This window comes from Blautia glucerasea (assembly GCF_013304385.1).
In the GTDB taxonomy this organism is placed as follows: Bacteria; Bacillota; Clostridia; order Lachnospirales; family Lachnospiraceae; genus Blautia_A; species Blautia_A ammoniilytica.
Genome location: NZ_JAAITU010000003.1, coordinates 1 through 57,671, shown reverse-complemented (window position 1 = coordinate 57,671; position 57,671 = coordinate 1). Strand labels below are relative to the sequence as shown.

Genomic DNA, 57,671 nt, shown 5'->3' with positions numbered 1-57,671 from the left:
CTTGCTGTCTGTACAATAACAGGCTCCGGAGTAGGTGTTACTTCTGGGGTAGGTGTCACCTCTGGAGTAGGTGTTGGCTCCGGAGTAGGTGTGATCTCCACAACTGTTACTGTTGAACCGGCTCCATCATCAAACCCACATCCTGGAAGCACAATAGCGGCTCCCAGTACAAGCAATGCCAATAATGTTTTTTTCATAATATATTTCCTCCTGACTCAGCTGCATGAATGCGCTGATTATTCACATATTAGTTATTAAAATTGTATTACAACTAATATACATGATTATTTCAGAATATGCAACCCATTTTCCCAAAAGATTCTTAGAGTATCATATCCTTTCAAACAGCACATCCACCTGACCGCCGCAGATCATTCCAAGATTTCCCTGTTCTGCATTGGACAGATTATAAGATACACATTCAGGAGAAACAACTTGTGTGCAATACCGGATCGCCTCATATTCTACCCTGCCGCCTCCAATGCTGCCCCAGGTCTTTCCATCATCCCCAACCAGCATTTTGCTTCCCACTCCTCTGGGAGATGAGCCAGATTTGCTTATGATAGTAACCATTACACCTGTTCGGCCAGCTTCCACTGCATGCTGTACATCCTCATCACAATATGCCATATAATGCTGGTTTTTCACCTTTACGATCTCCGCCATAATACTGACTGCGATCTCTGCCGGCATCTGCCCTCCCAGCGGCAGGCCAATGGGTGCATGGACTGACTCCAGCTGTTCCCTGGTATAGCCTTCATTTTCCAGATTCTCCATAGTGATCCGTACCTTAGTCCTGCTTCCGATCATACCAAGATAGGTATAGGGCCGATCCAGAATCTGCCGAACGCAGATACCGTCACCCACATGGCCTCTTGTAACGATCACATAATAAGCATTTGCATATGCCGGGATCCTTGCAGACAGTTCTTCAAAAGGAGCCGGTACCAGTACATCAGCATCGGGAAACCTGTCTTTTGTAAGAAATTCCTCTCTTTCATCCATAACAGTAACATGGAATCCTAGCATCTTACCTATCTTTGCTGTAGGACAGGATACATGACCTGCTCCAAGAAGGATCAGTCTTGGATTCTTCATGTAGATTTCCACAAAAAAAGATACTCCATATATCTGCTTGATTCCGGTTTCCTCTATCTGATCTAATGCCTCTTCATAAGGGTGCCAGTCAAACCTTGGATCCGTCCCCTGCCATCCAAGGTCCGTCCTGTAAGCCTTCTGTCCCTGATACTCTCCATCCAGGATCAAAACTGTTTTCAGTTTTCCCTGTTTTTCAAGTATATGGTATATTTCTCTATACATTTCCTGTGCCTCCGGCTATATGTGTTTTCAAGTCGAGCTGCTGTTACTCACCACCTGAAAGAGGTGGGAGTCTTCTCGACTGAGATTAAAATCTGCTATTATGCCAGCGCAAAGCCTTTAAAACCGAAAGCTGTTTTTATCCCTGTGGATATAAGTTCCCTGTTTTTCCCTGATCAGCCTGCCGCCTGATACGCATAAGGTTCCTCTAAGGAAAACACTGTCAATATCGCCATGAAGTGCAAAGCCTTCAAATGGGGTATTGTCTGTATTGCAAGCATGTGTCTTTGCTGAAATACTGCTTTCTTTTTCCGGGTCAAATATTACAATATCTGCATCGCTTCCCGGTGCAAGCACACCTTTTCTTGGGTATACACCATAAAGCTTTGCAGGATTTTCACATAACAGGCTGCACATCTGCTCCTGGCTGATCCTTCCCATTCGTACTCCATAGGTGTACAGCAGGCTTCCTCTTGTCTGTATTCCCGGAAGCCCTCCTGGGATCTTTGTAAAATCATCCTTTCCAAGAGCCCTCTGTTCCAATGTAAAGCTGCAATGATCTGTGGCAACTGTCTGGATCTGTCCATTTGCCAGTGCCTTCCATAAGCATTCCTGATCTTCTTTTTTTCGAAGAGGAGGGGCACATACATATCTGGCTCCTTCAAAATCCGGCAGTGAATACTTACTATCATCTAGCAGCAGATAATGTGGACAGGTTTCCACATATACGATCTGTCCTCTTGCTCTGGCTGCCATAACTTCCTGATAAGCCTTCCGATTTGTAAGATGGACGATCATAACAGGTGCTCCAGCCGCTTCTGCGATTACCAGCAAACGGTGCACAGCTTCTGCCTCCATAGTATCCGGCCGCACCAACGGATGATTCTCAGGTCCCAGTCTGCCTGCTGCCTTTGCTTCCTGGGACAGTGCATCGATCACTTCTGCATTCTCGCAGTGTACTCCTGCAAAGCATCCTTCTTTATTTAGTTTCTTAATGATTTTGTAAATATCCCCATCCCCTACCATCATTGCCGGATAAGTCATATACAGCTTAAAGCTGGTGATCCCGGCATCGATCATATCCTGGATCTCTTTTTCTGTTTCTTCATTCCATTCCACGATAGACATATGGAATGAATAATCACAGGAGCATTTACCGTCTGCCTTTTTATGCCATTTTTCCAGACCTTCTTTTAATGTATGGCCGCCTTTATCCTGTGACGCATAATCCACCACCATGGTGGTGCCTCCAAGAAGAGCCGCTTTTGTACCAGTTTCAAAATCATCCGCTGTAACAGTCCCCGCCACATCCAAGTCAAGATGAGTATGTCCGTCAATAAATCCGGGGAACAAAAGCTTTCCTGTTACATCTATAACGTTTGCCCCATCTTCCGGAAGTTTCTCTCCGACAGCAAGGATCTTCTCTCCATCTGTCAGTACATCTGCTTTCATTGACTTTTCTCCTGACACAACCGTTCCGTTCTTAAGTAAATATCTCATGGTGATACCTCCTTATCATTCAGGTTTTATGATTCCACTGTCCCGGGGACTGGCCCCATTATGAACATGTTGCCCTAAGGCATCATATCCGTTTGCTTCAATATAGCACTTTTGTACAGATTATTCCATACATATCCTTTAATTTTACAATTTTTTTTAGCTTTCCACATTTTTTTTGTGAAAATCCTTTTTATTTTTTTGCGCCTGTGATATACTATGATTACAGTATCAACAGGTCTGAGACCACCTGTGCATACACAAGGAGGACAAGCGACCATTTGCCTGGCAGCCGTAAAGGCACTAAGCAGTTACCATTATTTTATAGAAAGGGAGGCAGCTTTTATGGGACGTCTGACTGTCTTAAAACAAATCGCCCAGGATCTGGCTTCAGAATTCGGGCCTGACTGTGAGGTTGTGATCCATGACCTGAAAACCAAGGATCCTGAACACTCTATTGTTTATATCGTAAACGGCCATGTTACAGGACGCAGCATTGGGGACGGGCCTTCAGATGCAGTGTTTGATGTAATTCGCAACCGGAACCGCAAAGGCAGCGAACCTTCTGACCACTCTGGTTATCTGATGAAAACCAGTGACGGCAAGATTCTGAAATGCAGCACATCCTATATCCGTGATGATGATGGATCTCTCCATTATGTATTTGGGATCAATTATGATATTACCAAGCTTACCATGATCGAGAATGCGCTCCACGCACTGATCACCCCACAGAATAAGGAAGAAAAGCCAAAGCAGATCTCTCACAATGTGAATGATTTGCTGGATCGCTTGATTGAGGAGTCTGTAGCACTTGCAGGCAAGCCAGTTGCATTGATGAATAAGGATGACAAAGTAAAAGCCATCCAGTTCCTAAATGATTCAGGGGCATTTCTTATTACAAAGTCAGGAGATAAGGTAGCCAATTATTTTGGCATTTCCAAATATACGCTATACAGCTATATTGATGTTAATAAGTAATTTTCCAAAGAAAAGGCCTGCGGCCTGGAAGAGAGTTCACTTTTCTTCCAGAGCGCAGGCTTCTTTATAAATTTCACAGGCGCCGCTGTTTACGCATCTTTTATAAGCACAGTCCATAAATGTCAGCTTTTTCTTTCCATCTGTGATCTCATATTCACAGCATACCGTATTACTTCCATTCATGGTCCTGCAAAATCCTGAAATAAATTCCTCTTCCACTTCTCTCCCCTCCTTGAAATCCCCTGCCAAAACAGCTATACTGTAATCATAAAAACAACCTATAAGGAGGCCATTATGAATCAGGAAATGTACGAAGAAGCAGTCCGCTCTAATATATTATCCAGACAGCTGATCGAAGAACTTCTCAACAGTCTGGACTATACCGGTATCTCATTCATCAATTCGACTATTGAAGTCCTAAAAGTAATCCGAACCCGTCTGGAACGTGGTGACAGGATCACAGATGAAGTATCCGGGATCACATATACCATGGACAGCTTTTATAATTTTGTAAAGGACCATTTTTCTTCTTATATCCTGAGCCAGGTTTTTGACGACCCGGCCCATGCAGAAAAAGTGTATTTTTCACTGGAGCCCTGCGATGGAGGCTATAATCTGGTCATGGCAGACTCTTCTCACAACAAGACTTATGAGTGGATCTCCTCCCTAAGCGAGCGGTTCTCCCTGGTGCATATGATCTCTACAGGGATCGTATATCTGAAGGACGTTAAGACCAATACATACCAGCCTTTCATCTCCGGCAACGGCAAATACTGCCGCTATGATAAAGAGTCCGGACATTTGGTAGAGCTTTAATCTTTCAGCTTGTGGATAAAGATCCCGCTGCGAAGCTTTGGCTCAAACCAGGTAGACTTGGGCGGCATCAGCTTACCCTCATCAGCGATCTGCATCAGATCCTCAACAGAGGTGGGATACATGGCAAATGCAATCCCACCTTCTTCTTTTGCCAGTTCTCCCAGCTGTTTCAGGCTTCGATTGCCTCCTACAAAGCGTATCCTTGGATCCCGCCTTTCATCTTTGATCCCCAGGACAGGTGCCAGCACTTTGTCATGAAGGATCTGCACATCCAACTGCCCCACAATATCCTTCTTTTCATATACATCCGGCCATGCCTTCAAATGGAACCACTGTCCGCCTATATAAAGGCCGATGCAATGCTTCTCTACAGGCTTACATGGAAATCCGGGCATAGCCACCAATTCAAAATTAAACTTCAGGCTTGCAAGGAAAGCCTGTTCTATCAGACCGTTCAGATCCTTTACGATCCTGTTGTAAGGAAGGATGGTAAGCTGGTCAAAGGGAAAAACAACAGAAAGGAAAAAGTTAAATTCTTCCTCTCCTGTATAGTCTGGATGCTCCTGTCTTCTCTTCTGTCCTACCTTCACAGCAGATGCAGCCCTGTGATGGCCATCTGCAATATAAAAGGCAGGTATATCTCCAAACTCCTGTGAAATCTTCTGGATAGTATCCTTATCATCGATCACCCACACTCTGTGGATCACTTCATCCTCTGCCGTAAAATCATAAACTGCCTTGTGGGACTCTTTCCATTGCTCCATCAGAGAAAGAAGCTGCTGTGTATATCTGCAGGCAAGATAAATAGGGCCTGTATTGGCATCACACACATCTACGTGGCGGATACGGTCCAGTTCCTTATCTTCCCTTGTAAGCTCATGCTTTTTCACTACACCATTTATGTAATCGTCAATGGATGCACAGCCTGCAATCCCTGTCTGGGTCCTGCCTTTACGGACCAGTTCATAAATATAATAGCAGGGATCAGGATCCTGGATCATAGTTCCTGTTTCTTCCATTTTTTCCAGGTTTTCTTTTGCCTTCTGATAAACAGAAGGGTCATACAGATCTACATCCTGCGGCAGGTCCATCTCAGCCCTATCCACATGCAGAAAGGAATCCGGATTTGCTTCTCCTATCGCCCTGGCTTCTTCACGATTCACCACATCATACGGAAGTGCAGCCACCTTTGCCGCCTTCTCCGGTACAGGACGAAGGGCACGAAAAGCCCTTAATATGGCCATAATAATCTCTCCTCTCATCTCTAAGTACAGTTATCTGCAGAATAATTTACCCAAAAACATCAGTTTATTTTACCACAGTTTCCACCCCATGACAATGAGCCTAATTTTTTTTTGAAATGCCTAAATATTTTTGCATATTTCTATTGTAAATTATTTATTTTATGATATTATAGAAATAAGAAATTATAAATTTTAAAAAAATATAAAGGGAGGTTATTTCATATGACAGAAGGATTGAAATGGACTGTGAACCAGGTGCCCAAGTCTTCTGATTCCTACCTGGATCTTATGTCCGGGGAAAACGTAGCAAAAGCCAATGAATTCCATAAAAGCTTTCCCCAGTATTCTGTAACACCCCTGCAGAAGCTTTCTGCCCTGGCCAGTTTTTTGGGCGTAAACAATATTTTCTGCAAGGACGAATCCTACCGTTTCGGGCTGAATGCTTTTAAAGTGCTGGGCGGATCCTATGCAATGGGCCGTTATATTGCAAAAGAACTTGGGAAAGATATCAGCCAGCTGCCTTATAATGTTCTTTCTTCTGAAGAACTTCGTAAAGAATTCGGACAGGCTACTTTCTTTACTGCTACAGATGGCAACCACGGACGTGGCGTTGCATGGGCAGCTCATCGCCTTGGACAGAAGGCCGTTGTGCGGATGCCGAAAGGTACAACCAAGACCCGTTTTGACAATATTGCAAAAGAAGGCGCAGAAGTTACTATTGAAGAAGTAAACTATGATGACTGTGTAAGGATGGCAGCTGCTGAAGCCGCCAAAACCCCTCATGGGATCATTGTCCAGGATACTGCCTGGGACGGTTATGAAGAGATTCCTTCCTGGATCATGCAGGGATATGGCACTTTGGTTCTGGAAGCAGATCATCAGATGGAAGAAGCCGGTGTGCGGCCTACTCACGTATTTGTTCAGGCTGGCGTAGGCTCCCTTGCAGGTGCTGTGGTAGGTTATTTTGCAAACAAATATAAAGAAAATCCTCCCATCATGGTGGTGTGCGAAGCAGGCGCAGCTGATTGCCTTTATCGCTCTGCCTGTGCAAAGACCGGTGATCTTGTAAATGTAACCGGAGACCTTGCCACTATCATGGCTGGACTTGCCTGTGGCGAGGGCAATACCATCGGATGGGATATCCTTAAGAACCATGTTTCCGTATTTGCATCATGTCCTGACTGGATGAGTGCAAAAGCTACAAGAATTTATGCCAACCCGCTTGGAGATGATCCTAAGGTTATTTCCGGTGAATCCGGCTCTGTACCGCTTGGCCTTGTTTACACTGCGCTTCATGATGCAGATGCAGCAGACCTTAAAGAAGCCCTTCACCTGGATGCGGATTCCAACATCCTTGTGATCTCCACAGAGGGAGACACTGACCCGGTACGCTACCGTGAGATCGTATGGGACGGTCTTTATGGCACATCCCAGTCTCTCAGTAAATAATCAGAACATAATTATTCATTTAATATTACACATATACAGGAGGAAGAAAAATGGATTACAGTCAAATCAATGCAGCAGCAGAAGGCTACAAAGCAGACATGACCAGATTCTTACGGGATCTTGTAAAAATCCCGGGAGAAAGCTGTGGCGAGAAAGGCCATGTGATGCGGATCAAAGAAGAAATGGAGAAACTTGGCTTTGACAAAGTTCAGATCGATCCTATGGGCAATATCCTTGGTTTCATGGGAAGCGGCCAGACTCTCATCGGTTTTGACGCTCATATCGATACTGTAGGTATTGGTAACAGAGATAACTGGGAATTTGATCCATACGAAGGCTACGAGACAGACTCTGAGATCGGCGGCCGTGGAACCTCTGACCAGCTGGGCGGTATTGTTTCTGCTGTTTATGGTGCAAAGATCATGAAAGATCTTGGTCTTTTAAATGACAAATTTCAGGTTGTAGTCACCGGTACTGTACAGGAGGAGGATTGTGACGGTCTTTGCTGGCAGTACATCATCCATGAGGACAAGGTTCGTCCGGAGTTTGTTGTATCTACAGAGCCTACTGACGGCGGTATTTATCGTGGACAGCGGGGACGTATGGAGATCCGTGTAGATGTAAAAGGTATCTCCTGCCATGGCTCTGCTCCTGAGCGTGGAGATAATGCTATTTATAAGATGGCTGATATCCTTCAGGATATACGCGCCCTCAACGAAAATGATGCAGCTGATGAAACACAGATCAAAGGCCTGGTTAAAATGCTGGATGAGAAATACAATCCAGAATGGGAAGAAGCACGTTTCCTTGGAAGAGGTACTGTTACTACTTCTGAGATCTTCTTTACTTCCCCAAGCCGCTGTGCAGTTGCAGATTCCTGCTCTGTATCCCTTGACCGCCGTATGACCGCAGGCGAAACCTGGGAAAGCTGCCTGGATGAGATCCGTGCCCTTCCTTCCGTAAAGAAATACGGAGACGATGTAAAGGTTTCCATGTACGAATATTCCCGTCCTTCCTGGACAGAGCTTGTATATCCTATTGAATGCTACTTCCCTACCTGGGTCATTCCCAAGGATCATAAGGTTACAAAAGCACTTGAGGATGCATACAAGGGACTGTATGGCGAAGAACGCCAGGGCAATGATGTAACATCCCAGCTTCGTAAATCCCGTCCTCTTACCGACAAGTGGACCTTCTCCACAAATGGTGTAACCATTATGGGACGTAATAATATCCCATGCATCGGCTTTGGACCTGGTGCAGAGGCACAGGCTCATGCTCCAAATGAAAGGACCTGGAAAGATGACCTTGTAAGATGTGCAGCTGTATATGCAGCACTTCCAGGCAATTACTGCAAATAATTATTTTTCCGCAATCAGGGCCGGGATCCGCACCTGTGCGTCCCGGCTGTATACCAGATAATCCATCATAAAACATACAAGGAGAATGATAATCATGAAAACATTACAGGATTATATTGACAAATTGAACAGCCTTAATTTTAAAGAAATGTACAACAACGATTTCTTCTGGACATGGGATAAGACCGATGATGAACTGGAAGCTGTTTTCACTGTTGCTGATGCACTTCGCTTTATGAGAGAGCATAATATTTCTACCAAAGTATTTGAAAGTGGTCTTGGGATTTCTATTTTCCGTGATAATTCCACACGTACCCGTTTCTCCTTTGCTTCTGCCTGCAACCTGTTAGGCCTTGAAGTACAGGACCTGGACGAAAAGAAATCTCAGATTGCTCACGGCGAGACTGTACGCGAAACAGCAAATATGGTTTCCTTCATGGCTGATGTGATTGGTATCCGTGATGATATGTATATCGGCAAAGGACATGCTTACCAGAAAGAATTTATGGATTCTGTTACAGAGGGCAATCAGGACGGTATCTTGGAGCAGCGTCCTACTCTTGTAAACCTTCAGTGTGATGTAGACCATCCTACCCAGTGCATGGCAGATATGCTGCATATCATCCATGAATTTGGCGGTGTTGAGAACCTGAAAGGTAAAAAGATCGCTATGTCCTGGGCATACTCTCCTTCTTATGGCAAACCTCTTTCTGTTCCTCAGGGCGTGATCGGACTTATGACACGTTTCGGAATGGATGTTGTTCTTGCTCATCCGGACGGATATGATGTAATGCCAGAGGTTGAGGAGATCGCACGTAAGAATGCACAGGCTTCCGGCGGTTCTTTCACAAAGACCAACAGCATGGAAGAAGCATTCAAAGATGCTGATATTGTTTATCCAAAGAGTTGGGCTCCGTTTGCAGCCATGGAGAAACGTACCAACCTTTATGGTGAAGGTGATTTCGATGGCATTGACAAACTGGAAAAAGAACTGCTTGCTCAAAATGCAGAGCATAAAGACTGGGCATGCACAGAAGAGCTTATGAAAACCACAAAGAATGGAAAAGCTCTTTACCTTCACTGCCTGCCTGCAGATATCACAGGTGTAAGCTGTGAAACCGGTGAGGTTGATGCAAGTGTATTTGACCGCTACAGAATCCCGCTTTACAAAGAAGCAAGCTTTAAACCTTATGTTATTGCAGCTATGATCATGCTGTCTAAATTTGAGAATCCTCAGGACATCCTGAAAAAGCTGGAAGTGAAAGCAGCTCCCAGAATCATGGCATAATACCCCGTTGGGGAGTGGGAGGTTTGTATGTATCAGAGGAAACGAATCGTAATCGCTCTTGGCGGTAATGCATTGGGAAATACCCTTCCTGAACAGATGATTGCTGTAAAAACTACTGCCAGGGCTCTCTGTGATCTTATTGAGGAAGGACATCAGGTGGTGGTTGTCCACGGAAACGGTCCGCAGGTAGGCATGATCAATAATGCTATGTCTGCCCTTTCCAGAGAGGATGATACCCAGCCTAACACGCCTCTTTCCGTATGTGTTGCTATGAGTCAGGCCTATATTGGCTACGATCTCCAGAACGCACTCAGGGAAGAATTGCGGAAGCGTGGTTTTATGCGCACTCCTGTAGTAACAGTTGTCACCCAGGTCAGGGTAGATCCGGATGACCCTGCCTTTGCCAATCCCACAAAGCCGATCGGCAAATTCCTTACCAAGGAAGAGGCCGAATATCAGGCAAAAGCCTATGGTCACATCATGCGTGAGGATGCAGGCCGTGGCTACCGGCGTGTGGTCGCATCACCTAAGCCTGTAGAGATCGTTGAACAGGATGCCATCAACAGCCTGGTGGATGCCAATAAGATCGTGATTTGCTGTGGCGGTGGCGGTATTCCAGTAATCCTGAAGGATCATCATCTGAAAGGTGCATCCGCAGTGATTGACAAGGACTTTGCCAGCTGTCTTCTTGCAAAGCAGCTGGATGCCGATATGCTGATCATCCTTACAGCAGTTGAAAAGGTAGCCATTCATTTTGGCACCCCTGATCAGAAATGGCTGAATGACCTTACAGTATCCCAGGCTCGTAAGTACGTAAAAGAAGGCCAATTTGCTGCTGGCTCCATGCTTCCCAAGGTAGAAGCAGCCATTGATTTTGCCGGCTCCGGTTCCGGACGTACAGCACTGATCACGTTGCTTGAAAAAGCGAAAGAAGGGATCCAGGGGAAAACAGGAACCCTGATCCATCTATAAAACAACCTGGTAAGAGTAACTTATTGAAATAAACAGGTTGCCTGGTATTACATCATCAATACATTTAACGTCCACGTAATCAAAAAGGAGTTATCCCAATGAGAAGAAAGCTGCTTACACTTCCGCTCCCATTTCGGATAACTCCTTTTGTTTTCTTATGATCTGCCGGACAGTTCTGATGAATAATCAATGTCCAGTAATTCCTGTGGATCCCTTATCTGATAATAAAACACATCCTCCGGATATTGACGGATCAGTACCTTCCCGCCCTTGTCACCGGTAAGTTTTAAAAGCTGAGGGTAATACCTGCTGCCAAAAATACATGGATTACCCATTTTCTCCTGAAAACAGCACACACCCATGCCCTTCCCTGAAAGAAGAAATCCATCCACCAGTTCCTTTACACTGCCGGCTGTAAGGCCAGGCTGGTCTGCCACCATAAAAAGACAGGCATCTTTGTGAAGATTATGCTGCAGTCCCACCTGCATGGAAGAGGCGATCCCCAGGTCAGGAGCCGGATTCATATAGACCGGAAATCCCTGGCTGATGCATGCTTCCAGGATCTGTTCATACTGAGTCACAACCTGTACCTGACAGTTTACCTTCAGCAACCCTGCAGCTTTCTTTAATGTATCCAACCCATAACTATACATAGGCTTTCCATTTACAGGATACAATAGCTTATTCTGTCCAAAACGGCGGCTATATCCAGCCGCCAGTAAAATTAATGCAAGTTCTGTTAGTTCATGCTGTCTCATTTTTTATACTTCCCCATACAGCCGTTGTACCCTTTTCTTCCAGGCATCTGGCAATGTTGGCTGCTTCTTCCGGGTCTGCCAGTACATCTGCCTTATTCAGGTATACACGATAAATACGTTTTTCCACATTCTTAAATAAACCATGTATAGATGATGCGATCTTTACAACATCTTCACCAGTTACTGGTGCATCCATATTTTTCTGTAAAAATACGGATGTTTTCTCTGCTCTGTGGGTCACTTCCCGAATAGGATGACCAAGACAGTCCAGCCCGATCACGCTGATCACAATGTGTGCAAACTTGGGGATCACCGGTTCCCATTCCTCTGGTACCTTCAATGGTTTATGTTTTGCTCCATCAGCCTCGATCAGCATTACATCGCATAAATCTTTAAGCTCCCGTAGCTGTTGTTCTGGCAAGGCTGTTATCTTATTTTTCTCTGGATCCAGTCCTGCTGCCACCACATATTTATATTGCTCCAGGCACGCCAGCACCTGCTGCCTGTTGCCATCCTTGGCAAATGGTCTGTCCTTTTCCCATTCCATATGCGTGGTTGTAGCGATCACCACAGTTTTATCCATAGCCGTCAGCTCCTGACACAGACGGTAGATCAAGCTAGTCTTCCCTCCGCCTCCAACAACAGCGATCACTGGATCGTTCTGGATATCCAGATCAAGAAGATCCAGAAAATATTCTGAATAATGCATCGGCTCCTCCTTTATGGAAGTATATGCTCTCCAAGCAGGATCTCAATCACGCTTCCTGCTATACATCTGGCTTTATCTGATATGGTAAAACAGTTCTTTTTTTCTTCTTTTCTGGGATCAATATCAGCAATCTTCATTCCTTTAAAAACATGATATCCATCACGTATGATCCCTCTCAGCACACCTGTGATTGAAGCCGGTACAGGCACTTCTCCTACATAGGCAAGAATCTGTCCCTTCTCCACCAGATCTGCAATCTGGCTCTTTACATGGATGATCCCTGCCTCCGGAGAATGGAGCACACGCTCCTTGCTTACTCCCCCTACCATACCTGGCACGCCTGTATTAGGCTGTGCATAATCGTCCTCTATGATCCTGCCAAGATCATGTCCACGCATCGTTTCCACCACATAGTCCACATCTTCTCCAGCCAGAAAGCCTGGACCAAGGCCAATGGTTACAGGTGCCATTTCTTTCCTTGTTCCAAGATTTTTCTTTGCAATGATTCCATCGATCAAAGCTGCTGGTGTCTGGCCATCCAGCCCGGTCTTAAGGCATGCCGCCTCCGGATCTACCAACAGCGGAATCTGTCTTTTTTCCCACACTTGCCTGCATTGGCTAATATCTTCGATCCTGCTGCAAAGCACACCTTCCACAAAGGCTTCTCCATCATATACAGCTTCGCAGAAAGCTACTTTCCTGCGGATAGCACTTGGCTTTTCACACTCTAATATAAGGACTTTATATCCGCACCGGAAAAGCCTGTGGATCACCCCAGTGGCCAGGTCACCGCCACCTCTTACAATAATATAATGCTCACTCATTATTCTGAAGATTTTCCTTATTTACTTTTTCTACTGCATTCACAATGTTCTCATATCCGGTACATCTGCACAAATTCCCAGCCATGTGCTTGCGGATAGCATCTCTGGACAGTGGAATCCCTTTTTCCAGGAGCACTGTGGCAGACATAATGAAACCAGGAGTACAAAAGCCGCACTGTACAGCTCCCTCCTCTATAAATGCCTGTTGGATCCTTGTAAGCTCTCCATTCTTCTCCAGGCCCTCCAGGGTACGGATCTCTTTGCCATCAGCCCAGACAGCCAGATAAATGCAGGAATCAATGGTCTCTCCATCCAGGATCACTGTACAGGCACCACATTCTCCTACCTCACATCCTTTTTTCACAGAGGTAAGTCCAAGACGATTTCGTAACATATCCAGAAGAGACTCTCTTACATCCACATATTCCGCTACAGGCCGTCCATTTACTGTACATTGTACCAGTCTCATTTCTTTTTTCATGTTCTGTCACCTCCCTGCAGACGGATGCTTTCTTCCAGTGCCCTGGCTGCAATCTCACCGCCGATCTGAAGTCTGAATGCCCTGGATGCCCTCCAGGAATTCCTGGGATTGATTTCCTTTCGTACCAGTTCTTTTACATTGGTATAAAGCTCCTCCCCAATCTTCATTCCCTTCAGTGCCTGCTCTGTTTCCCTGCACCGAAGGGGTACAGGTGCTGCCACACCAAAGGTGATCCTTACATCCTTCAACGTATATGTATCAAGGTCTACAGCACTTACTACACTGCAGCTTAAGGTTGCAATATCCATAGCATTACGCATGGAATATTTAATATAGTGGCCTTTATAACCTTCATATTCACAGGCAGGGATCACAATGTGGGTCAGCAGGTCCCCAGGGTGAAGATCTACTTTTCCAGGACCCAGATAAAACTCCTGGATAGGAACCAGCCGTTCTCCCTGATCATTTCGGATCAGCAGCATTGCGTTTAAGGAAAACAGTGTAGGTGCACTGTCTGCACTGACAGCCCCATTACATACATTGCCTCCGATGGTACCCATATTCCTTACCTGAGGACCTCCTACCTGATCTACTGCCTCACCAAGTACAGACAAATGCCTAGTGATCAAAGGATCTGCTGTCACATGGGAGAAAGTAGTGCCTGCTCCGATCCAGATATCCCTGTTCTCAGCCATCCATACTCCCTGGATCTCCCTTATATCCCGGATACTCACCAGGGAAGTACCTGCCATTTTGCCTTCCCGGATCTTGATCAGCACATCACTGCCTCCGGAAATAACTCTGGCATGGGGATGTTCTTTCAGAAGCTTTACCGCTTCCTCTATGGTTGACGCCTGATAATAATTCTCAATATCATACATTTTTCAGTCCTCCTCAATCATCCCACAACTGGTATAAGTCCTGCCCTTTGGAAGGCTTCGATCAGCCTTTGAGGCGTAAGCGGATTCTCATTAAATGCTACACCGGTTGCATGAAGTACTGCATTGCGAATAGCTGGCGCCGGAGGAATAGCAGGCGGCTCACCCAGTGCTTTATTGCCATATGGGCCTTCCGGATCGTCCATCTCTACAAAACCTGCAGTCAGATCCGGCGTATCCATCATGGTCATCATTTTGTAATCCAGAAGAGTGGCATTCAAAGGACGTCCTGTCTTTTCATCCAGAAGCAGCTGCTCAGACAGACCATATCCCATACCCATGGACATCCCGCCCTGAACCTGCATGGAAGCCAGCTGGGGATTCAACAGCTTCCCACTATCATGTACATTAATAATATTCAGTACTTTTACTTTTCCTAAAGCCATATCCACTTCCACTTCTGCAAACCCACAGCCTGTGGCAAGGGTATTTTTCTTTACCTGTCTTGAAACCTCTGCTGTAATTACAGAGGAATTCGTCAGGCTGTAATAGCATTCCAGTGCCAGCTGTTCAAGTGAAAGCACCTTCTCTCCGTTCTCCAGGATATATCCATGATCCAGTTCTAGCGTACCCACAGCCTCAGGAAGAAGCGTCTTGGCATAAGCAAGGATCTTCTCCTTCAAAAGCTGGGCACATTCCTTCACTGCTGTCCCTGTTACAAAGGACTGCCTGGATGCATAGGCACCTGTATCAAAAGGTGTAACATCTGTATCCTGCACAGAAGTGATATGGATATTCTCCAGCTCCATATGCAGCGTCTCTGCTGCCATCTGTGAAAATACCGTATCTGCACCCTGTCCGATCTCTGTTGCGCCTACCTGAAGCTGCACGCTGCCGTCCTGATTCAGAGACATTCTGGCTCCTGCGATTTCCAGGGAAATAGGCCATACTCCTGTTTTATAAGAAAACAGGGACATTCCCACTCCCCTTCGGATATTGCCTGTCTGGTTAGCATATTCTTTTCTTTTTTCTTCCCAGTGGATAAATTCTGCGCCTTTTTTCAGGCATTCAAAAATACCGTTAGAATGAGCTGCAATAGGCTTCAGGTATGCATCCTGGTAAAAGCCCTTGATCAGATTCTTCTTTCTGAATTCCAATGGATCCATATGGATGGCATATGCCACATCATCCATAAAACATTCCATGGCAAAATTTGCCTGTGGAATCCCATAAGCACGCATAGCACCACCTACAGGTGTATTGGTATAAATGGTATATCCCTCTGCCCGCACATTAGGACAGCCATACTGAAGGCGCCAGGCGGTAAGCCCGTTAGCTACAATGGCATGTCCATGGGAAGCATAGGCACCCTGGTTAGAATAAGCATGCATATCCTTTGCTATCAAGTGGCCATCTTCATCCACTCCAGCAGCCAGATCATACTCTATGGAGTGTCTTGTTCTGGTATTTACAAAGGTTTCCTCTCTTGTAAGCTCCAGCTTTACAGCACGCCCTCCTACAGCCATCGTAAGAAAGGCATTTAAAGGCTCATACAGCACATCCTGTTTATTGCCGAAGCCACCGCCAATATAGGGTTTGATCACTCGTACCTTCCCCCACGGGATTCCCAGTGCCTGACCGATCACCCTGCGCACAATATGCGGGATCTGGGTAGAGGATACTACTACGATCCGGCCATTTTCCATATAAGCATAAGAAATATTATTCTCAATATGACAATGCTGTATAATAGGTGTCTTATAGCTAGCTTTCACTACAACTGCCGCATCCTTCATCCCCTTATCCACATCTCCAATTTCATAATCTGAATGTGCCAGGATATTATCCTTTTTCTCCTGGTGTATCGGAGGATTACTTCCTTTCATGGACTCTCTTGGATGGATCTGCACAGGATATTCTTCATATTCCACCTTGATCAGCCGCAAAGCCCTGGAGGCTGTCACTTCATCCTCTGCTACAACCGCTGCAATATCATCTCCATAATACCGTATACGTCCGGTAAGCAGATTACGGTCTGACACATCCTGATGTGCAGTTTCTACAGACCATGGATGCCCTGGTGTAGGGTAAGGATGTGTGGGCACATCTTTAAATGTTACAACCTTTACCACACCGTCCAAAGCCTCAGCTTCACTGGTGTCAATGGAAATTACCCTGCCATTTCCGATGGTAGCATGATAAACCTTTGCAACCAGACAGTGATTCAGAATCATATCATCTGTAAACCTGGCTCTTCCGGTCACCTTGTCGTAAGCATCCACTCTTGGTACACTTTTTCCGATCATAAGCTTCACCTTCTTTTTTCATAGCTTTGTTAATATTTTAAAAGAGCCAGACAGCTCCCTGCTATTTCAGGAACCGCCATTGGCTCTTTATCTGCTTCTATTTCTTCCTCTCATAGGGAGTATCAGAAAGAGGAAGGGACGTCCTGAACTTTCCATCATAATGATAGTAGGCTGCTGCAATAGCCGGTGCTGTTGGTATGGATGTGATCTCTCCTATTCCAATGGCCCCTCCTGCTACATTCAGCCCTTTTTTCTCTACAATAATACTCTCTACCAAAGGTATTTTGTTTGCTTTTGGTAATCCCAGTGTACCATATCTGGCTGTTGGTTTGCAATCTGTAAGAGGATATTTTTCTGTAAGTGCAAATCCATAAGACATGATCACACCGCCTTCGATCTGCCCTTCCACAGACAATGGATTCACTGCTTTTCCCACATCATGGGCAGCTACGATCTTTTCCACCATTCCGTCCTCATTCAAAATACATACCTGGGTAGCATATCCATAAGCCACATGGGAAACCGGATTCTTCAGATCACTTCCCATAGGATCTGTTTTCGCCAAATATTCACCTATATATTCACTGCCTTCCAAATTAGAAAGATCTGTTCCTTCCAGAGCTTTTTTCATTTTTTCACAGGCTCGTATACAAGCTTCTCCTGTAACAAGAGTCTGCCTGGAACCAGAGGTAGTACCTGAATCCGGTGCACTATAGGTATCTGACCCACTGTAACAGATCTTTTCTCTTGGAAGTCCCAGATGCTCTGATACCAGCTGCACCAGAACAGTGCCTACCCCCTGTCCGATGCAGGATGCTCCTGCGTGGATCTCCACACGCCCGTTCTTTACAAGCAGTCTGCATCTGCCCCAGTCTGGCAGCCCCACGCCTACACCCGCATTCTTCATAGCACAGGCAATGCCGGCACCTGGATGTTCATCATATACCTTCTTTACTGCTTCCAGTGTTTCACAAAGGCCAGTGGATGCATCCACGATCTGACCATTAGGAAGCTCCTGTCCCGGCCGTATTCCATTCCTGTACCTGATTTCCCAGTCACTGATCCCTACCTTCTCTGCCATTTTGGTAAGGAGCATTTCAATTGCAAAACAGGTCTGGGTCACACCAAACCCTCGAAAAGCACCTGCCGGAGGATTATTGGTATAATATGCTTTACCATCAATATCAAAATTCTGATAATTGTATGGCCCGGATGCATGCGTACAGGCTCTTTGCAGCACTGGTCCGCCAAGAGAGGCATATGCTCCTGTATCTGCGATCACACTTGCCTTTACTCCCTGGATGATCCCATTTTCATCACACCCCAGCGTAAACTCCATATCCATAGGATGGCGCTTTGGATGGATCAGGATACTTTCTGCCCTGGTAAGCTTAACCTTTACCGGATAACCGGACAGATAAGCGATCATGGCAGCATGATGCTGAACAGTCACATCCTCCTTGCCGCCAAATCCTCCGCCTACCAGCATATTCCGTACACGAACCTTTTCTGCCGGGAGTCCCAGAACAGTCATACATTCCTGCTGTGTATCGTAAACGCCCTGATCCGTAGAATAAACGGTCACACCGCCATCTTCATCCTTAACTGCCACTGCACACTCCGGCTCCAAAAAGGCATGCTCTGTCCATGGTGTTTGAAAACTGTCTTTCACCACATAGGCAGACTGTGCAATCGCCTGATCTGCATTCCCCCTGTGTACATGCCAGTGAGCCATAAGATTATCCTTTTCTGACTCATGAACCTTAGGTGCTTCCGGCTTCATAGCCTGATATGGGTCTTTAACCATAGGAAGCTCTTCATACTCTACACGGATCAGTTTTTTGGCCTCTTCAAGGATCTCCGGTGTGCGGGCTGCCACAAGGGCAACCGCGTCTCCCAAATAATGAACCAGCCGTCCCACCGGAACCAATGTATCCCAGTCTTTTTTCAGATGTCCGGTTTTAACATTGCCTGGAACATCTTCTGCTGTATAAACATCGATCACTCCTGGAAGTGCCTTTGCCTCCTCTGTGTGAATAGCAAGAACCCGTGCCCTGGGATAAGCTGCCCGAAGGGCGCTTCCATAGATCATTCCCTCAAACTCCAGGTCATCCGGATATTTACCGGTTCCCAGTACCTTTTCCTGTACATCAATCCTTGGAACTCTCTCTCCCATCTTCCAAGTATAGGAAGGAGTGGCTGGAAGCCCTTCCCGCAAATATTTCCCTGCAAGAAGGATCCCGTCAATGATCTTTTTGTAACCTGTACAGCGACAAATATTATTCTTGATGGCATCTGCAGCATCTGCTCTGGAAGGATCCGGATTTTTGTCTAAAAGCCCTTTTGCACTGATGATCATCCCAGGAATGCAAAAACCGCATTGCACGGCACCTGCTTCCCCAAAGGCTCTTACATAAATCTCCTTTTCCTGCTCACTTAGACCTTCCACAGTCAGGATATGCTTTCCTTCAAGCTTGGAAAGTCTGGGGACACAGGCTTTCATGGGCTTACCATCGATCAGGACATGGCAGGTACCACAGGCGCCTTCGCTGCATCCGTCTTTTACTGATTTTAATTTACATACATTTCTCAGGAAAGGAAGCAGCTTCCCATCGCCTTCCTCCTGATATTCCTTTCCATTTACATAAAAACGGTACATAGATCCCTCCCATATTTTCCGGAACCTGAACGATCTACTTTACGGAATCAGATAACTGTAATCACAAATCACTGCAAGTATCAGTTTTCTAAGGTTTTCGTACAATGGATCCTCCGGATCGTCTGCCTTGCATTGCTTTTCTGTACCCAGAAAACGGACTTTGCAGATCCGATTCTCATGATCCAGTACAGTAAATCCGTCATTTTTGCTGTCTGCCATGTCAGCTTCACTGGCAAATAAAGTAAACTTGTCTTTATATGGTGCACTTGCATATGGACAGAAAGTGCCGCAGTTCCCGCATTCATTACACATATAATCAACATGGATCACCTGGTCTTTCTCCATGCCAGGCACATGAATGGAAATATTGGCTCTGTTTGGACATACATCCACACAATTCTCGCAAACCCTGCTGCAATCCAGACATCTGTCTGCCTCGGATGAAGCCTGTGCTTTTTCACAAAGAATACCTTTCTTTTTATAGCAATCTTCATTTGTTCCCTGATCCGGATGCTGACTTACGATGTCTTTTTTCAAGATATCCTTTGCTGCTAACTGAGCATCACGAATGCCCTCTACAATGGTAGCTGCTCCTCTGGATCCATCTCCTACTGCATAAATCCCGGCCACACTTGTCTCACAGGTCTGGGTATTCAGGCGAAGTCTGCCCTTTTCATTCACAGCCAGTCCATTTGCCTGATAAAACTCTGTGGGTACATTTTCACCAACTGCTGCAATCACAGTATCTGCTGGAACCTGCATCCATTCATCCGTTTCTTTTACACCTGCACGGCCAGATTCGTCTGCCTGGGTCAGTTCCATTTTTCTGCAGAGGAGGCTGCCATTTTCAAGACTAACAGGTGACAGAAGTTCACAGAACTGAATACCCTCACCAAGAACTTCCAGCAATTCATCCTCTGCTGCCGGCATATATCTCTTAGTCCTTCTGTATACAAGTGAAACCTTTTCCACGCCTTTCACACGGCTGGCTGCCCTTGCTGTATCCATGGCAGTATTGCCGCCACCGATAACTACTACATTCTTTCCAAGGGAAAGTTCTCCATTTTTTTCTTTATATTCCCTTAAAAATTCAAGTGCATTTCGGACTTCTCCCTTTTCCAGAGAGAGAATGCCGTGTTTGTGTGCACCTACTGCAAGAATTACAGAATCAAATCCTTCATCTTTCAGTTCCTGAACAGAACCAATTGCCCTGCCTGTCTTTACTGTCACACCAAGTGCTTTTATGAAGGACAGATCCTTTTCAATGTCACTGTCTGTAATACGGAACTCCGGGATCACGTAACGGATCACTCCGCCCAGCTGTGCCTCTTTTTCAAAAATAGTTACATCCGCTCCCTCTCTTGCAAGGAAGTAAGCTGCAGCTATACCTGCCGGTCCACCGCCTACAACAGCTGTTTTTTTACTGATAGCAGCCTTCGCCTTTACATATGGAAGCACACTTTCGTATCCGTTTTTGGCAGCCATCAGCTTTGTTCCACGCACGTCCACCGGCTCTTCATAAAAGTTCCTTGTACATTTTGTCATACAATTATGTGCACACAAGGTACCTGTAATAAAAGGAAGTGGATTCTTATCCAGAATCACTTCAAGAGCTTCTTTATATCTGCCTTCCCCAGTCAGCCGGATATACTCCGGAATATCCTGATGGATAGGACATCCTTCCTGACAAGGTGCATAAAAGCAATCCAGAAGCGGAACCTGCTGATCACTCTTTCTTACAGGAAGAGGCTTAATGCTCTTTAAATGGTGGTGATCTTTTTTCGCTTCTTCAGCAAGGGCAGACAGCTTCTCCACCTGTACACCCTGCCATTTCTCCAAAGGCTTTTCCATTACTTTTTCTGCCATCTGGGTAAATCTCTGATATCCGCCTGGTTTTAATAAAGTAGTAGCTACTGTTACCGGCCACACACCACAGGAAACGATCTTGTCAATGTTATAATAATCAGCTCCTCCTGAATAAGCGATCCGAAGCTTTCCTTTAAACTGTGCAGAAAGCTTTGCTGCAAGTGAAATAGACAGCGGGAACAAAGACTTCCCAGACATATACATTTCTTCACTTGGAAGCTCACCTCTGGTCACATCCACAGGGAAGGTATTGGTGATCTTCACTCCGAATTCAAGCCCAAGCTGACCGGAAAGCTCTATCAGTCTGGTCAGCATAGGCACAGCATCCCCATACTGCAGATCATCCAGGAAATGGAAATCTCCAAATGCCATGTAGTCGTATCCCATCTCATCCATAGTCTTTCTGGCAAATTCATAGCCCAAAAGAGTAGGATTGCATTTAATAAATGTATTTAAATGCTTTTCTTTCAACAGGTAATCTGCAATACTTTCAATTTCCTTTGGCGGACATCCATGCAAAGTAGAAATCGTAGCTGAATTACAGACTGCAGATGGGATCCTCTTAATATCTTCTGCATTTACATGCTGAAACAGGTCTGTATGATCCAGAAGCCATTCCTGGCATTCTTTAAAAACAGCGGTATCCTTTGCTTCCTTCATGCCTTCGATAAAGGCATCGATCTTAGGAGTCTTGATCCCTGCCAGATCATATCCTACGGAAATATTAAACTGGAATCCGTCCTGTCCTCCCAGTTCAAACTCTTTGGCCATTACATGAAGCAGAAACCATGCCTTAATATATTCTCCCATTGCATCCGGTACTGTCAGCTCAGTGGACCACTCACAGTTATATCCCTCGTCCTCAGCAAGGATACATGGCTTATTAATACAGGAAGCCAATTCCTGTCCATCCATCTTCTGCACAGTTTTAAGCTCAAAGAATCGTGCTCCTGCATAATATGAAGCTACAATATTCTGAGCAAGCTGAGTATGGGGGCCGGCTGCCGGCCCAATTGGATTCTCCAGCTTTCTGCCAAAAATCTCTCCGCCTTTCCCAGGATCTGCCTTATAAGCCCTATGCACTCCAAATACAGTTCCTCTTGATCTTTCTTCCTCCAGGATCCACTCCATCAACTGTCCAAAGGACATACATGTCATAAGATCACTCATTCGTCTGCCTCCTATTTCCCACTGTTAATATCATCTGCCAGTTCTCTCGCAGACTGTCTGCAGTCTGCCATCACCTTCTCCACATCACATACCAATACTTCTCTGTCCTTCATCAGCACTTTTCCATTGCAGATGGTTGTTACAACATCTCTTCCGGTTGTACCAAACAGAAGATGACCGTTCACATTGTCCCCACGCATTGGTGTAAGAGGATCATAATCCATTACGATCACATCCGCTGCAGCACCTTTCTTCAGTACACCCAGCTGTTTCTTAAAGTATCTACCTGCGATCACTGCATTATTCTCAAACAGCATCCTGGGAACCTCTGCCCAGGCTGCATTAGGATCGCAAAGGCTATGCTTGTGAAGGATATTTGCCACCTTCCAGGACTCCAGCATATCATGGGTATATCCGTCTGTTCCAAGTCCTGTAACAATTCCTTTATGTACCATCTCCATAGTAGGAGGACATCCACAGGCATTTCCCATATTGGATTCCGGATTGTGTACAACCATAGTATCTGTGTCTTTGATAAGATCCATCTCATGCTCATTCACATAGATACAATGTCCCAGAAGAGTCTTGGGTCCCAGGATATTCCAATCATATAACCTGTCCACGATCCGCTTATTATGCTCTTTCAGGCACTGATGAAGGTCATAGATCCCTTCAGCCACGTGAATATGATAACCAACACCTTCCGGCTTCAGTTCATTACAAAGCTCCATTGTCTGATCAGAAATCGTAAAGGATGCGTGCATACCCATCATAGCTGCGATCATATCGCTGTCATCTGCCAGGGCGTGTTTGATAAAATTCACGTTCTCCATAACAGACTCTCTGGACTTATCCATACCATCACGGTCAGAAATCTCATAGCACAGGCAGGTTCGGATCCCCAGATCCCTGGCTGCGTCCTCTATAGCACTTAAAGATCCTGTAATATGCCCGAAGCTGGCATGATGGTCGAAAACAGTTGTTACACCGTTGCGGATGGAATCAATATAGGTAGCATAAGCACTGAGCCTGGTCTGCTCCAGCGTAAGATGCCGGTCGATCGTCCACCACTGTCCATCCAGAATATCCAGAAAACCAGATGGATTGTACCCCTTAATAGAAAGCCCTCTGGCAAAGGCGCTGTAAATGTGCTCATGTGCATTAATAAATGCAGGCATGATCAGGCCACCTTTTGCATCAATGTATTCTGCCCCTGGACAGGCCTTTTTTACTTCTTCCGTATTGCCTACCATGTGGATCGTATTGCCATCTATGGCCACTGCCCCATTTTCAAAGAATATGTGAGATTTGTCCCGTGTGATCATTCTTCCATTACCAATAATAAGCATATTTACCTCCTCCTTTTTTATTTAACTGATTTTTTTAGGAATACTCCATATTTTATAGTATCAATTTATCATAAATTTGTATAAATTTCAATGGAACTCGCAAAAAATTTTTTTGATATTCTTAATTTTTTTGTTGGAATGTGCAAGAAGGGACTGTCGCACTAGCAAATATTTTTTGCTGGGCGGCAGCCTTGCTTTATGCCCAAATGGGGGCGAAATCGGTTGTGATTTCGCCCCCATCCCTTATAAACACAGTTCATTCCCAGACATCCCTTTCGGCATGCCTGATTTCAAACTGTTTTGTTTTCAACCATTAAAATCTATGCTGTCTTTAATGAAAAAAGATGACTCCCCGTTCTTCCGGTCTGAATCTTGCAATGAAGCTTATTGATATTTCGTCCCATCGCCAAAAGGATGCTCTCTGCCAGTGCATTTGCTTTTCCTCGGTACAGATATCTTCGAAAATTCATGTCTTCCTTTACATCAGCAAATGAACCTTCGGCCTGAATACTGCGATTCATACGGAGCATCGTTCCATACTCACTTGTGATCCGTTCCAGATCTTCTGCACGTTTTTGACTCATCGTCTTCGAGACCATCAGCACTTTATTACGTTTTTCCATAGGTGTTTTGCAGTTGTTTCCTTTGATACATTCCGTTTTATAAGGACAGCCGGTACAGTCTGGACTTCTGTAATAAGTTTTTACACTGACATATCCGCTGGCTGTTTTACTTCTGCGTTCATTTGTAACAGTCAGTTCCCTTCCATTCCGACAGATATAGCTGTCTCTGTCTGCGTGATACTCCATGTTTTCTCTTCTGCTGATGTCTTTTTTATATTTTCGGGTTTTCGAAATCTTATAGTTCTGCGGCTTTATATAGGCGGTCTGTCCGTTTCCCTCAATGAAAAGATAGTTTTCTTCACTTTCATATCCGGCATCTGCAACGATTTCTGAATATTTAAATCCTAAGTGACTCTCCATATCTTTCAAAAAAGGGATCAGGGTGCATGTATCGGTTGGACGCGGGCTAATATCAATCCATGTGATGTATTCAGAGTCCACTCCGTGCTGGATGTTATAAGCAGGTTTTAACTGTCCATTCAGCATCGCATCTTCTTTCGTTCTCATGAAGGTCGCATCCGGGTCTGTTTTGGAATAACTGTTTCTATCTCCAAGCGTATACAGTTTTTTCGTATATTCCTTTAGTTTCTCCAGATATTGATCCAGCTGTTCCAGGGATTTCTGCAACTGTGTTTTTCTACGTCCAATTCCATGCACGAACACAATTCCCTCCTGTACTTTGACGCGGCACAACTGCTTTTTTAACCGTTTTAATGTGTGGATGGATATCTGGTCATGGTATACGGTCCTGATTCCATAGAGTTCTTCGCATTCAGCCACAAAAGAAGTTAGTTTTGTGTATAACCGGGCCTGATTTTTCGTAATAGCCCGTTTCCATACAAATGTATATTTATTGGCTGCCGATTCAATCTTGGTGCCATCAATAAAAATGGTCTTTCCCGAAATCTCACCAAGAAGATAGAGCAGATCTGACATTTGGGCAAGCAGAACCTTTGCGCAGGCAGAAAAATGTAGGGAGATAAAACGCGCAATCGTTGCATGATCAGGAGCAGGCATTCCTTCAAGGAGATACATAAAGTTGATATCCCGTTTACATGCTTTTCGGATATCTCGACTTGAGTAGATTCGATTCATTGCTGCATAGATAACGAGTTTCAGCATCTGACGCGGCGTTGCCTGATTTTTTCTGATCCTGCCATAAGTTTTATATAGTTCAGAAAGGTCCATTTCCTCCACAAAGGCACTTACCAGACGAACTGGATCATCAGATGGAATAGAAATCTCTAAATCCAGCGGAAGTTTGATTTGATAATACAGCGAAAATGAGGTATAATCCCTCTGTATTATTTTGTTTAGTCGCATAAACTGATTATACCACGAACGCCGGGCTTTTCGAAGCTCGGCGTTTTGTGTTGGATATATAAAATGAGCTGCCGCACGTTAGTGCGACAGCCCCTTCTTTCTCTCATTCATATGCGTATTTTAGGATCAGCCGCCGATCTCCCTGACTCCATGCTTCTGGATCAAGAACTACATGAAAACCCTTTCCGTTCTTTACATGCCATTCATAAAATGATCTGTGCTCATCGCAATATTCCTCCATAAGATTCATAATGGTGCCGCCATGCACTACCAGACCTGCTCTTAGTATCTTACGGTTGATACATTGCTGCACTACTTTTCCAAATCCGTCAAAGCATCTTTTCTTAAAAGCCCCTCTGCTTTCACCTCCTGGAAACGGAAGCATCCCATTAGAATCAATCCACTGCTGATAATGCTGATTACCAGACAGTTCCTTATAATTTTTATTCTCAAACTCTCCGAAATCACACTCTGCAAGTTCCGGAATAACATGCGCCTCATGTTCCGGAAAAAGAATCTGTGCAGTCTGCAGACACCGCTTTTTAGGACTTACAAACACTGCATCTATTTCCGGATATTGAAGAGTTTTAAGAAACTCTATCCCCTCCACACAAAGAGACTCATCTGTCACTCCAATGTACTTGCCGGATTTGTTTCCCTCTGTCTGCCCATGACGAATCAGCCACAAATCAAGCATCTTTGATCACCGTTCCTATTCCACATATCACCCTTGTCACTTTCCGGCTGTAGGATGCAAGAACAGTGCAGATCCTTCCTGTCTTCTCACGGTATGCCCGGTCAAAAGCATCTACAGGAACAACTCCATAGCCGATCTCACAGGAAGTAAGGATCAGATTTGGATTTCTTCTTATCAATTCCTCTCCAAATCCTTCCAGATCTTGTCCTGCCTGCATTTCCTTTCGTATAAACTCATGAAGATTCAAAACACCTGATGCTGTAAAAATCTCGTCTGCGCCCAGATCTCTGCCTTCTTTCCAGCAAATTTCAGGATGCTGCTTTTTTGCATAATCGCTTTTTCCCTGAAAAGCCCCTCCGATGATCAATTCCATTTACTTTCTCCCTGGTTTTATTTTATTATTCATTATATAAAATTAGAGGCAATAGCCAGGATCACACACATCCCGGCCTCACAGGTACAAAGGAAAAACCCTGCCAGATCCCCTGTGATCCCTCCAAAAAATTTCATGGCCATATGATGATACCAGACAAAAACCGCCAGTGCGCCAAGAAAAGCCAGGATTCCTAAAACAGGCTGTACCAGTACCATAAGAGCAAGCAAAACTGCCAGATAAATGACCAGCACATTACGAACCGTAATATCTTCTGATTTTCTTGAAAACTCTGCCACTGTTCCATCTTTTCTTGCTTTTGGAAATGTAACCACGCTGATCCCGGAAAAACACCTGGAAACCATAAAGCCCATTGCCATGATCAGCAGCGCTTTGCCGTTTCTCCACATCTGACTGTAAGCCCCATACCATGTAAGGAAATAAATACCTGCTGTGATCACCGCGAAAGCTCCTGCATTGGAATCCTTCAGGATCTCCAGCCTGCGCTCACGGCTTTGCCAGGAGCTTAATGCATCTGATGTGTCCAGAAGGCCGTCCACATGGATCCCTCCTGTAATAAGGACAGGAATCAAAGTGAGAACTACTGCCACAAAGCTGCTATTGTATCCACAATACTGCCCTGCATATCCTGCCAGCCAGGTGATCAGCCCGATCACTGCACCTATAAATGGAAAAAAGCAGAACATATACTTGATATTTTCTTTATCCCAGTCAGTTACAGGCATAGGGATCTTGGAATACATAGCAAACGCCGCCTTAAAATTATTCCACATTTTTTTCATCAGGTACACATCCTCCTTTCAGATATACCGGAATCCCATATACAACTTCCGTCACTTCATCTGCTTCCCCGGCAATCTGACAATTGATCTCTCCCAGATAGCTTTGATAAAGAGCGGTCTCTCCCAGATACTGGGCAGTTTCCGAAAAAATTTCATTGGTCACGATCACCAGATGCTGTACACTGTCACGAAGATGTTTTACCCCTTCCATCACTGCTTCCACAGTTCTTTCATGGGCACCCTCTTCCTGAAACATTTCATTGGCAGTCAGATTGGACATGCACTCCAGAAGCACTACACTGTCCGGATCCAGCTTTAGTCCCTTAAGATCCGTATATCTTTCTACTGTTTCAAAACCTTTTCCTGCACGCATCTGTCTGTGCCGCAGGATCCTTGCATCACTTTCTTTATCAAAAGGAAACATGGTAGCGATATAAATCCGTTTTCCCTGTCCAAAAGACAGGATCTTTTCTTCTGCATAGGCAGATTTCCCGCTTCCACTGCCTCCTGTTACCAAAACCAGCATTATTTTAAGTTCCTCATATTCAGCATGTTCATCGTTTCTCCATGTGGCTATTTCAATTCTTCATATTGTTCTACATGGATATCCTCAAAGGTACTAAGCGTATTGTAAAGCTTTGCACCCATATCCAAAAATGGAAATAGCGCTACTGCCCCGGTGCCTTCCCCAAGACACATGTCTCCATAGATCACCGGATCCTTTCCCAGTGCCTCCATCAAAAGCCTGGAAGCCGGTTCCTTTGACATATGGCTAGGAATCATATAATCACCTGCCAGTTCACACATTTTCCTGGCTGCAAGAGCTGCCACACAGGAAATAAATCCATCCATAACAACCGGCATACCAAGAGCTGCTCCTCCAAGATAAACTCCGGTAAGTCCTGCAATGTCCAGTCCTCCTACCTTTGCCAGCACATCTACTGGGTCTTCCGGATCTGGCTGATTCAGCTGGATCGCCTTCTCTATGGTGCGGATCTTCCGTAAAAGTCCTTCACTGGAAAGCCCAGCTCCCCGGCCTGTCATCTTTTCTACCGGCTGATTCAAGAGAACAGATGCCACTGCACTGCTGGTGGTAGTATTACCAATGCCCATCTCGCCGGTAGCCAGTATCTGGTATCCCTGGCTTTTCAGTTCTTCTGCCATAGCGATCCCGGCACGGATCGCCTGCTCTGCCTGTTCTCTTGTCATGGCAGGACCCTTTGCCATATTCCTGGTGCCATAAGCAACCTTCAGATCTCTTCTTGCTAATGCATCTGTTACCATACCAATATCTACCGGTTTCATATCCACACCGCACGCCTGGCACATCACGCATACAGTAGAAGTACCGCGTACAAAATTATCCGCCACAATAGCAGTCACTTCCTGTCCTGTCTGGGTCACGCCCTCTTCCACAACACCATTATCCGCGCACATTGCAACCAGTGCTTTTTTATGTATATCTACGTTAAATTTCCCGGTGATCCCGGCGATCTGTATGATCAGATCCTCCATCTTTCCCAGGGAATGTAAAGGCTTTGCAATACTGTCCCATCGTTTCTTTGCTTTTTCCATGATCTGCTGATCCAACGGCCGGACAGCAGCAATGGTTTCATTTATTGTCATCTTTTCTCTCTCCTTACTTCTTTCCTGTGGTAAACACAAGGAATTTACTGAATATGTAATTCAGAACAAGTACCACAAACTGGGTGGCAAATTTCCCTAGCATATCATTCATATGAAGCTGTTCTACCAGAAGCCACACGCCGCCCACCTCGATCACCATAGTTGCCAGCCTGGCTCCGATAAACTTGCCAAAAGGCTTAATGTGATCCTTCAAAGTCTCACATTTATCCTGAAATACATATTTTGAATTTACCACATAGGCAAAAAGAATGGCAAGGATAATCGAAATAAGATTAGCTGTATTCAGTTCCGTACCTGCTTTACGCAGGATATAAAAGCTTACAAGATTAACCATAGTGGTGCAGCCGCCAAAAAAGACATACCGCACCACATCATTCTTATATAATTTTTTGATCAGTTCCTTCATTTTACTGTTGCTGTTCTCCTGTTCCACGTAATATCTTTGATACAATATACCTTGGCCGTTTCTTTACTTCTTCATAAATCTTGGCAATATAATAGCCTATAATGCCAAGGCTTAACATCACAGCACTTCCGATCATAAGAAGCACGATCAACGTAGTAGTATAACCCTCCACAGCCCGGCCGCCAAAGAACTGCACAAGAGAATAGATCAAAAGGACCAGTGAACAAAGGAAGCATGCTGTTCCTGCTATCGTAACAAACTGCAGGGGCACAGTAGTAAATGCCACAATGTTTGTAAATGCATATTTGATCAAAGACCAGGTGGACCATTTGGATTCACCTGCTTCTCTCTCCTGAACATAAAATCCAACGGTAGTTGTTTTGTATCCTACCCATGCAGACTCGGCCCGGAAAAACATATTCCGCTCCGGCATCGACAAAATACTGTCTACCACCTTTCGATCCATCATCTTAAAATCCGAAGCATTCTTCATGTCAATTCCGGTAGCCTTGGACATGATCCCATAAAAGAAGCCTGCACACTCCTTATGGAGCACGCTTTCCTTGCCTCTGGAGAGCTTCACTCCCTCGATCACTTCATAGCCCTTCTGCCACAGTGCGTACATCTGAAGCAGCGTTTCCGGCGGATGCTGCAGATCACAGTCCATCACCGCTACTACATCCCCTTCTGCCTGTGCAAGCCCTGCACAGATAGCCGCCTCTTTTCCAAAGTTCCTTGAAAAATGAATACCCACCACATTTGCATCCTTAAAACCGGCCTTTTTTATTTCTTCCCATGTGCGATCCTTGGATCCGTCATCCACAAGAACCAATTCATAGGCAATCCCTGCTTTTTCCAATTCTTCCTTTAATACTTTGCAGGTTTTCCCAACCATCAGTTCCTCATTATATGCGGGGAGGACAATTGACAGTCTGCTCATAATATAACCTCCAGTCCATAATTCCAGTCAAATTTAACTTCCCCATTATATTACAATTCCATGATCCAGGCAACAACGTTCCGGATTCTTCAAAAAAAGTTAAGATTTCAGGAAGCGGTTATATTGATCCACATTGCAGGCCGCACACCAAAGTCCAGTTTATCCACAGCTGCACCATAAAAACTGGTAACTCCGCTTTCAGATACATAATTTGCATTTTTTTGTAAAAATCCCGGAGAACGCAGCCACCAGCTGCAGTAACCATAATCAAAATCTGTTGTTCTCTCCACAGCTGACACTCCCTGCGCCAAAGCATATTCTGTAGGTTCAGCCTGTTTTTCCTGTGAGGTAGGCAGGCATTCTTCTGCTTCTTCCTCACTTAGCAGAAAAGCCCTGTCCTTTTCTTTTTTCAGAATAATCCATTCAATTTTTTCTTTTCCATCAGATGTATCATTATCCTGTTCATAAGCGCCAAATAAAATGCTGTCACCTACAGGTACGTCCGGCAGATTTTCCAGTTTCTGCACATGATACTGATCATATATTTCCTTTGCTTTTTGCTTGCTGTCCTTATAATCATCAAGGGAAATCAGCTGCTCATATGACTTCACATATTCTCCATGGCTGATCTAATGCTTTTTTATATTTTTCTGCAGGAACAAACACAAGATCTGCTTCCAGTTCGATCTGCTCCAATCGCCAGCATTCCTTCTGTTCCTTCTCTATGAAGTTTTTCTTCACAAATAGTGATTTTTTCCTTTGCATCCTGAAATTCAGGAATTTCCTAGAACCCCTCGATCGCAGATCTGGCTGTTTATCTCCATTAATTCGGATGAAAATTCCTTATTCCCGAAACGAAGCGCCTTGCTGAAATTTCTGTCACCCCAAAATGTTTCTTCACAATCCACCAGCAGTTCTTTCGTATATACATGCCGCTCTGCCATCATTTTTCCAAGATATGCCTGAGCATTCCTAGGATCCAGATCAAGCACACGCTCACAATATTTATCAGCCATCTTCCAATTTCCATCCTCCAGGAAAAGAAAGATCCTTTCTAAAAGAGCTGATACGTTTATCTCCTCTGCTGACAATGGCTTATTTGCGGACTGGGTCATTGAATCCTTATCCAACTCAGAAAGAGTCTGCTGCTTGATCTTTGCAAATTCCTCTTCGCTGATCAGTCCGGTATCTTTCATGATCTTAAGCTTCTCAGCCCTCTTCCTGAAATCCTGGATATCCTCTGCCTGCGGCTGCTCCTTGCTTTTTGCCGCCTGCTGTGCAACATCAAAGCTGCGTTCCTGGGCATAGGTATATCGCCTGGGAAAAAGCATTCAGATTTTCATCGATCTGAAATATACTGATCTTTTCCACTCTCATCGTCTGTGCAATATAGGTCTTTACTTTCGCCATTAAATCTTTTGCATATTCTGACGCCTGCCTGTATTCCTCCTTCTTTTCTACCTCGCTATTCACGCAAAAAACACAAAAAGATACTGTAAAATAAGCATTGACAAATTAATTATATCGTATTGTTGGTTGCATTACAGAAAAAATCTTGGTTATATATCATGCAAGGCTTTCGCAGATTTCGACTGGGCTAATTTCTCTGTTATTTGCCGTGTTTGAGCACTGTAAGTGCGAGTTTGGCAAATAACAGAGATAATAAATGCCCGGGAGAAATCCGAAAACGAAGCCCTGATATATAAACATATTTTTTCTGCATAATGCACCCAAAACAAATAATATATTTAAATTTGCCATGATTATTTTACTGTATCCACAAAAACAAGAAAGACCCACAGCACCACCTTCATCAGGCAGTGCCGCAGGTCCACTTTATGCTACGACACGATAAACATATATTGGAGTGGCGCAGTAAAAGCACCTAACCTTATGTTTATACTATTTATTTATATTGCGGCTACTGCCGCCCAAGGATTTCATTCCTCTTCATCTGTACTGCGGGGTATTGCCACCCGAGGATCTTATTCCTCTGTTCCGTACAGAGTGATCAGCTTCTGCAGATACTCATATCTAGCTGCTGCTTCAGACTGGTTCTTAGCAAACAGTCTGGCAGCTTTCTCAGGATTCTGACGCTGTAAGGAGTTGTAACGAACCTCTCCATTCAGGAATCCCTGATAATCTGTCATATCCGGTGCTTTGGAATCAAGGCTGAACTTGTTGCCTTCTGCAGCCGGATTGAAGCGGAAGTTATGCCAGTATCCACACTTAACAGCCAGCTCTTCCTCTGTCTGAGCCTTTGCCATACCCTTCTTGATACCATGGTTGATACATGGAGCGTATGCAATGATCAGAGACGGTCCCGGATAAGCCTCAGCCTCAGCGATTGCTTTGATTGCCTGGTTGAAGTCAGCGCCCATGGAAATCTGAGCAACATATACATAACCATAGCTCATTGCGATAGAAGCCATATCTTTCTTCTTTGTCTCTTTACCGCCTGCAGCGAACTGAGCGATAGCACCAGTAGGTGTAGACTTGGAAGACTGTCCGCCTGTGTTGGAGTAAACCTCTGTATCGAATACCATAACATTGATGTCACGGCCGCTTGCAAGTACATGGTCTACACCACCAAATCCGATATCGTAAGCCCATCCGTCACCACCAAAGATCCACTGGGATTTCTTAGCCAGGAAATCTTTCTGGGCAAGGATGTCTTTCGCTTTGTCACATCCGCATGCTTCCAGAGCTGCTACAAGTTTCTCAGTAGCTGCACCGTTAGTAGCACCACATGCAAATGTATCCAGCCATTCCTGGCCAGCAGCTTTAACGTCTGCGTTGTCGCCATTAGCTACAACATCTTCTACTTTTGCTTTCAGGCCATCACGGATAGCTTTCTGAGCAAGAAGCATACCATAACCGAACTCTGCGTTATCCTCGAACAGTGAGTTGCCCCATGCAGGACCCTGTCCTTTGGCATTTACAGTATATGGTGTAGATGGTGAAGAGTTACCCCAAATAGAGGAGCATCCTGTAGCATTTGCAATGTACATTCTGTCACCAAACAGCTGAGTGATCAATTTAGCGTAAGGTGTCTCACCACATCCAGCACAAGCGCCTGAGAACTCAAGCAGAGGCTGTTTGAACTGGCTTCCCTTAACAGTTGTCTCTTTGAATTTCGCAATAACATCTTCTTTAACCGGAAGAGTTACTCCATAATCAAAGTATTTCTGCTCTCCCATGTTTGCTTCCAGATTCTCCATAGCAAGGGCTTTTGCACCTTTCTTGCCAGGGCATACGTTTGCACAGGAACCACATCCTGTACAGTCAAGTGCGGAAACAGTCATGGTGAACTTGTACTCTTTCATACCTGTCATAGGTAATGTTTTGATTCCCTCAGGAGCATTTGCAGCTTCTTCCTCTGTAAGAGCTACCGGACGGATAACAGCGTGCGGGCAAACATATGCACATCTGTTACACTGAATACAGTTCTCTGGATTCCATACAGGAATATTTACAGCGATACCACGTTTCTCGTATGCAGCAGCACCGGATGGTGTAGTACCGTCAACATAATCTTTGAATGCAGATACAGGCAGTGTATTACCTTCCTGTGCATTTACTTTAGCCTGGATGTTATTAACGAAATCAACAACTTCCTGACGTCCTTCGGAAGCATGAGTCATATGCAGGCCTTCATCTGCTGCATCTTTCCAGCTATCCGGAACCTTGATCTCAACAACCTGTTTTGCACCAGCATCGATAGCTGCCCAGTTCTTCTGAACAACATCATCACCCTTACGTCCGTAAGTTGCCTTTGCAGCAGCTTTCATAAGATCGATTGCCTGATCCTCAGGAATGATACCTGTCAGTTTGAAGAATGCAGACTGAAGGATTGTGTTGATACGTGTTGGTCCCATGCCAGTCTCAATACCGATCTTCACACCATCGATGGTGTAGAATTTGATATTGTGGTTAGCGATAAATGCTTTCACCTGTCCTGGAAGATGTTTCTCAAGTCCTTCCATATCCCATGCACAGTTAAGAAGGAATGTACCTCCGTCAACCAGCTCCTGAACCATGTTATATTTATTAACATAGGAAGGATTGTGGCATGCTACAAAGTCTGCTTTGTGGATCAGGTAAGTGGATTTGATCGGTTTCTTACCAAAACGCAGGTGAGACATGGTAACACCACCAGATTTCTTGGAGTCATAGTCAAAATATGCCTGAGCATACATGTCTGTGTTGTCACCAATGATCTTAATGGAGTTCTTGTTAGCACCTACAGTACCGTCAGCACCAAGTCCCCAGAACTTACAGTTAGTTGTTCCTTCTGGTGTAGTAACAAGAGGAGCACCTGTCTCAAGGGAAAGATGTGTCACATCATCTACGATACCGATTGTGAATTTCTCTTTTTCTGTATTGTCATAAACAGCAACGATCTGAGCCGGTGTTGTATCTTTAGAACCAAGGCCATAACGTCCGGAGAAGATCTTAACGCCTGCAAATTTGCTGTCTTTAAGAGCAGCTACAACATCCAGGTACAGTGGCTCGCCAAGTGCGCCTGGCTCTTTTGTTCTGTCAAGAACTGTGATCTGTTTAACGGTCTCAGGAATAGCATCAACCAGTGCCTGTGCGCTAAATGGTCTGTACAGACGAACTTTGATCACACCAACTTTTCTGCCGGCTGCTGTTAAGTAATCGATAGTCTCTTCGATTGTATCATTTACAGATCCCATAGCAACAATCACATGGTCAGCATCAGCTGCTCCATAGTAGTTGAAAAGCTTGTAATCTGTACCGATCTTAGCATTAACCTTGTCCATGTACTCCTGAACAACTGCAGGAAGTGCATCATAATATGGGTTACATGCCTCTCTTGCCTGGAAGAAGATATCCGGGTTCTGAGCAGAACCTCTCTGGCATGGATGGTTCGGGTTAAGAGCATGATCACGGAATGCCTGGATAGCATCCATATCAGCCATATCCTTCAGGTCTTCATAATCCCATGTCTCGATCTTCTGGATCTCATGAGAAGTACGGAATCCATCGAAGAAGTTGATAAACGGAACTTTGCCTTTGATTGCAGCAAGATGTGCAACAGGAGTCAGGTCCATAACTTCCTGTACGGAAGACTCGCAAAGCATTGCACAACCAGTCTGACGACAGGCCATAACGTCGGAATGATCTCCGAAAATAGAAAGTGCGTGAGAAGCAAGTGCACGGGCAGATACATTGAATACACCCGGGAGCTGCTCACCAGCGATTTTATAAAGGTTAGGGATCATCAGCAACAGACCCTGTGAAGCTGTATAAGTAGTTGTCAGGGCACCTGCTGCCAGAGATCCGTGTACAGCACCTGCTGCACCAGCCTCAGACTGCATCTCAGTTACCTGTACTTCCTGTCCGAAGATGTTTTTTCTACCCTGGGTTGCCCACTCATCAGTGGCTTCAGCCATAACAGATGAAGGAGTGATAGGATAGATAGCAGCTACATCTGAAAATGCATATGAAGCATGAGCAGCTGCATGGTTTCCATCCATGGTTTTCATCTTTCTTGCCATAGTTTTATCTTTCCTCCTTAAAGATTTATAAAAATATTATTTCTAGACATCTGAGTGCCTAAAATTCCATTTACTATTATAGCATACAATTTCTCATATTTCTATTTTAGTTTCTGTTTTTTTTGTATATTATAAGATACAAAAGAAAGAAAAAAAGCACCGGTGAACGGGGGCTGACCGCATACCGGTGTTTCTTATTCATGTTTTAATCTGTCAGTCCCAGGACCTGGTCAAGGGGCTTTCTTTTCAGCAGACGCCACAGTTCATCCTGGATCTCTGCCAGTTCTTTGTGCATATAACATACACTTCCGTCCTGGCCATTACGGACACATTCATTTTTCGGATTAAGGCATTCGATAATATACATGTCCGGATCAATCGCATAGTATACCTCAAACAAAGTCAGAGAACCTAAATCTTTATTCAAAGTATAACCGCCATGGACGCCTCTGAAACCTTTTACGATTCCGGCTTTCTGGAGTTTTTTGAGAATTTTATAGGCAAAAGGAGCTGTAATAGCTTCCCTGTCACAAATCTCATTCACACTTAAACGTGTTTCTCCTGCAAGCGCCCGAAGGACTCTTACTGCATAGTCACACTCTCTCGTAATAAACATACCTTTATAACCTCTCTCTTTAGCATTTGCATTCTAGTTGTTGATCCTTAGTTGTCTTTTCCTCCCTGACAAATCGAGTATAACAACTTTAAAGGAAAAATTCAACAACATATCTAAATATATTTGACGCTTTTTAAAAAAAAAGTCATTTTTTTCATGAAAGTTATAAGGTTTTTTATTTTTCTCCAAAAATTAACACAAAACCAACAAATAATATGACCGTTCCCAACACATATCTGATTCTTTTACTCCATGTATCATACTTTGGATTTTCCATCATCTTCTCTACATAACTGTAACTGGTACCTGCTGCGATGAGCAAAATGCTGTGCCCAAGTGCATATAAAACCATAAGAAGGATCCCCCAGCCAGTGCTTTTCCCAAGCCGCGCAACAAGTGCAAGAAGCGCCACCATAACCGGGATCGCACAATGGGAAGCAAACAAGCCTCCAAGAGCGCCTGTGAGAAATGCTCCTGCATATCCTCTCTTCATGGTATGTTCATCAAAATGGATATGAGGGATCACATTCACCACGCCAAATACCTGAAGTGCCATAAGAACCATCAAAATTCCCATAAGCACTGCCCACCAGTGTCCTGCCTCATGCATATGATGTCCGATTGCAGAGGCTACAGAACCAAATACGCCAAAAGTAACTGCCATACCTGCAGCCATAGCAAGAGAAAGCCTAAATGCCTTCCCGGGGCTTGCCTTGGAAGCACCTACACAGGTAAGCAGCATAGGCACAGTTGCCAGGGAGCAGGGGGTAAAGGATGTAATGATCCCGGCCACAAGGGCAAGAAGCGGTGCAGCCCAGAAGCTTGCAGCCATACAATTAGTTATGGTTTCCAATATTCCATTCATTTATAATCTCCTCACATATCTGTCTGTCACTTTTTCCATCGGTTGCTATCTGATAATCTGCAGCAGCCTCATATTTGGGGCGGCGTGCTTCCATCAGTTCTTTAATTGCCTCCACGGACTTTTTCCCTTCCAGAAGAGGGCGGTCGTGATTATTTTTCACACGTCTTAAAATGGTTTCCGGCTGAGCCGTAAGAAGAACTATTTTCCCATTTTTCTTCATGGTCTCTACATTTCGAGACTGCATTACTGTTCCTCCTCCACAGGAAACCACCACATTTTCCTGATCCTGGATCTTCTCAAGAAATTCCGTTTCTTTTTTGCGGAAATACGCTTCCCCTTTCTCTTTAAAAATCTGGGATATCTTCATTCCTTCTTCCACTTCGATCTGGCGATCCATCTCAATTTGCTTCATATTATAATACCTGCAAAGGCATCTGGCCACTGTGCTTTTACCAGTCCCCATAAACCCGGTGAGATATAGCTGTCCTGTTTTCATTTTTTATCAACTCCGTTCGTAAATTACCCTGTTTTCCAGGTCAGGCTTTCACACATTATAGCAGTGGTTTATTTTTTTGTAAAGAAATGCATAGAAAAACCAAAATAATTCTTACAAAATTCACAGTTTACGATAGGAAGGAAATCGGCTATACTAGAGAACAGTGAGCAAATCGACTATATTCGGAGGTAAATATGATTTCAGCAAATAACATCACACTGCGTGTTGGAAAAAAAGCGCTTTTTGAAGATGTAAACATCAAATTCACAGAAGGCAACTGTTACGGTCTGATTGGTGCCAATGGTGCAGGAAAATCCACATTTCTTAAAATCCTTTCAGGACAACTGGAGCCCACCAAAGGAGATGTGGTGATCACACCTGGTCAGAGGCTTTCCTTCCTGCAGCAGGATCATTTCAAATATGATGCCTATCCTGTACTGGATACTGTAATCATGGGAAACGCCCGTCTTTATCAGATCATGAAAGAAAAAGAAGCCATTTATGCAAAGGAAGACTTTACAGATGAGGATGGTATCCGTGCCAGCGAACTGGAAGGTGAATTTGCAGAAATGAATGGCTGGGAAGCAGAATCCGAAGCAGCTACCCTGTTGAACGGACTTGGTGTAGATACAGAGTACCATTATTCACAGATGGCTGACCTGAACGGAAGCCTGAAGGTGAAAGTTCTTCTTGCTCAGGCACTGTTTGGTAATCCGGATATCCTGCTTCTTGACGAGCCTACCAACCACCTGGATCTTCCTGCTATTGAGTGGCTGGAAGAATTCCTGATCAATTTTGATAATACGGTAATCGTGGTATCCCATGACCGTTATTTCTTAAATAAAGTGTGTACCCAGACTGCTGACATTGATTATGGCAAAATCCAGCTTTATGCAGGTAACTATGATTTCTGGTTTGAGTCCAGCCAGCTGCTGATCAAGCAGATGAAAGAAGCAAACAAGAAAAAAGAAGAAAAGATCAAAGAGCTGCAGGAATTTATTTCCCGTTTCAGCGCTAATGCTTCCAAATCCAAACAGGCTACTTCCAGAAAACGTGCTCTTGAAAAAATCCAGCTGGATGATATGCGTCCTTCCAGCCGTAAGTATCCATATATTGACTTCCGTCCAAATCGTGAGATCGGTAATGAGGTACTAATGGTAGAAAATCTTTCCAAGACCATTGACGGTGTAAAGATCCTTGACAACATCTCCTTTACTCTTGGGCGCAATGACAAAGTGGCTTTTGTAGGTGCCAATGAGCTTGCTATCACCACATTCTTCAAGATCCTTACCGGAGAGATGGAGCCTGATTCCGGTAATTATAAATGGGGCATTACCACCTCCCAGGCATACTTCCCTAAGGATAATACCCAGGAGTTTGATAATGATCTGACCATCACGGACTGGCTGACCCAGTATTCTGAGATCAAGGACGCTACCTATGTCCGAGGCTTCCTTGGACGTATGCTTTTCCCAGGAGAAGACGGTGTAAAACGTGTCCGTGTTCTTTCTGGTGGTGAGAAGGTTCGCTGCCTTCTTTCCAAAATGATGATCTCCGGTGCCAATATCCTGCTTCTGGATGAGCCTACCAACCATCTGGATATGGAGTCCATTACTGCACTGAATAACGGACTGATCAAATTCCCAGGTGTGATCCTTTTCACTTCTCATGATCATCAGTTCGTAGAAACTACAGCCAACCGTATCATGGAAATCCTTCCAAATGGTACATTGATTGACAAGATCACTACCTATGATGAATATCTGGCAAGTGATGAAATGGCTAAAAAGCGCCAAGTATTTACTGTGAATGAAGCGGACGCATCTGACAACTGATGTGCCCAGCTGCACTAACAGTTGCAATATCAAAACCAATGTTGACATTACAAAAGAGGAAACTGCATCTGCAGCTTCCTCTTTTATAATGTAGCATATAATAATACAGACAGGATCTTCAAAAGCCTAATACAATGATGCTCATCTTACCTGAACCTTCATTCCAACATAATCAGATGGATAGAAGAAATTAATTGCTGTATTCACGCTCTGGATCCAGTTGGTTGTACGCTTCGGTGCATTCATCAGCAGATAGCGAAGACTGGAATAAGTATTGGTGTATGCCTTGTTTCGGCTGTAAGAACTCATCAGCTTGCCCTTATAGTATACACGGTAAGCCACTGCACTATTCTCAAAAGTGTACTGCTCAAAGGAATTGTTGCTTCCAAGAGTACGTCTTGCAACTGTGCCTCTCTTTGCAGACATAATCACAGGAGCACCTGTAAGGTTACTGCCGGTCATCGTGAAGTTCACACTTCTGCCCTTAGCTGCCTTCACAAGTTTCATCGGACGGTGGGATGCTCTCTGCCTCACAAAAGAAATCCCCGCCTTGCCTGACTGCGTGGTATAATCCACACGGATCGTCACACTTCCCCGATTAACACGGATACAGGAAAGCATTCCTGAATTGCTGCCTGCACTTTGTTTGATAAATGTACCAGCTGCGTTGTTCACATAAACGCCCTTATTCGTGCTGCGCACCATATACTCGGTAGGCTGACTGCTCTTGCCTCTTGGGTAAGATGCGATCACTGCATCGTATCTGGTCCTTGTATTGGCCGGAGTCACATAAACCGTATAGGCTGTGATCTTGTTGGTGCCAATGCTTTTGTTCAGCACATGATAGGTCTGTCCTGCAGATATGGTAAGAGTAGCTCTTCTTCTTGTGGCTGCTGATGCAGGTACTGTTGCTGTGATGATCGCAGCTGCTGCTATCAGCGCTGCCGCAAACCATTTAAATACTTTCTTCTCTCTCATTTTGCCTCCTTAGCTGCCTTTTACAGGCCTGTTTTGATTTTCATTCTCCTTGCATGGTAATAGGAGCAAGCTTGCCTCCTGTAACTTTCAGAAGTCCCTCCAAAGGTGCTTTCAGTGTAAGACCGATCCGGCCGCCACTAATATAAATCTCCTGAAACTCACCGGCAGACTGATCAAATACCACCGGATAGGGCTTCTTCATCCCGATAGGACTGCATCCGCCTCTTACATAGCCGGTGATCTTTGTGATGTCCTTCACATGGATCATATCCACTGCCTTCTCGCCAACTGCCCTGGCTGCAGACTTACGATCCACTTCTGCTTCGATAGGAACCACAAATACATAATACCCACCGCTCTTGCCTTCCATTACCAGTGTTTTAAATGACTGCTCATGAGGTGCCTGGATCATATCTGCACAATGGATACCATCAATAAAATCATCGCATTCATAAGTAAATGCCTGATAAGGTACCTTCTGTCTCTCCAGCATCCGCATGGCATTTGTTTTGGTTTCTTTTGCCATTTCTGTCGTCCTCCTAAAGATGCATTTATATTATAATACCTGATTTATATTAATCCGTAATATCTATTTTCCTTTTTCTGGTTCTTCTCTGACTCTGCTGTTTCTTCTGTTCCCACATCTGGCTGTGGATGTCCTGTGCTTTTGCCCCGTCCGTCTTTTTAGATCCCGAAACTCTTTCATCCTTGGCCAGATCCAGCTTTCCAGTAAAATAATCCTCAAAATCATCCTCATCCAGCAGCTCTTCTTCCAGAATTTTTTCTTCAAGTTCTTCCTGATCTGCCTCATCCTCCAAAACTTCTTTCTTTTTGATTCTCTCCTCAGATGATCTGCGATCCAGCTGTTCCTCTCTTCTTGGTGCCTTCGCTGCCCTTGGCTTATTAATAGCAAACTGGATCAGCATTCCAAGAATAGCAAATGCAGCACCAAAAAGGATTCCGTAGGGAATCTGGTCCATAGCCAGAAGCTTTGCAAGAGACAAGCCTGCAGTTACGCCTCCAAGAAAGCTGGTTCCCACAATAATCACTTCCCTGTCATAACGCAGAGCCAGCACACCAATCCCAACTCCGATCAGAATACAAAGAAAAAAGGAAAAAGAACTGGTGGGATGGATCAGATAAATACTTAAAAACAGGCCAAGTCCTGCGCCCAAGATAAAAATACCTGCCCGGTAAATCATAAAAGCCAGAACTGCCATCACAACACCGATCCCAAGCATAGCCGCCATATAATATGCCTTTTCCTCAGTATCTATACGATACACCAGGAAAAAGCCGATTCCTGCCCCGATACAGAAGCCAAAGATCATCATCCAGAATCGCAGCAGCCTGTATCCAAGGATACAGTTAGTCAGCCCGAAAACAAATACGATCCCAAATACGATGATCATGATCCCAGATAGCACCTGAATCCCCAGGATATTATCCATCATTTCCCCCAGCTTATTAAGAATCTCCACATTCATAATCATTTCCTCCCACTTTCAGAACATGAAATACATGGTCTTCATATTTTCAAGTACCCCATAATGGTACTCAACCTGTTCCACTCCCTGTAAATATATATAATATAAAGCAATCTGCTGTATTTTCTTATTAGCGATCAAATCCTGATATGCCTGCTCATATCCTTTCTGAGTGCTGAATTTGAACCGAACAACGGCAGCACCATTGTCAAGTCTCATTTTACAATAATCATAAACACTTTGCCAGTCATAGCTGTCAAAACATCCCTGATTCAGCACATAAAAGTTCTTGGCAGTAGCCGTGCAGGCAGGCACCTTAAATTCTGCCGATGGTGTGTAGGTCTGTTCATATTCATCCGGAAAAGGACAAAGATAATCATAGATCGTGGTCTTATGCTCTGCCAGCTGCACAGCATCCCCTTCCAGAAATTCCGGCTGATCACCATTGGTGGCATCCAGATAATAATACTCTCCCTCCAGCTTGATAATATTCCAGGCATGTCCCTGATCACTGTTCTTTGTATCACCATCCACATAAATACAGTAAACACCCAGATGATCCAGAAGATACTGGGCCGCTCCTGCATATCCTGCACATACTGCCTGCTTTTTCCAGAAAACTCCGGCAATACTCTGATCATCCTCAGATTCCTGGTAACTGGCAGTATCGATCAGATACGTATAGGCCATCTGTGCCTTAACATAATCATCTGCCCCCTGTGGGATCAATGCGTCCAATTGCTGACAGGCCTGACTCATTGCCTGAAGGATCTGTTGGGTTTCAGTCTCTGTATAGCTGTAGCTGGGGGAAAACATACAATAATCCCCTTCTCCATAAGTAGTTTTTATCACCTGGTTCCTGTTATGCATCCAGAAAAACTCCGGATGATCTTTTAAAACAGCATGATAAACCCTGTCTACCGATTCATTGTCACCAATCGTAAGATAAAACTCTTTTTCTTTTTTCTTTATGCCGGCTTCCATCTGCCTGTAGGCCCGTTGCTCTTCTTCATCAAGCAGAGAAAAATAGTATTCAACCTTTCCAGGCTCTCCCCCGGAAATCTCCTGTTTCCGCAGCTGCTGCACCTCCTGTGGTTCCATACCAAGAAAACCCTGCAGCAGTTCCTGGATCTTCTCTGTCTGCCTCAGCTTTTTCACAGCAGACAACACCAGAAGTACCAGAAACAGAAGGATCAGAAAAGCTTTAAGAAATTTTCGCTTTCTTTTCTTTTTCTTCATGCAGCACCTTTCTGTTTGTTTTTCCAGATTATTTTCAACTCACTAAAAAAACTCTTATTCACCCAGTTCCTGGATCCGATGGAGGATGTCTTTTGTATTTTCCCTGAAAAGCAATTCTTTATTGTATCTGAAATAACGCTCACAGGAATACTCTCCCAAAAAGTGAACTCCATTCTCGCTTCTGTTCAATTCGGAAATAAAGACTACCAGCTCCTGGCCTCCTGGAAAAACAGCTTCCATAAAGTCAAATGCATATTCCAGCTTTAAAGATGTCTGTTCAAAAGAATTATGATACTCATCCTGCTTTTCCTGGAATAGAGCTTTCAGCCTTTCAAAAACCTGTACTCCATCTCCATTGTCTTCTGACCTTATAAGTCCTAACCACTTTTCAAGGGTTTCCCCTGCTTTCCGATAGCGGTAATCCTCTTCCCTGGTGAAAAAGCCAGCCTTTTTCTTCATCGCATAATCCATTTCAAAGCTTTTTCCCATATCCTCCAGATAGATCATCGGCTGATCTGCAGAAGGACCTGTAAGTGCACTTTTAGCGCCTTTTAATAATTCAAATAAAATTTCCAGACCTTTTTCCTGCTCCACAGTTTCATCAAAGGCCAGGTTTAACTTTGAAAGCAGAAGTCCTGTTACACTTAACCTTTCATCGAAGGAAGCATGTGCAGCTTTCTTAACAAGAATATCATCAATCTGTCCGTCCAGTACCCGGTCGATCTGGTAATCTGTCCGATATTTATAATACAGTTCCAGATAATTTGCAAAATCCCTGGCGATTCTTGGATGCTGAATATACTGAATCACCACTTCCCTGTCAAAGGATTTGTCCAGTCTTTCATATACCTGAAGCATTCTTGACAGATCTTCCCATCCTCTTGGAGTGGCAAATACTCTGCCATCTACTGTGCTTTCCATGGAATAAAAATTCTCAGGGTGCATATTCAGGTAAGAAAGTACAGCCCCGTGCACACCGGCCTGATATGCATATTCCTTCCATGCCTCCAGATCAGGCTCCACCAGGATTTTCTTCACCCTGTCCATAGTAACCACATCAAATTCCCTAACAGACTTATTATATTCCGGAGGATTACCAGCTGCAACGATCAGCCATCCTTTGGGGATCTGATGGCTTCCAAAGGTTTTGCACTGAAGGAACTGAAGCATTGCCGGCGCCAAAGTTTCTGATACACAGTTGATCTCATCTATAAAAAGAATCCCTTCCCTGACGCCTGTTTCCTGGATCTTTTCGTAAACAGCGGCCACGATCTCACTCATGGTATATTCTGTTACTGCTTTTTTCTGCCCGTCAAATTCCTTCTGGGATATGAAGGGAAGTCCAATGGCACTTTGCCTTGTATGGTGGGTAATAGTATAAGACACCAGTCCAACCTTGCATTCCCTTGCGATCTGTTCCATGATCTGGGTTTTACCGATGCCCGGTGCTCCAATAAGAAATACAGGTCTTTGTGCATTTACCGGTATTTCGTATTCACCATATTCGTCTTTCAGAAGATATGCCTGAATGGTATTTTTGATTTCTTCCTTTGCACGTTTAATATTCATTGCTTCTATCTCCTTTTCCCCTGGGACTGCTCCAGATCCTCAGGGTCAAGGATCAGCTTTATGGCCCATGGTGGAACGTCCACATCCTGATAATCATCTTTCATAAACACAAAGGCTGTTTCATAGGGTGGCATCTTCCCCGGAAAAATACCATATCCGTCAGTAAAATAGATCAGCCCCCGCAGCCTGGTAAATTTCTTTTCTTTTTGAAGCTTTTCCACATAAGCAAAAGGCGGACGGAAGTCTGTACCTCCCTGTCCTTTTACTGTAAAATGATCCATATAATCTTTCAGCTTCTGTCCATCTGTGATCACAGTATCTGACTGGATCCGGTCATCGCACTGGATCATATGTACATGAATACGCCTGAAAAAGCTTTCTGTTTCACTTAAAACACTGTATGTTTCCTCAAGAAATCTCTTCACCAGATCTCCCTGGCAGGACATGGAGGTATCGATCACGATCACGAAATCTTCTACCTTCTGTTCTTCTTTTGTTTCCAAGGGCTCGATAAGCGGCATATTCCCATACAGGTTCATCCCGTAATTATAAAAGATATAGTCAAAGGTGTCCATATCTACCTTCATTTCTTCTTTCAAAACAGCAAATTTCCGCAGAAATTCCCGGTAATCATATTTTTGTCTGTTCTCAACATTCAGCTGATCCATAAGACTTTTGCTGCCTTTTGAAGCTTCTTTTGAAAAAGTCTCCATTTCTGTCTGCATCTTATTACGCAGATCTTCCCATTTTTTCTTCTGCATCTGGGACTGGCTTTTATTCTTGCCTGAATCGTACCATTTCCTGTGGTCATCCAGAGTAAATTCCCTTTTCAGTTCTTCAATTTTGGCCTTTGTAAGATGAAGACTGCACAGCCTGCGATACACTTTCTGGGCTGTCATCACCTTTCCTTTCTCCAGAAGAAGGGCTTCTGCCTGGCGGCGCACCATTGTTACCGGCCTGTGCACACATTTCACATACAAACCATCTATAATTTCTTCCACTACTACATCACAGGCCAGATTCCAATATTCCTGATCTACTTTGTTATCTGGATAAATGTGGCAGAAAAGACAATGAAACAGAGTATGAAGATATAGACGGTTCACCTGTTCCCTGCTTTTTTTAAACATTGCCATCAGTTTCTCTGGCTGATAATAAAAAAGATCTCCGTCAGATCCGGCTGGTGACATCTCCATATCCCCTGCCGGATACAACTGTGCCAGTGCATTATCCAGAAACCGCATATTCAGATACAGCTGGTTTCTGGTATTTTTCAAAATATCTTCACAGATCTGTTGGGCACGAAGCGCCCTCTCCTGTGTATCATGAACAGCGTTGATCATTTGCCGGTCCTCCTAAAGCATAAAGGAAGGTCTTCCTGCCGGAAAGTGTATCCTTCCATATTCCATCAGCATACTGACTGTACCTTCATCTCCAGTCTTGCCAGCCATCCCCAGAATGTGATCATATACAGACTTTTCTGATCTGTCCAAAGGATACGTTTCCATAAGAAAAGCCAACTCTTCCTGCCTCTGCCCGCAAATCAGCAGCCCAGCCAGCTGCTCATAGTGTGTCTGAATATATAGTTCATACTGTTCTCTTGCAATTTGCCCCAGTTCCCAGGGCGATTTCAGCCTTCCAAAAGCCAATTCCAGCAGAAATTTCTCATTTTCCTGGGCACAGGCCATTTCAAAACGCTTATCATACTCTTGATAATTAAACCGCTTCCCTGCAAAACAATTACGATAATACAACCCGCTTCCATGGATCTGCGTCATAAGGATCCTGGCAGGTGTATTCTCAACTCCTTCTTCGTAATATTCAGGAAACCAGAGAACAGCTTCCACACTGCCGGATAAAACCACTTCCAGTTCCTCTCCAATCTCCGAAAGTATCTCCTTAATGCCGGAGTCTTGGCCCTCCATATGCACATAAAGCTTTCGAATATTATGACATCCTGTAAAAGCACCGCTTCCTATATCCGTAAAGTGGCTTCCAAACCACATGGTATGCAGGCTTCTGCAGTTATAAAATCCATATCTTCCAATCTTTTTTACAGTATCCGGAAGGTACAAAGTCTCCAGACTTTTTCCTGAAAACAGGTATTCTTTTAATTCTGTTACAGGCAATCCATCCAGCATACCTGGAATCTCCACTACGGATGGATCTCCCTTCAGCGCTGTAATCACCACATATCCATTCTTTTTTTCATATTCAAAACTACTGTTTTCTTCCATTGTATGATTCCTTTCCCCAGAGAAAAAGGTTGCCTTTTTCCCTGATCGGGCTTAAACTGAAAAGCAAACACAAATGTTCATTGGAGGTATATCAAATGAGTATTAAAATCCCTATTGAGACCTCAGCCCGGCACATCCATCTATCCGAAAAGGATTTCCATCAACTTTTTGGAAATGATGCCCAGCTTCATAATATAAAAAGTCTCAGCCAGCCTGGACAATACCTGTGCCAGGAACGAGTGACCGTTACCGGTCCAAAAGGCTCTTTTGAAAGCATGGCTGTCCTTGGGCCATTCCGATCAGAAACCCAGGTAGAGCTTTCTCTTACAGATACACGGAAAATTGGTATTCCCGGAGAGATCAGACAGTCTGGAGATACAACAGATACTCCTGGCTGTACATTATCAGGTCCCTTTGGGCAGATCACCATCCCCTCCGGTGTGATCGTTGCCAAACGTCACATCCATATGACCCCTTCAGACGCAGTAGCACTGAAAGTCCAGGATAATGATGAAGTATTCGTGCTTACTAAAAGCTACGGAAGGGCACTGATCTATGCGGATGTGGTTGTACGTGTAAGCTGGGATTACCGTCTGGCCATGCATGTAGATACAGATGAAGCAAATGCCTTTTCCAGTGATAAGGACCCTTACGGTGTAATCGTCCGGTTCTTTGACCGTAATTACAATACAGATAAATGGATTGAAGATGTTCTATCCGGGATCAATCGATAGCCGCATTTCTACAGAAGGCTACGTCAGTTAGGAAATCATTTGAGATTCGATATAATATATCAGGGCAGCGTTCATATGGACGCTGCCCTGTTCTTATTTGGTCTCAGTAGAAGTTCCTGTATCCAACACATTATCCAAAGAGTTATCTACATATACCTCACTGACAAATGCAGGTATACCTGCTTCCTCTGCCTGTTCCTGATCACCGGAAGGCCCTGCTGCCGCCTCCTCTTCCGGAGGATAACACTCAGCAATTACATCAAATACACTTTGTCCGCCTGCTTCTGTCTCCTCCAGAACTGTCTGGGACTGAAGAAGATCTGAAAGTGCATTATTTACAGTTACATCACTGACTACTACCTGTGCATTACCTTCTGATGTAAATGGCTGATTGGCAGGATCATATACATTCTGGCTTGCCTTTATAATATCCTGAAGCGTATTCGTTACTTTAACATCTGTAACAAAATACTGAGTATTGCTATTCTGTGCACCCTGTGCTGCCATCTGAGCTGCCTGCTGGATAGTAGGATAGAAAGACGGCTGACGGATATACCGGAAACTGGCACTGTATGCTTCCCCTACAGTAACACCATTCTGGCTGGCAGAGCAGTGAACAGCGATCCAGTCGCCTGCTTCTGTCTTGCCGCAAAGAATACCAACATGGTTATTCACGCCTGCCTCTGGCCCCTTCTGGAATACCAGATCGCCTGGCTGTGCATCTGCTTCACTGACTACATTGGCCTTTCCCCACTGATCAGAAGTGCCATTTCCTACACTTGCTTCCATAGCCTGGTTCTGATAGCCATTCACTACTGCCCAGGTAACAAAACCACTACAGTCAAGGCCATATGCACGCCTGGTACCGGTACTTTTGCTGCCCTCTGCAGTAACAGTCTCAACAGTACCCCAGCTTGGATCATCTCCAAGCACTAAAGACTTACCACCCCAGAAATAACCAACTTTACCGATCAGGGAATAGGCAGAAGTGATCACATTTACTCTCTCTTCAGATACACTATCGCCAACGCTCTCTCTTACAAATCCTTTTGCAGCAGTAACTACTGCACACAAAAGGCTGCAGTCTGTCTCTGTATACTTTTTCAGCACTGCTCTCTGATCTTTGGGAATCTTATTTTCTTTAATATAGTGGTTGATATGGTAATTACCATAGGAAACCTTGGTAATATCACTGGAATCCCGGATCACAGGATTCATTCTTGCAAAGATATCTGCCAGGGCTGCCTTGCACGATCCATCAAGTATATAGGAAGTTACTCCCTGCTGACTCTGCTCATATATGTACACTGCCAGAATATCCTGCCAGTTCCTTACCAGCAAAGTATCTGCTGAGGAAGTCACTCCACCTGTAGTATCTGAAACATCGGCAAGCTTGTTCTTTGCCTTGTATTCTTTCTCGATCTCATCCATCACAGAAGCAAAATCATCCGAAAAGCTAAGCTGATAATTGTCCTGCAGACTGTTCAGGTAAAAATCCTTGCCTGCATGGAGATTAGAAACCATATCTGTATAATATAGTGGATCTCCCTCGATTGCCTCTGCCTCTTTTTTTTCTTTTTCTTCTTTTTCCTTTGTATCTTCCAGCTTCTTCAGCTTTTTCTCCATATTAAGGAAAAGCTGATAATTGGATACAAGAGACTTTTCGCTGTCTGAAAGTGCATCATATGCCTTACGGATCTTATGAATCTCATCCTTCTGATCCAGTGTAATATCCTCAAGAAGAGACAGGGCATCAATCCTGTCAATAATATCCCTCACCGCCTCTGAAACTGGTGCTTCTGACGGAACCGGTGTTGATGTAATCTCCGGTGTATCTGTAGTTCCCGGTGTAGGTGTAGCCTCCGGTGCCTGAGTCGGCGTGGCCGATGGTGAAGACGGTGTCTGGGTAGGCGTAGCCGTAGGACTGTGAGTAGGCTTCGGCGCCTGAGTTGGCTCTGCCGGTGCCTGAGTTGGCTCTACTGGAGCCTGTGTTGGCTCTACTGGAGCCTGCGTCGGCTCTGTCGGTGCCTGGGTAGGCTCTACTGTTGGCACCTGAGTTGGCTCCGGTACCGCAGTAGGCACAACTTCCCCATAACTATCATCAATCTGTTCTCCTGACTCAAATGCTCCGCCATCACTGGCTGCAAAAACTGCAGCTGGTCCGGACAGTACCATTGCTGAAATAATCGTCATGCATAAACATTTTGTCAGATATTTATTCTTCATATTTTTCAAGATGCTCCCTTCCTTGCCATGAACATCCCTTTACTCCCCTATATAAAGGTCTGATACGTGATAAAACGGTTCGCTTAAATATTAACTTTGTCTATTGTATCATAATCTTTTTTTCAAATCAACCTTCAAGAAAATATCCGTTCCCATTTTATCCAATTTTCACTTTCTCTTCACATTATGTTAAGGAACGCAGACCTTTTATGCAAACGCAGCCATATTCTCCTGTCTTCTGGTACATAACTGTACAATTCCCTGGATCACCTGATAGCAGACCATCAGGATATACTGGATATCCTCTGTGATATTTCTCTTTTTACGAAGATAACTGGTGTGGCTTACCTGTATGAATTCTGTAAGCTCTTCCAGGTTTTTAAAATAGACATCCCTGAAAACATAGGCTCCGGCAGCACCACTTTTAATGCAGATCTTCAGTCTTTGCTTCAGGATCTTTTCATACTGGCTGTGCTCATACAGGCTTCCAGTATACGTCCTGTTGTGAGGAAATGTAAAATAGTCTGCCACATAATGCAGCACTTCCCCAAAATTCCTCCAGTAGACACGTTCCTTCCCTTCCAGGGGACCATGCTCCACCAGCTGAAGCATCTTTTCCTGAATCTCTCCAAAGGTACTGAAATACTCATGCTTCTTCACAACAAAAGATGGGCGTATATCCGGAAGGATACTCCCCAGACAAAATGCCTTTCTGTGAGACTGCAGACTTTCATCTACAGTCAGCTGATCTGCCAGATATCTGGCAAGTAAAATATGCGATTTCTTACGCAATCGATCCCTCTGCTTTCCTGCCGCTGGCCTTTGTAATGGTTACACGGCATATATGGCGAAAACATTGTAATGCTTTCTTATCTGTATTGTATTTTGGCTCATAACTGTATACACGCTGAACAGTTACGTATTCTGATACTATCTTAGGTTAGCGGCCTATACATCATACTATAACAGATATGCAGAAAAACTTCAAATAAACTTCCAATAAACTTTACATAATATTTTATCAAAAAAAGCTTATGCTTCCGTTCAAAATGCACAAGTATTTTATCTTTTGTCAAAACCCTCTCAATCCCTGGAAATACTTGAAAAATCAGGGGTTCCGTAGAGGTCATACGGGGTCATCTGGTATACGTAATAATTCAGCCAGTTTGTGTACAGGTTATTGGCGTGAGCCCGCCACAAAAGAAGAGGCCTGTTTTCAGGATCATTGTCCTTATAGTAGTTCCTGGGAATATCAATAGGAAGACCCTTGTTAATGTCACGCTTATATTCCCCATCCAATGTAACACGGTCATATTCCGGATGGCCCATGATAAAGATCTTACGTCCGCCATCTGCCATGGCCAGGAATAAACCTGCTTCCTCAGACTCTGCAAGCACAGTAAGTTCCTTACATGCATGGATATCTTCAATGGGAACCTCCGTATGTCTGGAATGAGGGGCAAGAAATACATCGTCAAATCCACGTACAAGAGGAATCTTACGGTTAAGCACCTTATGCCAGAAAAGGCCAAACATTTTCTTGGGAAGCATTCTTTTCTTTAGGCCATAATGATGGTAAAGGCCTGCCTGTGCAGCCCAGCACAAATATAAGGTAGATGTTACATGGGTCTTGGTCCAATCCATGATCTTTACAAGTTCGCTCCAATAATCCACCTCTTCAAATTCCATCTGTTCTACAGGAGCACCTGTAATGATCATCCCGTCATATTTCTGATCTTCCAGTTCAGGAAAAGTCTGATAAAATTTGTTCAGATGGCTTTTAGATGTATTTTTAGAATCATGGCTTTCTACAGTCATAAATGTAACATCGACCTGAATGGGCGTGTTGGATAAAGAGCGGAGCAGCTGAAGCTCCGTTTCTTCTTTTAATGGCATCAAATTCAGGATCAGGATCTGAACTGGACGGATATCCTGATGCAGTGCCCTGTTCTCATCCATTACAAATATGTTTTCTTTTTCAAGAATCTCCTTTACCGGCAGATCGCTTTGTATTTTAATTGGCATTTATGTCCCTCCTTGTTGTTAATAATATTTCAAGTCGAGCAGTTACTCACCACCTGAAAGAGGTGGGAGTCTTCTCGACTGAGATGAATGATCATGCCTCTTCCGGATGGACCAGCTTCAGAAATTCTTCCTCAGAAATGATTGGAATCCCAAGCTCCTTGGCCTTTTTATTTTTAGAGGAATTTGACATTGTATCATTATTGATCAAATACGTGGTTTTTCCTGTAACAGAGCCTGTGACTTTGCCGCCAAGAGACTCTATCAATGCTTTCATCTCGTTACGGTTGGCAAAATGGGTCACAGAACCAGTGATCACAAAAGTCACTCCTGCAAAGATCTGTGTCTGGGAAGCCGCTTCCGCATGGAGTATAAGAAACCCCATCAGCCGGTCCAGCTTCTGGTTGTTCTCTTTATCATGAAAATAAGAATAAATATTCCCTGCTAATACAGGACCAATGCCATCAATAGCGCTGATCTCCTCCATGGATGCCTGACGAACAGAAGAAAGATCATCTTTAAAGTGACGGCAGATCACTTTGGCATTAGCAAGTCCGATGCCAGGGATCCCCAGACTGTATATCACCCTGGAAAGAGTGGTATTTCTGGCCGTATCCAGGCTTAAGATCAGATTTTCATAGGACTTTTCGCCAAAGCCTTCCATCTCGATAATCGCATCTTTGTGTCTGTCCAGCTGGAAAATATCCGCAAATTCATGAATAAAACCCATGGCAATAAACTTTTCCAAGGTTGACTGGGAAAGCCCGTCAATATTCATAGCATCTCTGCTGGCAAATAGTGTAAAACCTCGGATCTTCTTGGCTGCACAGTCAGGGTTCATACAGTACAGAGCTTCTACATCATTTTCTTTGCAGACATGCGCTTCCCCGCCACAAGCAGGACAAGTATCCGGGATCACAAGATTATCACTGCAGGTAAGATTCTCTGCAATCTGCGGAATGATCATATTAGCCTTGTAAACACGGATGGTATCTCCAATACCAAGCTTCAACTGTTTCACAATACTGACGTTATGCACACTTGCACGGCTTACAGTAGTGCCTTCCAGTTCAACTGGTTCAAAAACAGCCACCGGATTGATCAGCCCGGTACGTGACGGACTCCACTGAATTTTCAGCAGATGAGTTTCCCGTATCTCATCTGCCCATTTAAATGCAAAAGCATTTCTTGGGAACTTAGCCGTCCTGCCCAGTGACTCCCCATAGGCAATATCGTCATACAAGGCCACCAGACCATCGGATGGAAAATCATTCTTTGTAATAGCTGTAGAAAAATAGTCCATCGCCTGATCTAAAGTTGAAGCAGTTACCACCCGATATTCCACCACATCAAAGCCCTGCCCCTTTAGCCACCGAAACTGATTCTCATGAGAATTGTCAAAATCCACTTCTGGTGCACTTACAAGGGAAAACGCATAAAATCGTACATTCCTGCTGGCTGTAACCTGATTATTCAACTGGCGCACGGAGCCGCTGCAAAGATTACGAGGATTCTTATAACGTGCATCTACGTCCTCTATGGATTCATTGATCTTCTGAAAATCGGAGTAAGTGATAATAGCTTCTCCTCGCAATACAAGACGTCCCTGATACGGAATCTGTAAAGGAATATTCTTAAAAACCCGGGCATTGTTGGTGATTACCTCACCAACTGTACCATTTCCTCTGGTGACAGCCTTTAACAGCCGGCCATTTTCATAGGTAAGCACAATGGTAAGGCCGTCCAGTTTCCAGGAAAGCAGGGTCTTTCGCGGACCAATAAACTCACGAAGCACCTCCCGGTCCTTGGTCTTATCCAGGGAAAGCATTGGCCTTTCATGGGTTTCCTTAGGAAGTGCATCAACAGACTCATATCCTACGGAAATGGTTGGACTGCCTGCCAGAACTGTGCCTGTTTCCTTTTCCAGTTCTACCAGCTGATCGTACAGGGCATCGTACTCCAGATTGCTCATGATCTCCCTGTCTTCCTGATAGTAAGCCTTGGATGCCTGATTCAGTTTCTGGGCTAATTCTTTCATTTTGCTTAAAGCTGCTTCCATGATTTCCTCCTGGATCTGAATTATTTCCGGAAGATGAATCCCGGATCATAAGAGTTAGCTTATTATATTCTTCTTTGGTGATCTCTCTGTAGCTGCCAGGTGCAAGACCCTGAATTGTAAGATTCATGATCCTGATCCTTTTTAAGGTACGGACCTGATATCCCAGATATTCGCACATCCTGCGGATCTGGCGGTTCAACCCCTGTGTCAGAATAATCCGAAACGAGCATTTACCTGCAGCAAATACCTGGCATGGCCGGGTCACTGTATCCAAAACCGGAACTCCTGTACGCATATGCATCAAAAATTCTTCTGTTATAGGGTGATCCACAGTTACCAGATACTCCTTCTCATGAAAATTTCTGGCACGCATAATGTGATTGACAAGACTTCCCTGGTTAGTAAGCAGAAGAAGTCCTTCTGAATCCTTATCCAAACGGCCCACAGGATAAATGCGAACCGGATACTTCAGATATTCCGTAACCGTTGTCTCTTCATATTGCTTCTTAGTACTGCACACCACTCCTCTGGGCTTGTAAAAAAGCAGCAGCACCTTTTTCTCTTCTTTTTTAACCGGTTTACCATCTACAAAAACCCTTTCCTCAGGAGAAACCTTATCTCCCGGACAAAGGGTGCGGCCGCCGGCTGTAATGCGGCCGGCCGAAAGAAGACGGTCTGCCTCCCTGCGGGAGCAGTAACCGGATTCACTTAAATATTTATTGATTCTGATTTTTTCGCTCATTGCTATATTATATAGTCTTTTTTCTGTGATATCAAGAAAAAGCTTCACGATCATCCCCTATTTGTGATATGCTTCACGATCATCTTTTTATGATAAGCTTCGCGGTTATCTCCCTATTTGTGATTGCACGAAAATGAAGTGTGTGGTAAAATCTATTTTATGTTGGAGATTTTTTTCTCCAATCTTTTATTGATTTACTGACACAAAGGAGGAATCATATGTCAGGCCGTAAACAACGGACCAACCGGCCTCTTCTTATAACTGCTGTGATCCTTTGTCTGGTGTGCGGTATACTACTTACCCGTACCTCTCCAGGCTCTGGATCTATGGATGATAAAAAGCAGCCGGATATGTTCGTAGCAGAAAATACAGATACTCTAACCCCACCGGCTCAGGATACGGTTTCCGGTGACACACCAGAGGTCACACAGCCCCCGGAAGTGCTGCCAACCGATACCCCAGTTCCTGAACCAACTACAGTTCCGGTTGATGATGCCAGCGCATCCCAGGTTTCTCCGGAAGCAGCTTCAGGAGTGTGGACATCCAGCGGGAGCAACTGGTACTTTATGGTGAATGGTGCTGCCCTGACCGGATGGCTTACAGACACAGATAACAAACGGTATTACTTCGATTCGAATGGCGTAATGCAGACCGGATGGCTGGATGATAATGGCAATCGCTATTACCTGAATGCAGACGGGGTGATGCAGACTGGCGATGTGATCGTTGACGGACAGCTTTGCCACTTTTCTTCAGATGGTGTGATGAATGGGAATCCGTCTCCTGTTTCAGATCAGACAGAATCGTCTCCTTTACTTTACTACATAAACCCTAATCCTGAGAAAGCAGATGCAAGCTCAGATGCCGATCCTGCAGCAACAGGTGCAAACTCCGACCAGGTTTCAACGCCAGATGCTGCTACAGATACTGCTGCACCTGCAGCACAGAACAGCACAGATGTACAGACACTTCCTCAGGATACACCAGTTCCTACACCCACACCAGTTCCTGACAAAAAGATAGCTCTTACCTTTGACGATGGTCCCAGTGATTATACCGCCAGGCTTCTTGACTGTCTGGAAGCAAACAATGCTAAAGCCACTTTCTTCCTGGTTGGAAATATGATAGATTACTATTCTGAAGATGTTACACGTATGGAAGCCCTGGGATGCGAACTGGGCAACCATTCTTATGATCACACAGATCTGTCTACTCTTTCTGCTGAAGAAGTATCCAATGAGATTGGACAGACAGATCAGCTGCTGAACAATCTGGTGGGGCATGGAGCCACTGTTGTACGTCCTCCTTATGGAAATGTTAATGATACAGTAACTTCTGTGATTGCAACTCCTATGATCTTGTGGACCGTTGATCCAGAAGACTGGGATGAAGGAGAAGATGTTGACCGTCTGGTAAACGCAGTTCTTGATAATATTACAGACGGCTCTATCGTACTGATGCATGATATTTTCAGTTCCTCTGTGGATGCAGCAGAGATTCTGATACCAAGATTGATCCAGGACGGTTATGAACTGGTTACAGTCCATCAATTAGCCGAAAGCAAAGGGATCACTCTTCAGGGCGGAGTGCTTTACAATTCACTAACATAATTCTAGTACAGTGAATATTAAGTAACCACCATATTGACTGGCCTTAATTCTCACTGTACTAGTTCAAAAAAACAGCTGCAGATCTGATCTGCAGCTGTCAGACTGTAGACAAAGCCCTGCTTTTGCAGGGTTTTGCTATTGTTGGAACCGCTTTTCTGATATAATAAATATCAGAAGGGCGGTGTTTTTTATGATGACGAAAAATACAGATAAAAAAAGAGAACAAATGATGATGTTTTCCATGGATGACATGGTACCTCAAAACCATATGCTGCGATTGATTGATAAAGCAATCAATTGGAACTTTATTTATGATCTGGTTGAAGAAAAATACTGTCCGGATAACGGCCGTCCCAGTATGGATCCCGTCATGCTGATAAAGATACCATTCATTCAGTATCTCTATGGGATAAAAAGCATGCGTCAGACCATGAAAGAGGTCGAGGTAAACGTTGCATACCGCTGGTTTCTCGGACTAGACATGTTAGATCCAGTACCTCATTTCTCTACATTTGGAAAGAATTATACCCGCCGTTTCAAAGATACAGACCTTTTTGAGCAGATCTTTTCAAAGATTCTGGAAGATTGTATGAAATATAAGCTTGTAAATACAGAACAGATCTTCGTGGATGCAACACATGTAAAAGCCTGTGCAAACAGTAAAAAAATGCGTAAGCGGGTTGCGCACGAACAG

General features: G+C 44.4%; 50 protein-coding genes and 1 pseudogene (1 of these 51 running past the window's edge). 10 read left to right on the top strand and 41 right to left on the bottom strand.

What is annotated here, in order from left to right; translation table 11 throughout:
- The 3 genes from G5B11_RS02130 to hydA all read right to left on the bottom strand — a co-directional run.
- On the bottom strand, positions 1-197 hold the beginning of the coding sequence (locus tag G5B11_RS02130) for an SH3 domain-containing protein (protein WP_173726710.1). The gene continues 358 nt to the left of window position 1, outside the view; 197 of the gene's 555 nt are visible here — the first part of the coding sequence; it begins with the start codon at positions 195-197; the stop codon falls past the left edge of the window.
- Positions 198-330: 133 nt separating this feature from the next.
- Complete coding sequence (locus G5B11_RS02125; RefSeq protein WP_173726709.1) at positions 331-1,320, bottom strand: XdhC family protein; 990 nt, start codon at positions 1,318-1,320, stop codon at positions 331-333.
- A 117-nt stretch (positions 1,321-1,437) separates the two neighbouring features.
- The gene (gene hydA / locus G5B11_RS02120) at positions 1,438-2,817 is read right to left on the bottom strand and encodes a dihydropyrimidinase (RefSeq protein WP_173726708.1); all 1,380 of its coding nucleotides are present in this window, start codon (positions 2,815-2,817) and stop codon (positions 1,438-1,440) included.
- A 342-nt stretch (positions 2,818-3,159) separates the two neighbouring features.
- Here hydA and G5B11_RS02115 point away from each other — a divergent pair, with 342 nt between their 5' ends.
- Positions 3,160-3,795 carry a helix-turn-helix transcriptional regulator gene (locus G5B11_RS02115; protein WP_158421587.1) on the top strand — a complete coding sequence of 212 codons (636 nt, stop codon included), beginning with the start codon at positions 3,160-3,162 and terminating at the stop codon, positions 3,793-3,795.
- Positions 3,796-3,831: 36 nt separating this feature from the next.
- Here the strand turns inward: G5B11_RS02115 and G5B11_RS02110 are convergent, their stop codons facing one another.
- The gene (locus G5B11_RS02110; RefSeq protein ID WP_158421586.1) at positions 3,832-4,014 is read right to left on the bottom strand and encodes a hypothetical protein; all 183 of its coding nucleotides are present in this window, start codon (positions 4,012-4,014) and stop codon (positions 3,832-3,834) included.
- Between the two features lie 75 nt (positions 4,015-4,089).
- Here G5B11_RS02110 and G5B11_RS02105 point away from each other — a divergent pair, with 75 nt between their 5' ends.
- On the top strand, positions 4,090-4,611 hold the full coding sequence (locus tag G5B11_RS02105) for a hypothetical protein (protein WP_158421585.1): 522 nt from the start codon (positions 4,090-4,092) through the stop codon (positions 4,609-4,611).
- On the opposite strand, the gene G5B11_RS02100 is transcribed toward G5B11_RS02105, so the two are convergent.
- A complete protein-coding gene (locus G5B11_RS02100; protein ID WP_173726707.1) occupies positions 4,608-5,855 on the bottom strand; it encodes a DUF1015 domain-containing protein in 1,248 nt (415 codons plus the stop codon). The genes G5B11_RS02105 and G5B11_RS02100 overlap by 4 nt on opposite strands.
- A gap of 222 nt (positions 5,856-6,077) precedes the next feature.
- Between G5B11_RS02100 and dpaL the strand changes: the two genes are divergently transcribed.
- The 4 genes from dpaL to arcC all read left to right on the top strand — a co-directional run bounded on the left by dpaL (position 6,078) and on the right by arcC (position 10,925).
- Positions 6,078-7,304, top strand: coding sequence for a diaminopropionate ammonia-lyase (gene dpaL, locus G5B11_RS02095; RefSeq protein WP_173726706.1), 1,227 nt, complete (start codon positions 6,078-6,080; stop codon positions 7,302-7,304).
- A gap of 50 nt (positions 7,305-7,354) precedes the next feature.
- Positions 7,355-8,665 carry a YgeY family selenium metabolism-linked hydrolase gene (locus tag G5B11_RS02090; RefSeq protein ID WP_173726705.1) on the top strand — a complete coding sequence of 437 codons (1,311 nt, stop codon included), beginning with the start codon at positions 7,355-7,357 and terminating at the stop codon, positions 8,663-8,665.
- A gap of 94 nt (positions 8,666-8,759) precedes the next feature.
- Complete coding sequence (ygeW, locus tag G5B11_RS02085; RefSeq protein ID WP_173726704.1) at positions 8,760-9,953, top strand: knotted carbamoyltransferase YgeW; 1,194 nt, start codon at positions 8,760-8,762, stop codon at positions 9,951-9,953.
- A gap of 27 nt (positions 9,954-9,980) precedes the next feature.
- Complete coding sequence (gene arcC, locus G5B11_RS02080) at positions 9,981-10,925, top strand: carbamate kinase (protein ID WP_158421580.1); 945 nt, start codon at positions 9,981-9,983, stop codon at positions 10,923-10,925.
- A gap of 155 nt (positions 10,926-11,080) precedes the next feature.
- Here the strand turns inward: arcC and G5B11_RS02075 are convergent, their stop codons facing one another.
- From G5B11_RS02075 to G5B11_RS01960, 24 genes are all read right to left on the bottom strand, one after another.
- Positions 11,081-11,683 carry a nucleotidyltransferase family protein gene (locus G5B11_RS02075; protein ID WP_173726703.1) on the bottom strand — a complete coding sequence of 201 codons (603 nt, stop codon included), beginning with the start codon at positions 11,681-11,683 and terminating at the stop codon, positions 11,081-11,083.
- Positions 11,670-12,392 carry a selenium cofactor biosynthesis protein YqeC gene (gene yqeC, locus G5B11_RS02070; RefSeq protein ID WP_173726702.1) on the bottom strand — a complete coding sequence of 241 codons (723 nt, stop codon included), beginning with the start codon at positions 12,390-12,392 and terminating at the stop codon, positions 11,670-11,672. Before yqeC ends, G5B11_RS02075 begins: the two co-directional genes overlap by 14 nt.
- An 11-nt stretch (positions 12,393-12,403) precedes the next feature.
- Positions 12,404-13,216, bottom strand: a complete 813-nt coding sequence (yqeB, locus tag G5B11_RS02065) for a selenium-dependent molybdenum cofactor biosynthesis protein YqeB (protein ID WP_158421577.1) — start codon at positions 13,214-13,216, stop codon at positions 12,404-12,406.
- Positions 13,209-13,697, bottom strand: a complete 489-nt coding sequence (xdhC, locus tag G5B11_RS02060; protein ID WP_158421576.1) for a xanthine dehydrogenase subunit XdhC — start codon at positions 13,695-13,697, stop codon at positions 13,209-13,211. The genes yqeB and xdhC overlap by 8 nt, the downstream gene beginning before the upstream one ends.
- Entirely contained in the window at positions 13,694-14,578 is an 885-nt protein-coding gene (gene xdhB, locus G5B11_RS02055) for a xanthine dehydrogenase subunit XdhB (RefSeq protein WP_173726701.1), read from the bottom strand. The genes xdhC and xdhB overlap by 4 nt, the downstream gene beginning before the upstream one ends.
- A 17-nt stretch (positions 14,579-14,595) precedes the next feature.
- Positions 14,596-16,881, bottom strand: coding sequence for a xanthine dehydrogenase subunit XdhA (gene xdhA, locus G5B11_RS02050; RefSeq protein WP_173726700.1), 2,286 nt, complete (start codon positions 16,879-16,881; stop codon positions 14,596-14,598).
- Positions 16,882-16,978: 97 nt separating this feature from the next.
- A complete protein-coding gene (gene xdh / locus G5B11_RS02045; RefSeq protein ID WP_173726699.1) occupies positions 16,979-19,540 on the bottom strand; it encodes a selenium-dependent xanthine dehydrogenase in 2,562 nt (853 codons plus the stop codon).
- Between the two features lie 39 nt (positions 19,541-19,579).
- On the bottom strand, positions 19,580-22,576 hold the full coding sequence (ygfK, locus tag G5B11_RS02040; protein ID WP_173726698.1) for a putative selenate reductase subunit YgfK: 2,997 nt from the start codon (positions 22,574-22,576) through the stop codon (positions 19,580-19,582).
- Positions 22,577-22,587: 11 nt separating this feature from the next.
- The gene (ssnA, locus tag G5B11_RS02035; protein ID WP_173726697.1) at positions 22,588-23,925 is read right to left on the bottom strand and encodes a putative aminohydrolase SsnA; all 1,338 of its coding nucleotides are present in this window, start codon (positions 23,923-23,925) and stop codon (positions 22,588-22,590) included.
- Between the two features lie 320 nt (positions 23,926-24,245).
- Positions 24,246-25,871, bottom strand: coding sequence for an IS1182 family transposase (locus tag G5B11_RS02030; RefSeq protein WP_173726696.1), 1,626 nt, complete (start codon positions 25,869-25,871; stop codon positions 24,246-24,248).
- A 103-nt stretch (positions 25,872-25,974) separates the two neighbouring features.
- Entirely contained in the window at positions 25,975-26,568 is a 594-nt protein-coding gene (locus tag G5B11_RS02025; RefSeq protein ID WP_173726695.1) for a histidine phosphatase family protein, read from the bottom strand.
- Positions 26,561-26,941, bottom strand: coding sequence for a bifunctional adenosylcobinamide kinase/adenosylcobinamide-phosphate guanylyltransferase (locus G5B11_RS02020; protein WP_173726694.1), 381 nt, complete (start codon positions 26,939-26,941; stop codon positions 26,561-26,563). The genes G5B11_RS02025 and G5B11_RS02020 overlap by 8 nt, the downstream gene beginning before the upstream one ends.
- A gap of 32 nt (positions 26,942-26,973) precedes the next feature.
- Complete coding sequence (gene cobS, locus G5B11_RS02015) at positions 26,974-27,744, bottom strand: adenosylcobinamide-GDP ribazoletransferase (RefSeq protein WP_173726693.1); 771 nt, start codon at positions 27,742-27,744, stop codon at positions 26,974-26,976.
- On the bottom strand, positions 27,725-28,270 hold the full coding sequence (locus G5B11_RS02010) for a bifunctional adenosylcobinamide kinase/adenosylcobinamide-phosphate guanylyltransferase (protein ID WP_173726692.1): 546 nt from the start codon (positions 28,268-28,270) through the stop codon (positions 27,725-27,727). The genes cobS and G5B11_RS02010 overlap by 20 nt, the downstream gene beginning before the upstream one ends.
- Positions 28,271-28,317: 47 nt before the next feature.
- On the bottom strand, positions 28,318-29,370 hold the full coding sequence (gene cobT, locus G5B11_RS02005) for a nicotinate-nucleotide--dimethylbenzimidazole phosphoribosyltransferase (protein WP_173726691.1): 1,053 nt from the start codon (positions 29,368-29,370) through the stop codon (positions 28,318-28,320).
- A gap of 13 nt (positions 29,371-29,383) precedes the next feature.
- On the bottom strand, positions 29,384-29,797 hold the full coding sequence (locus tag G5B11_RS02000; protein ID WP_158421565.1) for a GtrA family protein: 414 nt from the start codon (positions 29,795-29,797) through the stop codon (positions 29,384-29,386).
- Position 29,798: 1 nt separating this feature from the next.
- A complete protein-coding gene (locus tag G5B11_RS01995) occupies positions 29,799-30,737 on the bottom strand; it encodes a glycosyltransferase family 2 protein (protein ID WP_173726690.1) in 939 nt (312 codons plus the stop codon).
- Positions 30,738-30,844: 107 nt separating this feature from the next.
- Positions 30,845-31,348, bottom strand: coding sequence for a DUF6273 domain-containing protein (locus G5B11_RS19385; protein ID WP_173726689.1), 504 nt, complete (start codon positions 31,346-31,348; stop codon positions 30,845-30,847).
- A complete protein-coding gene (locus tag G5B11_RS01985) occupies positions 31,335-31,478 on the bottom strand; it encodes a hypothetical protein (RefSeq protein WP_173726688.1) in 144 nt (47 codons plus the stop codon). Before G5B11_RS01985 ends, G5B11_RS19385 begins: the two co-directional genes overlap by 14 nt.
- 32 nt (positions 31,479-31,510) lie before the next feature.
- Positions 31,511-32,068, bottom strand: coding sequence for a hypothetical protein (locus tag G5B11_RS01980; protein WP_173726687.1), 558 nt, complete (start codon positions 32,066-32,068; stop codon positions 31,511-31,513).
- A gap of 654 nt (positions 32,069-32,722) precedes the next feature.
- The gene (nifJ, locus tag G5B11_RS01975; protein WP_173726686.1) at positions 32,723-36,262 is read right to left on the bottom strand and encodes a pyruvate:ferredoxin (flavodoxin) oxidoreductase; all 3,540 of its coding nucleotides are present in this window, start codon (positions 36,260-36,262) and stop codon (positions 32,723-32,725) included.
- Between the two features lie 205 nt (positions 36,263-36,467).
- Complete coding sequence (locus tag G5B11_RS01970) at positions 36,468-36,878, bottom strand: RrF2 family transcriptional regulator (protein WP_158422422.1); 411 nt, start codon at positions 36,876-36,878, stop codon at positions 36,468-36,470.
- A 175-nt stretch (positions 36,879-37,053) separates the two neighbouring features.
- Complete coding sequence (locus G5B11_RS01965) at positions 37,054-37,743, bottom strand: cytochrome c biogenesis CcdA family protein (protein ID WP_158422423.1); 690 nt, start codon at positions 37,741-37,743, stop codon at positions 37,054-37,056.
- A complete protein-coding gene (locus G5B11_RS01960; protein ID WP_173726685.1) occupies positions 37,715-38,239 on the bottom strand; it encodes a shikimate kinase in 525 nt (174 codons plus the stop codon). Before G5B11_RS01960 ends, G5B11_RS01965 begins: the two co-directional genes overlap by 29 nt.
- Positions 38,240-38,433: 194 nt before the next feature.
- Between G5B11_RS01960 and G5B11_RS01955 the strand changes: the two genes are divergently transcribed.
- Complete coding sequence (locus tag G5B11_RS01955) at positions 38,434-40,074, top strand: ABC-F family ATP-binding cassette domain-containing protein (protein WP_158422425.1); 1,641 nt, start codon at positions 38,434-38,436, stop codon at positions 40,072-40,074.
- A gap of 141 nt (positions 40,075-40,215) precedes the next feature.
- Here G5B11_RS01955 and G5B11_RS01950 read toward each other — a convergent pair whose 3' ends face one another.
- The 7 genes from G5B11_RS01950 to G5B11_RS01920 are packed head-to-tail and all read right to left on the bottom strand — an operon-like array spanning position 40,216 to position 47,584.
- Entirely contained in the window at positions 40,216-41,052 is an 837-nt protein-coding gene (locus G5B11_RS01950; RefSeq protein ID WP_173726684.1) for a hypothetical protein, read from the bottom strand.
- Positions 41,053-41,092: 40 nt separating this feature from the next.
- On the bottom strand, positions 41,093-41,578 hold the full coding sequence (gene ybaK / locus G5B11_RS01945; RefSeq protein WP_158422427.1) for a Cys-tRNA(Pro) deacylase: 486 nt from the start codon (positions 41,576-41,578) through the stop codon (positions 41,093-41,095).
- A gap of 49 nt (positions 41,579-41,627) precedes the next feature.
- The gene (locus G5B11_RS01940; protein WP_173726683.1) at positions 41,628-42,539 is read right to left on the bottom strand and encodes a TMEM198/TM7SF3 family protein; all 912 of its coding nucleotides are present in this window, start codon (positions 42,537-42,539) and stop codon (positions 41,628-41,630) included.
- Between the two features lie 18 nt (positions 42,540-42,557).
- Complete coding sequence (locus G5B11_RS01935; RefSeq protein ID WP_173726682.1) at positions 42,558-43,778, bottom strand: transglutaminase domain-containing protein; 1,221 nt, start codon at positions 43,776-43,778, stop codon at positions 42,558-42,560.
- A 54-nt stretch (positions 43,779-43,832) separates the two neighbouring features.
- Positions 43,833-45,347, bottom strand: coding sequence for an ATP-binding protein (locus G5B11_RS01930; protein WP_173726681.1), 1,515 nt, complete (start codon positions 45,345-45,347; stop codon positions 43,833-43,835).
- Between the two features lie 5 nt (positions 45,348-45,352).
- Positions 45,353-46,690: a vWA domain-containing protein gene (locus G5B11_RS01925; protein ID WP_173726680.1), complete on the bottom strand. Its 1,338-nt coding sequence runs from the start codon at positions 46,688-46,690 to the stop codon at positions 45,353-45,355.
- Between the two features lie 12 nt (positions 46,691-46,702).
- Positions 46,703-47,584: a leucine-rich repeat domain-containing protein gene (locus G5B11_RS01920; protein WP_173726679.1), complete on the bottom strand. Its 882-nt coding sequence runs from the start codon at positions 47,582-47,584 to the stop codon at positions 46,703-46,705.
- A 95-nt stretch (positions 47,585-47,679) separates the two neighbouring features.
- Here G5B11_RS01920 and G5B11_RS01915 point away from each other — a divergent pair, with 95 nt between their 5' ends.
- Positions 47,680-48,318: a PduL/EutD family phosphate acyltransferase gene (locus G5B11_RS01915; RefSeq protein ID WP_173726678.1), complete on the top strand. Its 639-nt coding sequence runs from the start codon at positions 47,680-47,682 to the stop codon at positions 48,316-48,318.
- Between the two features lie 93 nt (positions 48,319-48,411).
- Here G5B11_RS01915 and G5B11_RS01910 read toward each other — a convergent pair whose 3' ends face one another.
- The 5 genes and pseudogenes from G5B11_RS01910 to G5B11_RS01890 all read right to left on the bottom strand — a co-directional run.
- On the bottom strand, positions 48,412-50,544 hold the full coding sequence (locus G5B11_RS01910; protein WP_173726783.1) for a C40 family peptidase: 2,133 nt from the start codon (positions 50,542-50,544) through the stop codon (positions 48,412-48,414).
- A gap of 207 nt (positions 50,545-50,751) precedes the next feature.
- Complete coding sequence (locus G5B11_RS01905) at positions 50,752-51,336, bottom strand: zinc dependent phospholipase C family protein (RefSeq protein ID WP_158422435.1); 585 nt, start codon at positions 51,334-51,336, stop codon at positions 50,752-50,754.
- A 291-nt stretch (positions 51,337-51,627) separates the two neighbouring features.
- Positions 51,628-52,569, bottom strand: coding sequence for a homoserine O-acetyltransferase MetA (gene metA, locus G5B11_RS01900; RefSeq protein WP_173726677.1), 942 nt, complete (start codon positions 52,567-52,569; stop codon positions 51,628-51,630).
- A gap of 91 nt (positions 52,570-52,660) precedes the next feature.
- Entirely contained in the window at positions 52,661-54,625 is a 1,965-nt protein-coding gene (gene ligA, locus G5B11_RS01895; protein ID WP_173726676.1) for an NAD-dependent DNA ligase LigA, read from the bottom strand.
- Between the two features lie 88 nt (positions 54,626-54,713).
- Positions 54,714-55,367, bottom strand: a pseudogene (locus G5B11_RS01890) (pseudouridine synthase); the annotation flags it as partial.
- Positions 55,368-55,585: 218 nt separating this feature from the next.
- On the opposite strand from G5B11_RS01890, the gene G5B11_RS01885 reads away from it, so the two are divergent.
- Together G5B11_RS01885 and G5B11_RS01880 are read left to right on the top strand one after the other, a co-directional pair.
- The gene (locus G5B11_RS01885; protein WP_173726675.1) at positions 55,586-56,977 is read left to right on the top strand and encodes a polysaccharide deacetylase family protein; all 1,392 of its coding nucleotides are present in this window, start codon (positions 55,586-55,588) and stop codon (positions 56,975-56,977) included.
- A 190-nt stretch (positions 56,978-57,167) separates the two neighbouring features.
- Positions 57,168-57,671 (top strand): transposase (locus tag G5B11_RS01880; protein WP_173726674.1); only part of this gene is annotated, 504 nt, incomplete at its 3' end.

What these genes read in the sequence shown, in the direction of transcription:
- G5B11_RS02125 (WP_173726709.1), bottom strand. Translation starts at nt 1,320, where the DNA reads ATGTATAGAGAAATATACCATATACTTGAAAAACAGGGAAAACTGAAA.
- hydA (WP_173726708.1), bottom strand. Translation starts at nt 2,817, where the DNA reads ATGAGATATTTACTTAAGAACGGAACGGTTGTGTCAGGAGAAAAGTCA.
- G5B11_RS02115 (WP_158421587.1), top strand. Translation starts at nt 3,160, where the DNA reads ATGGGACGTCTGACTGTCTTAAAACAAATCGCCCAGGATCTGGCTTCA.
- G5B11_RS02105 (WP_158421585.1), top strand. Translation starts at nt 4,090, where the DNA reads ATGAATCAGGAAATGTACGAAGAAGCAGTCCGCTCTAATATATTATCC.
- G5B11_RS02100 (WP_173726707.1), bottom strand. Translation starts at nt 5,855, where the DNA reads ATGGCCATATTAAGGGCTTTTCGTGCCCTTCGTCCTGTACCGGAGAAG.
- dpaL (WP_173726706.1), top strand. Translation starts at nt 6,078, where the DNA reads ATGACAGAAGGATTGAAATGGACTGTGAACCAGGTGCCCAAGTCTTCT.
- G5B11_RS02090 (WP_173726705.1), top strand. Translation starts at nt 7,355, where the DNA reads ATGGATTACAGTCAAATCAATGCAGCAGCAGAAGGCTACAAAGCAGAC.
- ygeW (WP_173726704.1), top strand. Translation starts at nt 8,760, where the DNA reads ATGAAAACATTACAGGATTATATTGACAAATTGAACAGCCTTAATTTT.
- arcC (WP_158421580.1), top strand. Translation starts at nt 9,981, where the DNA reads ATGTATCAGAGGAAACGAATCGTAATCGCTCTTGGCGGTAATGCATTG.
- G5B11_RS02075 (WP_173726703.1), bottom strand. Translation starts at nt 11,683, where the DNA reads ATGAGACAGCATGAACTAACAGAACTTGCATTAATTTTACTGGCGGCT.
- yqeC (WP_173726702.1), bottom strand. Translation starts at nt 12,392, where the DNA reads ATGCATTATTCAGAATATTTTCTGGATCTTCTTGATCTGGATATCCAG.
- yqeB (WP_158421577.1), bottom strand. Translation starts at nt 13,216, where the DNA reads ATGAGTGAGCATTATATTATTGTAAGAGGTGGCGGTGACCTGGCCACT.
- xdhC (WP_158421576.1), bottom strand. Translation starts at nt 13,697, where the DNA reads ATGAAAAAAGAAATGAGACTGGTACAATGTACAGTAAATGGACGGCCT.
- xdhB (WP_173726701.1), bottom strand. Translation starts at nt 14,578, where the DNA reads ATGTATGATATTGAGAATTATTATCAGGCGTCAACCATAGAGGAAGCG.
- xdhA (WP_173726700.1), bottom strand. Translation starts at nt 16,881, where the DNA reads ATGATCGGAAAAAGTGTACCAAGAGTGGATGCTTACGACAAGGTGACC.
- xdh (WP_173726699.1), bottom strand. Translation starts at nt 19,540, where the DNA reads ATGTACCGTTTTTATGTAAATGGAAAGGAATATCAGGAGGAAGGCGAT.
- ygfK (WP_173726698.1), bottom strand. Translation starts at nt 22,576, where the DNA reads ATGAGTGATCTTATGACATGTATGTCCTTTGGACAGTTGATGGAGTGG.
- ssnA (WP_173726697.1), bottom strand. Translation starts at nt 23,925, where the DNA reads ATGCTTATTATTGGTAATGGAAGAATGATCACACGGGACAAATCTCAC.
- G5B11_RS02030 (WP_173726696.1), bottom strand. Translation starts at nt 25,871, where the DNA reads ATGCGACTAAACAAAATAATACAGAGGGATTATACCTCATTTTCGCTG.
- G5B11_RS02025 (WP_173726695.1), bottom strand. Translation starts at nt 26,568, where the DNA reads ATGCTTGATTTGTGGCTGATTCGTCATGGGCAGACAGAGGGAAACAAA.
- G5B11_RS02020 (WP_173726694.1), bottom strand. Translation starts at nt 26,941, where the DNA reads ATGGAATTGATCATCGGAGGGGCTTTTCAGGGAAAAAGCGATTATGCA.
- cobS (WP_173726693.1), bottom strand. Translation starts at nt 27,744, where the DNA reads ATGAAAAAAATGTGGAATAATTTTAAGGCGGCGTTTGCTATGTATTCC.
- G5B11_RS02010 (WP_173726692.1), bottom strand. Translation starts at nt 28,270, where the DNA reads ATGCTGGTTTTGGTAACAGGAGGCAGTGGAAGCGGGAAATCTGCCTAT.
- cobT (WP_173726691.1), bottom strand. Translation starts at nt 29,370, where the DNA reads ATGACAATAAATGAAACCATTGCTGCTGTCCGGCCGTTGGATCAGCAG.
- G5B11_RS02000 (WP_158421565.1), bottom strand. Translation starts at nt 29,797, where the DNA reads ATGAAGGAACTGATCAAAAAATTATATAAGAATGATGTGGTGCGGTAT.
- G5B11_RS01995 (WP_173726690.1), bottom strand. Translation starts at nt 30,737, where the DNA reads ATGAGCAGACTGTCAATTGTCCTCCCCGCATATAATGAGGAACTGATG.
- G5B11_RS01980 (WP_173726687.1), bottom strand. Translation starts at nt 32,068, where the DNA reads ATGCTTTTTCCCAGGCGATATACCTATGCCCAGGAACGCAGCTTTGAT.
- nifJ (WP_173726686.1), bottom strand. Translation starts at nt 36,262, where the DNA reads ATGGCAAGAAAGATGAAAACCATGGATGGAAACCATGCAGCTGCTCAT.
- G5B11_RS01970 (WP_158422422.1), bottom strand. Translation starts at nt 36,878, where the DNA reads ATGTTTATTACGAGAGAGTGTGACTATGCAGTAAGAGTCCTTCGGGCG.
- G5B11_RS01965 (WP_158422423.1), bottom strand. Translation starts at nt 37,743, where the DNA reads ATGAATGGAATATTGGAAACCATAACTAATTGTATGGCTGCAAGCTTC.
- G5B11_RS01960 (WP_173726685.1), bottom strand. Translation starts at nt 38,239, where the DNA reads ATGAAAACAGGACAGCTATATCTCACCGGGTTTATGGGGACTGGTAAA.
- G5B11_RS01955 (WP_158422425.1), top strand. Translation starts at nt 38,434, where the DNA reads ATGATTTCAGCAAATAACATCACACTGCGTGTTGGAAAAAAAGCGCTT.
- G5B11_RS01950 (WP_173726684.1), bottom strand. Translation starts at nt 41,052, where the DNA reads ATGAGAGAGAAGAAAGTATTTAAATGGTTTGCGGCAGCGCTGATAGCA.
- ybaK (WP_158422427.1), bottom strand. Translation starts at nt 41,578, where the DNA reads ATGGCAAAAGAAACCAAAACAAATGCCATGCGGATGCTGGAGAGACAG.
- G5B11_RS01940 (WP_173726683.1), bottom strand. Translation starts at nt 42,539, where the DNA reads ATGAATGTGGAGATTCTTAATAAGCTGGGGGAAATGATGGATAATATC.
- G5B11_RS01935 (WP_173726682.1), bottom strand. Translation starts at nt 43,778, where the DNA reads ATGAAGAAAAAGAAAAGAAAGCGAAAATTTCTTAAAGCTTTTCTGATC.
- G5B11_RS01930 (WP_173726681.1), bottom strand. Translation starts at nt 45,347, where the DNA reads ATGAATATTAAACGTGCAAAGGAAGAAATCAAAAATACCATTCAGGCA.
- G5B11_RS01925 (WP_173726680.1), bottom strand. Translation starts at nt 46,690, where the DNA reads ATGATCAACGCTGTTCATGATACACAGGAGAGGGCGCTTCGTGCCCAA.
- G5B11_RS01920 (WP_173726679.1), bottom strand. Translation starts at nt 47,584, where the DNA reads ATGGAAGAAAACAGTAGTTTTGAATATGAAAAAAAGAATGGATATGTG.
- G5B11_RS01915 (WP_173726678.1), top strand. Translation starts at nt 47,680, where the DNA reads ATGAGTATTAAAATCCCTATTGAGACCTCAGCCCGGCACATCCATCTA.
- G5B11_RS01910 (WP_173726783.1), bottom strand. Translation starts at nt 50,544, where the DNA reads ATGAAGAATAAATATCTGACAAAATGTTTATGCATGACGATTATTTCA.
- metA (WP_173726677.1), bottom strand. Translation starts at nt 52,569, where the DNA reads ATGCCAATTAAAATACAAAGCGATCTGCCGGTAAAGGAGATTCTTGAA.
- ligA (WP_173726676.1), bottom strand. Translation starts at nt 54,625, where the DNA reads ATGGAAGCAGCTTTAAGCAAAATGAAAGAATTAGCCCAGAAACTGAAT.
- G5B11_RS01885 (WP_173726675.1), top strand. Translation starts at nt 55,586, where the DNA reads ATGTCAGGCCGTAAACAACGGACCAACCGGCCTCTTCTTATAACTGCT.